The sequence below is a fragment of the Marinobacter alkalisoli genome (assembly GCF_045449795.1).
Lineage (GTDB): Bacteria > Pseudomonadota > Gammaproteobacteria > Pseudomonadales > Oleiphilaceae > Marinobacter.
In genome coordinates this window covers 1-57,671 of the sequence record NZ_JBJJLB010000041.1, presented here as the reverse complement: position 1 = coordinate 57,671, position 57,671 = coordinate 1, and the positions used below count along the sequence as shown (strand labels likewise).

The window sequence follows — 57,671 nt, the reverse complement described above, 5'->3', positions numbered from 1 at the left end:
GTTGCTGGATCATGTCTTCCGGTTCCATATCCTTGAGCAGATAGCCATCGGCACCGGCTCTCAGGGCGGCCACCACGTCGTCTTCGTGGTCGGAGACGGTGAACATCACAATGCGGGAGCTGATGCTCTCCTCCCGTAGCGTCTTGAGTGCTTCAATGCCATTGACTTCCGGCATGTTCAGATCCATCAGGATCAGGTCCGGTTCGAGTTCCGTTGCTATGCGGATGCCATCAGTGGCATTGCTTGCCTCGCCGACCACCTGCATATCGTCTTCCATTTCGATCAACTGTTTGATGCCCTGTCGAAGTAGCGGGTGGTCATCAATCAGCAGGATGCTCGCGGGGGTTTCTGACATGGATCCTCCTCTGTCTTTGTCATGGGTCAGGGTATCAGCCATTGGATACCTCTGAAGTAATCAGGTGGCGGCTTTTAGGTACGAACGTCAGCGACACTTCCACGCCGGCGTTTTCCCTGTTGTGAATGCCGACCTTGCCTCCGAGTGTGCGGGCGCGGTCCTGCATGATAATAAGGCCGTAGTGTTGCAGCGGTTGGTCACCTCCGGGCAGCCCCTTGCCATTATCCAGTATCCTGATCCGCACGCGCGGTGATTCGAACAGTACCTGAACGGCGATTTCGGTGGCCTCGGCATGCTTGACGGCATTGGCCAGCCCCTCCCGAACGATCTGGAGCGTGTGAATTTCCTCATTTGGCGACAGGGTCTGGAGTGGCAGGTTGTACTCAAGTTTTACCTGGTAACCCAGCCGTTCAGAAAATTCATCAATGGTTTGCCGTAGGGCGGATGCCAGGTCAGGGGTGTCCAGCTTCAGACGGAAAGTGGTCAAGAGCTCCCGGAGTTGCCGGTAGGCGCTGTTCAACCCGGTACTGAGCTCTTCGAGAATAAGGTTGTGAGCTGTCTGGTATTCGCCGGTAATGTTCAGGCGTCGTAATCTGGCCACCTGCATCTTCAGGTAAGACAGGGACTGCGCCAGCGAATCGTGAAGCTCCCGGGCGATGACCGCTCTCTCCTCCGCCAGGGTTAATTGCTGTTCTTCGGTGATCTGACGTTCAAGGAATATGGCGGTTGCGAGTTGATCACTGAGGGTTTCAAGCAGCCGGCGCGCGGTATCCGGCAGCCCCTTGTCTGCGGGATACCATACTTCCAGGGTTCCCAGCAGCAGGTTTGGTGTGCGAATCGGTAGCAGCAGACGTCGCCCATCATTGTCTTCACCGGGGAGGTCGTCATATTCCTCGGGGGTTACCAGGCAGGCATTGCAGTGGTGATCCCGGCAATAAAACGGGCGTTCGTTGGTGGACGTGGTAATCGCCTCCACCGGTTCGCTGGAATGCTTGTCATGAAGGAACAGCCGGATAGGGCCAATGCCCAGAAGTTGCTCCAGTTCCTGAAGCATCGGTATAGCGCCGCTGCAAAGGTCATGGTTGGCGAACAGGGAGCGGCTGGCCGAGTGGAGCAGTTCCAGGGCCGAATGGCTGATTTCCAGTTCCCGGGTTTTCTCCCTGGCTTCTTCCTCCAGTTCGGAATAGCTCAGTGCAAGTTGGCTGGTCATCTGGTCGAACGCATTGCCCAGCTGTGAGAGCTCGTCAGTGCCGCTGAGATTGGCCTTGCGCGAGAAATCTTTCTCACCCACTGCGACAGCGATACCAACGAGTTTGCGTAGCGGTCGCAGGACGCGATTTTTCAGGTCCAGAAACAGGGCGGCGACGATCAGTACTGAGAACACAAGGCTGAATATCTGGATCAGGCGCAAGAGTTCGACTCGGGCTTCCGTCCGGTTTTCCAGCATCGCTACCAGGTCGTTGACGATGGACACATAGTCCCGGGTGGTTGTCAGCCTTGCCCCGGGGTCCTCTCCGGATTCTATTGCCGGTCTGAGTTGTCTGTGCCACGCGTCCAGCATGTCCTGGTAGCGGCGTGCGAGCGGATGACTCTCCTCGGTCGGAATAGCATGCCTGAAACCTTCATTGGAAAGGCGTTTTTCATACTGCTCGATCCGAGACGATAGATCTGACCGGGTTTCGTTGCCGGTGGAGGCCGTGGTCAGCAGTTCAAAGGCCCCCATACGCAACGAGCCGGCAAGGTTGATGGCCGTGGCGTTCCCCTCAATGCTCCGGGCCACGCCCAGGGTCATCACCATGCCGATAACTGCAGTGAGCACAATGGCGCCGACGGTAATGGTGATTCTGTTAATAAGGGGAACTTTTGAATTCATGTGGCCGCTCAGTGGGGCTCTGGTGGATCGTGATTTTGACCCAGCATGCCGCTGGAGTATACCTATTTGAAGATAGTGAGTTACCCCGATAGGTGATAACCCATCATAGTCTTTGACCCCGAAGACATCAAAACATGAAACTGAAAGTCAGGTTTCCCGCCGGCTTATGATGGGCAGTGCCATGGATTTCAACCGTGACCAGGATGATGACAACCTCACTTCGCTATTGGTGGTGCTGCCGCTCGCCGTAACCGGCTTTGTGGTGGCGGCCGGATGCTGGACATTGTTTGCCGTAGCCGGCGTGCATCTGCGTGAGACCATGGCATTGAGCGGTGTACAGTTCAGCCTGTTGCTGGCTATGCCCATGGCCACGGGGGCGATGCTGGCGGTTCCCGCGGGCCTGGCCGCCCAGTACCTGGGGGCCAGGCGGGTCATGATTGCCTGTCTGGCGGGGTTGGCAGCATGCATGGTGTTGGTCCTCAATGCAGAGACATTCTGGGGCTATCTGGTGGCTTCTTCCGGACTTGGGCTGGCGGCGGGTTTTTACAGTGCCGGTCTTCAGTTCGTGGCCAGCCATTCTTCAGACCGGCATTTGGGGCTTGCCCTGGGGGTGTTTGGCGCAGGAGTGACGGGGGCGGGCCTGAGTTATTACCTTATCCCGTTATTACACCGTGCATTTTCCTGGCAGGGTGTCCCGCTGGCTTACCTGACGGTACTTCTACTCGTTCTCGTGCTGATGGTCCTGCTGACCGACGAAGGGGACGCCGGCCGCCCGGGCTCGAATGACCCTTCCACGCCGTTGGTGGACAGATTGCGCTCAATACGGATGTGGCAGTTGTGTCTGTATTTTGGTCTGGTAGCCGGGAGCTTTTTTGCTCTTGCATTGTGGTTGCCCGACTATCTGACGTCCCGTTTTGAACTGACCACCAGGGATGGAGCGAGTCTGGCCCAGTGGTTTGTGATTCCCGGAGCCCTGGCTCAGATAGCGGGTGGCGGACTGTCGGACAGATTCGGCACCGGGAGGGTCATGGTCCGCGCGCTGGGTTTCTGCCTGATTGCTCTGTTCGTGCTGTCTTACCCGCCGATGACACTCCTTGTTCAGGGGGTAGAAAAGACCATCGAGGTTGAGTTTGTGCTGCCGTTGGTACTCGAACGCATCTTTGTGGTGTTACTGGGCATTGCCCTGGGATGTGCCATGGGAGGCATTCAGCGCATGTTGGTGGCGGAAAATCGTGACGGTGCGGCTTTTGCTGCTGGCTTGCTGCTGGTGATTGCCTGCTCGGTGGCATTCCTTTTGCCGTTGCTGTTCGGCGCGGTCAACCAGTGGCTCGGGGTTCGCAGTGCTGTTTTCATGATCCTGTTTCCGTTGTTCGCGGGCTGTCTGTTTCTGTTTGCCCGCGGTCAGCGGCGCAGTGAACGCCAGGCGCTACTCCACACTGGTGTATAGGCGTTATACCCCGGGGGTGGTAGACCCGGGTTATGAGGTAGTAACCACGCAGATTTCAGGGTTTTTCTCCCACACAATGGTCTCAAATCGGAGCCGCATCAGAACAGTGATCCGGCAGACGGGCAGATGGAGAGAGAGACCATGAGTCATTTGATCGACAAACTGAATTACTTCAGGAAGAAGCGCGAGCCGTTCGCCAACGGCCACGGCGAAACCCACGATGTCAGTCGCGAGTGGGAAGACAGCTATCGCCAGCGCTGGCAGCACGACAAGATCGTGCGTTCCACCCACGGTGTAAACTGCACCGGCTCCTGCAGCTGGAAAATCTACGTCAAGAATGGCCTGGTCACCTGGGAAACACAGCAGACCGACTACCCCCGTACCCGTCCGGATCTGCCCAACCACGAGCCCCGCGGCTGCCCCCGTGGTGCCAGCTACTCCTGGTACATGTACAGCGCCAACCGCCTGAAATACCCGCTGATGCGAAAGCATCTGATGAAGCTCTGGCGCGCTGCAAAAGTTGAACACAAGGATCCGGTGGATGCCTGGGCTTCCATCGTGGAGGACCCGAAGAAAACCGCCGAATACAAGCCCCGTCGTGGCATGGGCGGCTTCGTGCGCTCCAGCTGGGACGAAGTCAACGAGCTGATCGCAGCCTCCAACGTCTACACCGCCAAACAGTATGGCCCGGACCGCATCATCGGCTTCTCTCCGATTCCGGCCATGTCCATGGTGTCCTACGCCGCCGGCAGCCGCTACCTGTCCATGATCGGTGGCGTGTGCATGAGTTTCTACGACTGGTACTGCGACCTGCCGCCGGCTTCCCCGCAAACCTGGGGTGAGCAGACCGACGTTCCCGAGTCCGCGGACTGGTACAACTCCGGCTACATCATCGCCTGGGGCTCCAACGTACCCCAGACCCGTACCCCGGACGCCCACTTCTTTACCGAAGTGCGTTACAAGGGCACCAAGACGGTTGCTATCACTCCGGACTACGCGGAAGTGTCCAAGCTGTCCGACGAGTGGATGAACCCCAAGCAGGGCACCGATGCGGCTCTGGGCATGGCCATGGGCCACGTGATTCTCAAAGAGTTCCACGTCGACAAGCCCAGTGAGTACTTCACCGATTACGTGCGCCGCTACACCGACATGCCGTACCTGGTGATGCTGGAGCAACGTGAGGACGGTCGCTACGTGCCGGGCCGCTTCCTGCGTGCCAGTGACCTGGTGGATGGCCTGGGGGAAGAGAACAACCCCGAGTGGAAAACCATCGCCATCGACGAGAAAACCAACCAGCTGACCGCCCCCAATGGCTCTATCGGTTACCGCTGGGGTGAGAAGGGCAAGTGGAATCTCAAGCAGACTGCCAGCACCCAGGATGTAGAGCTGCAGCTGTCCATGGTCGAGAAGCACGATGACGTTGTGGACGTCGCCTTTCCTTACTTCGGTGGTATCGAGCACGATCACTACAACCACGTGGAAGTCTCCGACACCCTGACCCACAAGCTGGGCAGCCGCAAAGTGCAGCTGGCTGACGGCAGCGAAGGCCGCGTGGTTACGGTATTCGATTTGATGGTGGCCAACTACGGCATCAGTCGTGGCCTGGGCGATGACGATGGTGCCACTTCCTATGATGAGGTGAAGCCTTACACCCCCGCCTGGCAGGAAAAGATCACCGGTGTGCCTGCTGACAAAGTGATTCGCATTGCCCGCGAGTTCGCCGACAACGCGGACAAGACCAAGGGCCGTTCCATGGTCATCGTCGGTGCCGGTATGAACCACTGGTACCACATGGACATGAACTACCGTGGTCTGATCAACATGCTGATCTTGTGTGGCTGTATCGGCCAGAGCGGTGGTGGCTGGGCCCACTACGTTGGCCAGGAAAAACTGCGCCCGCAGACCGGCTGGCAGCCACTAGCCTTCGGCCTGGACTGGCAGCGCCCACCGCGCCACATGAATTCCACCTCCTTCTTCTATGCCCACTCCGGCCAGTGGCGCTACGAGAAACTGGGTGTGGACGAGATCCTGTCGCCGCTGGCGGACAAGTCCAAATTCGGCGGCAGCCTCATCGACTACAACGTCCGCGCCGAGCGTATGGGCTGGCTGCCCTCCGCGCCGCAGCTTAACCGCAATCCGCTGGGTATTGCTGCGGAAGCTGAGAAAGCCGGCATGGAAGTGGCCGATTACGTCGCACAATCCATGAAGGACGGCTCACTGGCCTTCGCCAGCGAAGATCCTGAAGCGAAGCAGAACTGCCCGCGCAACTTGTTTGTGTGGCGCTCCAACCTGCTGGGCTCCTCCGGTAAGGGCCACGAGTACATGCTCAAGTATCTGCTGGGCACAAAGAGTGGCCTGCAGGGCAAAGACCTGGGTGTTGAAGGCGGCGCCAAGCCGGAAGAGGTGAAATGGCACGACGAGGCGCCGGAAGGCAAGCTCGACCTGCTGGTGACCCTGGACTTTCGCATGTCCACCACCTGTCTGTATTCGGATATCGTCCTGCCGACCGCTACCTGGTACGAGAAGAACGACCTGAACACGTCTGACATGCACCCGTTCATCCATCCGCTGACCGCAGCCACGGACCCGGCCTGGGAAGCTCGTAGTGACTGGGAGATCTACAAAGGCATTGCCAAGGCCTTCTCGAAAGCCACCGAAGGTCACCTGGGTGTCGAGAAAGATGTGGTCACCCTGCCGCTGCTGCACGACGCACCGGCGGAGCTTGGCCAGGCCTTCGATGTGAAGGACTGGAAGCGCGGTGAGTGCGACCTGATCCCGGGCAAGACCGCGCCCAACTTCATCACCGTGGAGCGGGACTACCCGAACACCTATGCACGCTTTACCTCCCTTGGGCCGCTGATGGACAAGCTGGGTAACGGCGGCAAGGGCATCAACTGGAATACCGAGAAGGAAGTGAAGTTCCTCGGTGAGCTGAACTACAAACATATAGACGGTGCCAACGCCGGTCGTCCGAAGATTGAAAGCGCCATTGATGCGGCGGAAGTGATCCTGACGCTTGCGCCGGAAACCAATGGCCAGGTGGCGGTGAAGGCCTGGGCTGCCCTGTCCGAGTTTACCGGACTGGACCACACCCACCTGGCGAAGAACAAGGAAGAGGAAAAAATCCGCTTCCGGGACATCGTGGCTCAGCCGCGCAAGATCATCTCCAGCCCCACATGGTCAGGTCTGGAAGACGAGCACGTGTCCTACAACGCCGGCTACACCAACGTCCACGAGCTGATTCCGTGGCGCACCCTGACCGGTCGTCAGCAGTTCTACCAGGACCATGAGTGGATGCGCGCCTTCGGTGAAAGCCTGCTGGTCTATCGTCCGCCCATTAACACCAAGACAGTCAGCAGCATGCTGAACCAGCGCAGCAACGGTAACCCGGAGAAAGCGCTGAACTGGATCACGCCGCACCAGAAGTGGGGCATCCACAGCACCTACAGCGACAACCTGCTGATGCTGACCCTGTCCCGCGGTGGCCCGATTGTCTGGCTGAGCGAGGACGACGCCAAAGAAATGCAGATCGAAGACAACGACTGGATCGAACTGTTCAACGCCAACGGCGCCATTGCGGCGCGGGCGGTGGTCAGCCAGCGGGTCATGCCGGGGATGGTGATGATGTATCACGCACAGGAGCGCATCGTGAATATTCCAGGCTCCGAGATCACCGGTACCCGGGGCGGTATTCACAACTCGGTCACCCGGGTGTGCCCGAAGCCGACCCATATGATCGGCGGTTACGCCCAGTATTCCTACGGGTTCAACTACTACGGCACCGTAGGCTCCAACCGCGATGAGTTCGTGGTGGTGCGCAAGATGCACAACGTCGACTGGCTCGACGGTGAAGGCAATGACACTGTTCAGGAGGCTGTAAAATGAAAATCCGTTCCCAAGTCGGCATGGTACTGAACCTGGACAAGTGCATCGGTTGCCACACCTGTTCAGTAACCTGCAAAAACGTATGGACCAGCCGTGAAGGCATGGAATACGCCTGGTTCAACAACGTCGAAACCAAGCCCGGTATCGGCTACCCGAAAGAGTGGGAGAACCAGGACAAGTGGAAAGGCGGCTGGATGCGTGACAGCTCTGGCAAGATCCGCCCGAAAATCGGTGGCCGCTTCCGGGTATTGGCGAACATCTTCGCCAACCCGGACCTGCCGGAAATTGACGACTATTACGAGCCGTTTGATTTCGACTACCAGCATTTGCACACCGCAGGTGACAGCAAGCATCAACCAGTTGCCCGGCCACGCTCACTGATCTCCGGCCAACGCATGCAGAAAATCGAATGGGGTCCCAACTGGGAAGAAATCCTGGGCACCGAATTTGCCAAGCGCCGCAAGGACAAGAACTTCGATCAGGTCCAGGCGGACATCTATGGCCAGTTCGAAAACACCTTCATGATGTACCTGCCGCGTCTGTGCGAGCACTGCCTGAATCCCACGTGTGTGGCCAGCTGCCCCAGCGGCGCCATCTACAAGCGGGAAGAGGACGGCATTGTTCTGATCGACCAGGACAAGTGCCGTGGCTGGCGGATGTGTGTCTCCGGCTGCCCGTACAAGAAGATCTACTTCAACTGGAAAACCGGCAAGTCCGAAAAGTGCATTTTCTGTTACCCGCGCATTGAAGCCGGCCTGCCCACCGTCTGCTCTGAGACCTGTGTCGGCCGTATCCGCTACCTGGGTGTACTGCTGTACGACGCGGACCGCATCGAGGAAGTGGCCAGCGCTCCGGGCGAGCATGAACTGTACGAGAAGCAGCTGGAAATCTTCCTGGATCCGAACGATCCGAACGTGATCGAGCAGGCGAAGAAAGACGGCATTCCGATGAACGTCATCGAAGCCGCCCAGCAAAGCCCGGTCTACAAGATGGCGGTGGACTGGAAACTGGCCCTGCCACTGCACCCGGAATACCGCACCCTGCCCATGGTCTGGTACGTGCCGCCCCTGAGCCCGATCCAGTCCGCGGCGGAAGCCGGCAAGGTCGAGTTCGACGGCATACTGCCCAAGATCGAGAGCCTGCGGATTCCGGTCAAATATCTGGCCAACCTGCTCACCGCCGGTGACGAGAAGCCGATTGTACGGGCCCTCAAGCGGATCATGGCCATGCGCCTGTACAAGCGCGCGGAAACCGTGGAAGGCAAGGAAGACCTGCGGGCACTGCAGGAAGCCGGGCTGACCAAGGCCCAGGCGGACGAAATGTACCGCTACCTGGCCATTGCCAACTACGAAGACCGCTTCGTGATCCCCACCAGCCATCGTGAACTGGCGAAGGAAGCGTTCCCGGACGCCACCGCCTACGGCGAGCGCAATGGTTGTGGCTTCAGCTTCGGTGACGGCTGCAACGGCGATAGCGAATTCAACATGTTCGGCGGTCGCAAACAGACCACCAGCATGGTCCAGAAACTGTCTACCGTGAAGCAGGTAGATCCCAGACAGCTACAGGAATAAGGAGGCCATCATGCAACTACTGAAAGTTATGGCAAGGCTGCTGGAATACCCTACCGCCGAACTGCAGAAATCCAGGGATGCCCTGGTGGCTGCTGTCCTGGAGGACAACCGGCTGCCGAGAAAGAACAAAGCACAGCTGCTCCGATGCATCGAGTTGGTGTGTGACGACGACCTGCTGGACATGCAGGAAAACTACGTGGGGACTTTCGACAGGGGAAGGGCGACATCGCTGTTGTTGTTCGAGCATGTACATGGCGAATCCCGGGACCGCGGCCAGGCCATGGTGGATCTGATGGAGCAATACCGCACCAACGGTCTGGAAATTGATGCGAGGGAACTGCCGGATTACCTGCCACTGTTCCTGGAGTATCTCTCTACCAGGCCATGGGATGAAATCAGAAACTGGCTGGAAGACATCCACCACATTCTGGGTTTGCTGGGTGAACGACTCTATCAGCGCGAGAGTCTCTATCACGTAGTGATGGACTCATTACTGGAATTGTCCGGTCGGCAAACCGACCGCCGGGAGCTGGCGCAACTCGTGGCCTCCGAAGAACGCGACGACACCCCGGAAGCCCTGGATAAAGTCTGGGAAGAGGAAATGGTGAAGTTTGTGGACGATCAGGGAAGCTCCTGCAGTACCGGAGGCGTTGTTGGCCAGCGCCGCCGCGAACTGGAACAGACCCAGACCATTCACCTGAGCGACCAGCTGATAACGGATGCAACGCCCCGTCAGGCAGGAGGCGCCTGAGGGCGCGGGAGGAAACGACAATGTCTTATCTGAACACACTGTTATTCGGAATCTACCCCTACGTTGCCATCGTCATCATGGTGATTGGTACCTGGGCGCGCTACGACCAGGGTCAGTTCACCTGGAAAGCGCATTCGAGCCAGATGCTGCGCAAGAAGAATATGGTAATGGCCAGCGTACTGTTTCATGTGGGCGTACTGGTGATCTTCTTCGGCCATCTGGTTGGCCTGCTGACGCCACACGCGCTCTACGAGCCATTCATGACACCGGGAACAAAACAGGTCATGGCGATCGTGGTGGGCGGTATTGCCGGAGTGATGGCGATTATCGGCGGCGGTATGCTGGCCTGGCGCCGGCTGACCGACCCCCGCGTGCGGGCCAGCAGCAGTTTTGCCGACAACATGATCATCGTAATCCTGGTGATTCAACTGGCCCTCGGGCTGGCAACCATACTGCCAACCATGGGGCACCTGGATGGCGGCACCATGCTCAAATTCTCTGCCTGGGCCCAGGGGATCTTCACCCTGCAGGGCGGCGTGGCGGACTACATCGCCGACGTGCACTGGATCTACAAGACCCACATCTTCCTGGGCCTGACCATCTTCGTGCTGTTCCCGTTCACCCGGTTGGTGCACATGTTGAGCGTGCCGGTGGAGTATTTCGGGCGGAAGTATCAGGTGGTGCGCAAGCGCGCGTGAGGAGAAACATCATGCAACTTATACCAATAGGTGAAGCCGAAAAACCCAGAAACCAGTTCCCGCCGGTCTACGTGGGTGACACCCTCATCGGCGAAGACGACATCGCCCGGGAAATGCAGCACCACCCGGCTGAAGAAGTCGCCGAAGCCTGGCACGAGGCGGCCAAAAGCCTCGTCATCCGCGAGCTCCTCCTGCAACAGGCCAGCCGCCTGCAACTGGACGACATCGCCGACGAAGAAGACCGCATTGCCCGCGTACTGGAACAGGAACTTGACGTCCCCGAACCCACCGAGCAGGACTGTGAACGCTTCTACGCCGCCAACCCCGGCCGCTTCCGCAGCCCGACTCTATTGGCGGTGAGCCACATCCTCCTGGCCGCTGCCCCGGACGACGTCCAGGAACGCATCCGCCAGGAAGAAGCCGGCCGGCAGCTCCTGTCTTCCCTGCTCGACGGCCGCGCCCAGTTCGCCGAACTGGCCAAACAATACTCCGCCTGCGAATCCCGCCACCAGGGCGGCAGCCTCGGCCAGATCAGCAAAGGCCAGACCGTGGAAGAGTTCGAACGCCCCGTTCTGTCCCTCCAGGAAGGCCTCAACCCGGAACTGATCGAAAGCCGCTACGGCTGGCACATCGTCCGCGTGGACCAGCGAATAGACGGCGAACAATTGCCCTACGAACACGTGAAGCCGCAGATACGACAATACCTGAGCGAAAGCGTCACCCGACGTGCGTTCCGTCAATACCTGCAGGTTCTGGCTGCGGAAACCGGTGTGGAGGGTGTGGATCTAGAAATTCCTGATTCACCCTTGATGCAATAAGGGGAGTACCCCGAGATTAACTCCAATGTACGGAGGCCTGCGGGTGGGACCACTTTCCAAAACTGTGCGGAGCCATGGATGGCGGAGCCCAAGCGCCACATGGATGTGCCGCAAGGAGCGTGTTTTGGGAAGTGGTCCCACCCGTAGGCCTGTGCTCCCATGTAAAGGAACAAATGACCAGCCAACCTCTTCTTTGAGGTAAATCAATTACTCAGAAAGAACCCACCAACTACCCACAACGGGGGAGCGATTTCCCCCTCTCGCCCCACTACCATAAAAGCCAGATATGAAATGCATTATTAATGCAGAGGCAAACATCATGGCACTATTACAATCCGCCGAAACACGATACAGCAAACCGGTTCTGGTCGCGGTGAACAAAGCTTTTGACGAAGATGACCGGTTGGCGCCCATGCGCAAGCATGCACTGTTCTCATCACTGAGCGATGCGGACCTCACCGCACTGATGCAACAGTCCAGACGCCTGCGCCTTGGCCATCATCAACTGCTGTACCGCCAGGACATGCCGGCCCACCACTTCTTCTTCGTGATCTCCGGCCGGCTCCGCCTGTATCGCCTGGACGCCTCCGGCATAGATCGCACACTGGAAAGCATTGCCCCTGGCGACTGCTTCGCGGAAGTCATGATCTACGCCGACCCGGCAAAATACGCCTGTTACGCCGAAGCGCTCAAATCCAGTGAAGTACTGATGATCCCCGTCAAGGCGTACCAGGAACTGCTGGAGAGAAAGCCCGAATACACCCAGGCGGCACTTCGCCATTATGCCAGGCGCGCTGTGGCACGCTTTCACGACCTCGAAATCATGACAGTACAAAGCGCCCGGGATCGCCTGATCCGGTACCTGATAGACCTGCTGCCGAATGGCGCCGATGAAGGCGGGGAAGTGGAGTTGCCGTTACCGAAATGCCTGGTGGCGTCCCGTCTGGCCATGCAGCCGGAAACCTTTTCCCGGATTCTGGCAGACCTGAAGTCGAATGGCCTGGTACGGGTCAATCGCAGCCGCCTGTTTATCTCAGACCCCGGCCGGCTGGTCCAGATCAGCCAGTAGTTTTCCGGGTGTCACGGCCCATCGGTGGAGGGACCATGAAAACCAGAAAGCAACGACCGCTGATCTATTCCTGTTCCGGTTGTTCCGACGTCGCGCAGCTCGCCAACAATGCCGCCGTCAGGCTCGACCACGCGGGTGAGTTCGAGATGTCCTGTATTTCCGGTGTCGGGGGCAAAGTCCCTGCGCTGGTCAAAACCGCACGTTCCGGGCGCCCGATTGTGGTGATTGATGGTTGCCCGCTCCACTGCGCACGGGAGTGCCTGGAAAACGTTGGTGTTGTGCCGGATGACCATGTCCGCCTGTACGACTTTGGCTTCAAAAAACACTACGAACAGAGCTACGGCGATGAGTCCGTGGACGAAGTTTGCCAAACGGTTCTCCAGCGCCGTCGCCAGCTTCGACTCATTGACGGTCAGGACTGACCCTATTTTCAGAACACAGGATACCCAGCACATGATATCCAGCTATTCCGACTTGCTCAAAGCCGCCAATGCCGAAGCAGAACCCCAGCGCCTGCTGTTTGTATTCTGTCGCGCGGAACTTCCGGACGATGCGTCGGCAGCCGAGAAGGCCGCCTTTTCCAGAGGGGAGGGCGGCGCCCTGACCCCGGTTGTATGTGTCGACAAATCTCCGGATGAAGTGCATGACTTTCGCGCTCTCGTTGAAGAATCGCGTCAGACAGGACAAACGTGGGATGTGGTCTTTGTCGCAGCCATGTCCGGCCGTGGAGGCATGGCGCCTTCCTCCGATGAAGCACAACAACCCCTCACCATGATGGTGGAATCCGTCCGCCTGGGCCACGTCGGAAACTACCTGCCTCTGGACCGTGAAGGTCAGGCGGTTGTTCTTGGATAGGCGCATGGAAAGAGGTATTTGAAGTTTGTGTTATATCGGCTAGCTTTATCTAAGCAGCCCGTTCGCAGTGAGAAATATCAAATATCCCAACGCGCCAAGCCATTAGTATTTCTTCTGTCGCTACTCTATTCATGCAGGTATCCCTCGGGGGTGTCGTGAGTTTTATTCAACGTGCTGTCACATCCATTATCTCGCTGGCGTGTCTGGTTCTGTTTCCAATGATGGCGGCCATGGCAGCGGCTCCCGATACCTATGAGCCACTGGCCGCCCGACAGGTGATCGCGCAGGCGTTCCCCTCTGTTTCAGACATTTCACCCACGGAAGGCAATCGCGCAATTCAGGAGCTTCGCAATGGTGAAGAGCTCCTGGGCTATGCCTACCAGACGCTGGATTTCGTGCAGACACCGGCCTACTCCGGCAAACCGGTAAACGCCATCGTGGTGCTGGATACCGAGGGCGTCATCAAGGCAACACGGGTAATTGCCCACGACGAGCCCATTCTTCTGGTGGGCATTCCCGAGAGCAAACTGGATATCTTTACCGATCAGTACACCGGGCTGGCGGCGGATCAGCGGGTGACCGTGGGCGGTCGCTCATCAGACACACGGGTATCGGTAGACGGCCTTTCCGGCGCCACGGTCACAGTGATGGTGATCAACGAGGTCATCATGAAAACCGCCCACCGGGTGGGTGCCGAGCTGGGGCTGGTTGAAGGAGGAAGTGACTCCAGGCCACCGATGGCGGAACTTCGAACCGGTGAATTTACCGAAAAAAGCTGGGCTGACCTGACCGGTGACGGCTCTGTACGTCGTTTGTTGCTTACCCGTGGGCAGGTAGACGACGCCTTCAAGGGAACCGGGGCGGAAGGCATTGATGAAGCCGCACCGGCCGAGCGCGATGAGACACTGATCGATCTCTACACCGGTTACCTCAATGTGCCCACCGTTGGGAAAAACCTGCTGGGAGAGAGCCAGTACCAGTGGTTGATGTCCGAACTGGAAGAGGGTGAGCATGCGATCGCCGTTATGGCTGACGGTGAATACTCTTTCAAGGGCTCCGGTTACGTGCGTGGCGGTATTTTCGACCGCATACAGGTGCGTCAGTTTGGCGATACCTTCAATTTCCGCGATCTGGACTATCACCGCCTGAGCGACGTCTACGCAGAAGGTATGCCTCGCTTTTCCGAAATGGCGATCTTCATCATCCGCCAGCAGTATAACTTCGACCCGGGTACACCCTGGTCGCTCGAGTTGTCGGTCAAGCGCCAGACCGGCCCGCTGGACAGTGAATTTGCTGTATTCCCGCTCGAGTACCAGTTGCCGGATCATTACTACTCCCGGCCAAATGCGGAATTGACCGAGGAAGAATGGCTGGAAACGCAGCCCCTGTGGGTCCAGGTTTGGTACCAGCGCCAGTTCCAGGTGGCGGTGCTGGGCGCGGGCATCGTCGTGCTGTTGCTGATCCTGTTCTTCCAGGACTGGTTGGCCAGTCGCCCCAGGTTGATCCGTTACATCCGCCATGCCTTTCTGACTTACACCCTGTTCTTTATTGGCTGGTACGCACTGGGCCAGCTCTCGATTGTGAACGTGCTGACTTTCGTGCACAGCCTTGTCAGTGACTTCAGCTGGGATACCTTTCTGATCGATCCCATCATGTTTGTGCTCTGGGCTGCTGTCGCTGGAATTGTCCTGTTGTGGGGGCGTGCGGTCTATTGTGGCTGGCTTTGCCCATTCGGCGCCTTGCAGGAACTGCTCAACGAGATTGCCCGCAAACTGAAGGTGCCCCAGTACGATCTGCCCTTTGCGGTTCACGAGCGCTTATGGGCCATCAAATACCTCATTCTTCTCGGGCTGTTCGGGGTGTCTCTGGATTCCTTATCCACGGCGGAGCAACTGGCGGAAATCGAACCGTTCAAGACCGCCATTACCCTCCGGTTCGACCGCAGTTGGCCGTTTGTGACCTACGCGGTGATGTTGCTGGTGGTCAACCTGTTCACCCGCAAGGTGTTCTGTCGCTATATGTGCCCGCTGGGAGCCGCGCTGGCGTTGCCCACCAAACTGAGAGTGTTCGATTGGCTGAAACGCCGCAGGGAATGCGGAAACCCGTGCCGGTTGTGTGAACACGAGTGTGAAGTACAGGCCATTCACCCTGATGGCAGGATCAACTACATGGAGTGCCACTATTGCCTTGATTGCCAGGTGACCTATTTCAATGACAACAAGTGCCCACCGCTGATCGTAAAGCGCCGCGGCAAACGCCGTGGCCATAACGCACCGGGCCATCCGGAACAGATACCGGTCACCCAGGTGACATAGGAAATGCAGTGAAACGATACGCAATACCGCCATTACCAACAACGGAGTTGGACGCTATGAAAAAGAGAGAAGAACCTGGCAAAGATGCACTGGATGAAAACGGCCTGAGCCGCCGAAAATTCCTGGGGGCAACCGCACTGGCAGGCGCCGTGGGCGCAACAGGGCTTGGCGGTGCCGTCATGACGCGGGAGTCCTGGGCTGCTGCGGTCAAGGACGCCAAAAACAAGGTCCATGTTGCGCCCGGCGAGCTGGACGAGTATTACGGCTTCTGGAGCGGTGGTCACCAGGGCGAAGTGCGTGTTCTGGGCGTGCCTTCCATGCGTGAGCTGATGCGTATTCCGGTGTTCAACGTGGACTCCGCCACCGGCTGGGGCATCACCAATGAAAGCAAGGACGTACTGGGGCATGACAAGACTTACCTGAACGGTGACTGTCACCACCCCCACATTTCCATGGAAGACGGTCGTTACGACGGCAAGTACCTGTTTATCAATGACAAGGCCAACAGCCGCGTTGCCCGCATCCGTCTGGATATCATGAAGACGGACAAGATTACCCATGTGCCGAACGTTCAGGCCATTCACGGCCTGCGACTGCAGAAAGTGCCTCGCACCAAATACGTGTTCTGCAATGCCGAGTTCGTGATTCCGCATCCCAATGACGGCAGCGACTACAGCCTGGAAAACAGTTACACCATGTTCAGCGCCATTAATGCAGACACCATGGAAGTGGTCTGGCAGGTGATTGTCGACGGTAACCTGGATAACACGGACGCCGACTATACCGGCAAGTACGCCGCCTCTACCTGTTACAACTCGGAGAAAGCGGTGGATCTGGCCGGCACCATGCGCAACGACCGCGACTGGGTGGTGGTGTTCAATGTCGAGCGGATTGAAGCCGCGGTCAAGAACGGCGATTTCAAGACCGTTGGTGATTCTGACGTACCGGTGGTGGATGGGCGTGAGGGCTCGAAGCTGACCCGTTACATTCCGGTGCCGAAGAACCCGCACGGTCTGAACACATCGCCAGACGGCAAGTACTTCATTGCCAATGGCAAGCTATCCCCAACCTGTTCGGTTATCCAGATCGACAAGCTGGACGACGTCTTCGATGACAACATCGAGCTGCGCGATGCCATCGTGGCAGAGCCGGAGCTGGGTCTTGGGCCGCTGCATACCACCTTTGATGGTCGCGGTAACGCCTACACCACGCTGTTTATCGACAGCCAGGTGTGCAAATGGAACATCGCCGACGCTATCAAGAATTACAATGGTGAGAAGACCAATTACATCCGCCAGAAACTGGATGTGCATTACCAGCCGGGGCACAACCATGCGTCGCTGACCGAGTCCCGCGATGCCGACGGCAAGTGGCTGGTAGTTCTGTCCAAGTTCTCCAAGGACCGTTTCCTGCCGGTTGGGCCGTTGCATCCGGAAAACGATCAGCTGATCGATATTTCCGGTGAGGAGATGAAACTGGTCCATGACGGCCCGACCTATGCGGAGCCACACGACTGTATCCTGATTCGCCGTGATCAGATCAAGACGAAGAAGATTTACACCCGTGACGATCCTTCCTTCGCCAGTGCCCGGGCGCAGGCGGAGAAAGACGGTATCACCCTGGAGGGGGCCAACGAGGTTATCCGTGACGGCAACAAGGTGCGTGTTTACATGACGTCTGTGGCGCCGCAGTACGGGATGACGGAGTTCAAGGTGAAGGAGGGGGATGAGGTTACGGTGTATGTGACCAACCTGGATATGGTTGAGGATGTGACTCACGGGTTCTGTATGGTGAACCATGGAGTGAGTATGGAGATCAGTCCGCAGCAGACGGCGTCGGTGACCTTTACGGCGGGTAAGCCAGGGGTTTACTGGTATTACTGCAACTGGTTCTGTCATGCGCTGCATATGGAGATGGGTGGTCGCATGTTGGTAGAGAAGGCCTGATCAAGGCTTCGGTCGGAACTCCCTCGGGGGTTCCGGCCATCAGGCTTTGGAGTAGCAACTCAAGTGGAGAGACCTTTCCAAAACACGCTCCTTGCGGCACATCCATGTGACGCTTGGGCTCCGCACAGTTTTGGAAAGGCCTCTCCACTTGGATTGCCGCACTTTTGGTGCTGGCCTCTTAACGTTTCTTTCCCAGAGAGAAGTTGATGATTCAAATTTTGCGTTACGGAGTGGCCCTGACAGTCGCTCTGTTATCGCTGACCGCTCAAGCGGACCTGCAGGATCAGCTGGATGCACTGGAACCCGGTGCTGTCTTTGAGCTGCCTCCCGAGCAACTTCCGCCGCTGGATTTCCGGGTGCCCGGTGTCACGGTGTCGTGTCATGCAGGCACGGTGATCGACGGTGGCGGCGAGGGTAATGCTATCGATATCCTGGCGGCGGAGGTGACGTTTTCCGGTTGCCAGGTGCGTAACTGGGGAGGCGATCTGAATGAGCTGGATGCCGGGATTTTTGTGGCGCGGGAGGCCCGGGGGGCGGTTATCGAGAATAACCGTTTGCAGGGGCCGGCGTTCGGGATCTGGCTCGATGCCACAAAGGACGTGACGGTTCGCAATAACCACATTCGTGGGGATTCCGCCATCCGGTCCCAGGACCGGGGGAATGGGATTCATCTGTTTAATACCACCGGGGCGTTGATTGAGGGTAATGACATCAGTCAGACCCGGGATGCGATTTATATTGAAACCGCCAATAACAATGAGATCCGTAACAATCTGATGACGGATCTGCGCTATGGCATTCATTACATGTATTCGATGCACAATCTGCTGGAGGGCAATGTGACCCGGGGGACTCGGACCGGGTATGCGTTGATGCAGAGCAAGTATCTGAAGGTGATCAATAACCGGTCCGAGAACGATGAGAATTACGGCATTCTGATGAATTTCATTACCAATTCTCAGTTGCGGGGTAATGTTGTGACCGGGGTGTCGCAGGGCCAGACGGCAGGTGTGTCGATTTCCGGGGCGGAGGGTAAGGCGGTGTTTATTTATAACTCGTTGTACAACACCTTCGAGAACAATGTGTTCCGGGACAGCGATATCGGCATTCACCTGACGGCGGGGTCGGAGGACAACGAGGTGTTCAGTAATGCGTTCGTGAATAATCAGCGCCAGGTGAAGTATGTGGCGACCCGTACCCAGGAGTGGTCGAAGGAGGGTAGGGGCAACTACTGGAGTGATTATCTCGGGTGGGATCGCAATCAGGACGGTATTGGGGATGTAGCGTATGAGCCCAATGACAATGTGGATCGGTTGCTGTGGACCTACCCGGAGGCCAAGGTGCTGATGTACAGCCCGGCGGTGGATACCCTGCGCTGGGTGCAAGATGCGTTTCCCGTGGTCAAAGCCGCTGGTGTCAGCGATTCTCACCCGCTGATGAGTCAGCCCGAATCCATACAACCGGAGTCCTGATGAGCTGTTTCCGACTTGAGAATGTGAGTTACCGGTACGACAGGACTCCGGTTTTGCACGGCGTTGATCTGCGCCTGGAGCCAGGGGAGATCCTTGGGTTGTTTGGCCACAATGGTGCGGGCAAAACTACCAGTATCAAGTTGATACTGGGGCTGATGACGCCGACCCAGGGCAAGTTGTCGGTGCTTGGCGGCGAGGCGGGTGATCCCCATGTCAGCCAGCACATTGGTTATCTGCCGGAGAATGTCATGTTCTACCCGCAGCTGACCGGACGGGAGATACTGAATCACTTTGCCCGCCTTAAAAGTGCGCCCCTGAAACAGGTGCCGGAGCTACTGCAGCAGGTGGGCCTTGGCGATGCCGTGAACGCGCGGGTGAAAACCTATTCCAAGGGTATGCGTCAGCGGCTGGGACTCGCTCAGGCCCTTCTGGGCAAACCGAAGCTGTTGATGCTGGATGAGCCCACCGTGGGGCTGGATCCCGTGGCAACGGCGGATCTGTACCGGCTGCTGCGCAAATTAAGGGATGAAGGCACGGGCATTGTGCTTTGTTCCCATGTGCTGCCGGGGGTGGAGCCCTATATCGACCGTGCGGCGATTCTTACCGACGGCGCTTTGAAAGCTGTGGGTGATCTGACGGCGTTGCGCCGACAGGCAAACATGCCGGTAACCCTGTCCATTGAACCTGCCAATGGCGTGCTGTCGTTGGAGAAGGTTATTGCAGGAGCCTCGGCGGGCAATGGCCTGATGATCAAAAAGGGCAACGGACGCCTGCACGTGGACGTACGCCCATCTGAAAAAATGGACATGATTCGGGCCCTGCTGGCTTCCGGGGAGGTTCAGGATCTGGGCATTCACCAGCCCACTCTGGAGGACGTGTACGTGCACTTTATCGGCTCCGGTGGCCTGGCCCATCGTGGAGGTGCCCAGTGAACAGTATCTGGACCATCGCCCGTAAGGAACTCAGTGACAGCCTGCGCAATCGCTGGTTGATTGCCATCGCGCTGGTATTTGCGGTGCTGGCCCTGGGTATTGCGTGGTTTGGCGCAGCGGCCTCGGGGCAGGTGGGTTATGCCTCTACACCTGCCACCATTGCCAGTCTCGCCAGCCTGGGCATTTTCCTGATCCCTCTGATCGCCCTGCTGCTGGCCTACGACGCCATCGTGGGAGAGGAAGAAGGAGGAACTCTACTGCTGCTGATGACTTATCCGCTCAGTCGTGGCCAGTTGCTGTTCGGAAAATTCCTCGGCCATAGCCTGACCCTGGCATTTGCCACGCTGCTCGGCTTTGGGGTTGCCGGGGTTGCCATCGCCCTTCTGGTTGACGATGTGGCCATTGGCGCTCTGGCCGCCGCCATGTTTCGGTTTATTGTCTCCACCATCCTGCTGGGCTGGGGCTTTATAGCGCTGGCTTACCTGATCAGCGTGCGAGTCAGTGAAAAGCCCGTAGCGGCAGGCCTGGCCCTCGGTATCTGGTTCTTTTTTGTACTGATCTTTGACCTGATGTTGTTGGGCACCCTGGTAGCCAGCGAGGGCAAGCTGAACCCCGAACTGTTGCCCTGGCTGCTGATGCTGAACCCCACGGATATCTACCGCCTGCTCAACATCGTCGCCTTCGGCGAGGGCGCCCAGCTGAGCGGCGTACTGAGCCTCGGTGCGGATCTTCCCATTGGTGCCAATGGGTTGTGGTTCGCCCTGGTGCTCTGGTTTGTCATCCCCCTTGCTGGCGCCTGGGCCCTGTTCCGTCGCCGCCGAATCTGATCCGGAGAGTTCCATGCGTACTGTTAGTTTTAAAGCATTGTCTGCCGTGGTGGTGTTTGCCATCTTTCTGGCCGGTTGCTCCGAACCTCAAGAGCAGGTCATCGAAAAGCCCGGGCCGGTCCAATTCGAATCCGGTGATGAATGCCACGTCTGCGGCATGGCTATCACCGGTTTCGGTGGGCCAAAAGGCGAAGCCATCACCGCCCGCGAGCAGCAAGTACACAAGTTCTGTTCAACCCGCGACATGTTCTCCTGGGCGCTGCAGCCCGAAAACGCAAAGCGTGACCACACCCTCTACGTCCACGACATGGCCCAGACTGACTGGGAACGCCCGGACGACACCGCATTGATCGACGCCCGGAAAGCTTTCTTTGTGGTGGGATCAGAGCGCACTGGCGCCATGGGGCCAACCCTGGCTTCGTTTGCAACGGAAAATTCAGCGGTAGAGTTCGCCAATGAATTTGGTGGAGAAGTAGTCGGGTTCAAAGAGGTGACTATGCAACACCTGACCCAGGACATGAATCAGACTATGTCGGGCCACAACATGGACATGGGTAATCACGACGGCAATCACTAAAGTCGCATGAGCCCGGAGGGCCCACCCACTTCCGGGCGTTAACTCCGGGTCAGAGGTCCAGGGCCTCAGCCTCCAGTCATATTCATAAACCGAAGAATCTGGACATCACCTTCAGTAGAGAAGTGGTGGCGCTCAGGTTTCAGGTCCATGGCGTTAATGATGGTTTCCCGCAGCTTGTCATTAGTGACCGGATGGCCGCGCAGAACACGACGCAGGTCGACGGAATGCTCATTGCCAAGACAAAGCAGCAGGCGGCCTTCTACCGTTACCCGAACGCGGTTGCAGGTAGAGCAGAAGTTGTGGGAATGGGGCGAAATAAAACCGACACGGACATCGCTGTCCGGCATCCGGTAATAGCGGGCAGGGCCACCGGAATCTTCAGGCGTGGGGACCAGTTCATGGCGCTGGCTGATGATATCCCGAACCTCATCACTGGTGCATAGCACCTCACCACGGTCATGCTCGGAGATTTCACCCAGTGGCATTTCCTCGATAAAGGTAATGTCCACCTTCTTCTTGCGGGCAAACTCCACCAGTTCCGGCACTTCCTGGTCGTTACCACCTTTCATGACCACGGTATTGAGCTTGATGCCTTCAAAACCGGCTTCTTTGGCAGCGTCGATACCATCAAGCACCTGGGCAAGCTTGCCGGTGCGGGTGATGCGGCTGAACTTGTCGGCATCCAGGGAATCCAGGCTGATATTCAGCCGTTTGAGTCCGGCTTTGCGCAGTGGCTCTGCCATGGTTGGCAACTGGCTGCCGTTAGTGGTCATGGCAAAGTCCCGCAGACCGTAGCTGCCGATTTCCTTGACCAGTTCCAGAATATCCCGCCGTACTAAAGGCTCGCCCCCGGTCAGCCGGATTTTCTCGGTACCCAGGGAAACAAAGGTTCTAGCCACGCGGGCAATCTCTTCCAGTGTCAGCACTTGCTGGCGGGGCAGGAACGTCATTTCCTCGGCCATGCAGTACACGCAGCGGAAATCGCAGCGGTCAGTAACGGACAGGCGCACGTAGTTAACGGTGCGACCGAAACGGTCTGTCAGCTTGGATTGTGCCATGGGCAGGTGTCCCCATCTGGAAGCTTTGTATAAAGGATAACCATAGTATTGCAGATAATTCGCCTCAATCCGATACCTCTCGCGGAGTAACTCCTGGCCAGAAATGAAAGCGGGGCCGACATCGACCCCGCTGTGGGCGGACAGGCTTACGCCTGCTCGGGAGTGGCGCCTTCGGATATTTTCTCGACAGGCCGCAGATCCGGGAAGAAGATCCCTTTCACCACCTGCCAGGTTACCGCCAGGGCGCCAATGATGAAGACCACGTCGCCAATGGTTCTCACCCAGCGCAGGGTCTGCAGAATATCACTCTGCATGAAGGCTTCGCTGCGGGCGTACCACAGACCTTCGCTGGCGCTGGCCACGAACTGGATGATGCCGATGGGCAGCAGGCTGGTGAACAGCATCAGTACCAGGCCAATGTTCAGCCACCAAAAGCCCACCTTCATCAACCGCTCGTCAAAGACAATGCGCGGGCGGATGTAGCGCAGGATCATCAGTGCGAAACCCAGGGCCAGGAAGCCGTAGACACCGAACAAGGCTGCATGGGCGTGGGTGGGCGTAGTGTTCAGCCCCTGGATGTAATACAGCGCGATCGGTGGGTTGATCATGAACCCGAGTACGCCTGCACCCAGCATGTTCCAGAAGGCAACAGCCACGAAGAAGGTCAGCGGCCAGCGGATATTTTCCATCCACGGAGCGCGGGACTTCAGGCGCCAGTTTTCCCAGGCCTCGTAGCCGAGAACCACCAGCGGCACCACTTCCAGCGCACTGAAGGTAGCACCCACCGCCATCACCGGAGTGGTGGTGCCGGAGAAGTACAGGTGGTGGAAGGTGCCCGGTACACCACCGAGCATGAACAGGCTGGCCGAGGCCAGGCTGGCGGATGTCGCCACGGTGCGGGACACCAGGCCCATGCTGCAGAAGATGAACGCCAGGGCAGCGGTGGCGAACACCTCGAAGAAGCCTTCTACCCACAGGTGGACAATCCACCAGCGCCAGTATTCCATGATGGAGATGTGAGTGCGCTCGCCATAGAAGAAACCGGCGCCGTAAAACAGGCCGATGGCGACTACCGAGGCGGTCAGCAGGGCCAGCAGGTTCTTGTCACCGGGCTGACGCAGGGCAGGCACAATGCCGCGAAGCATCAGTACCAGCCAGAACACGATGCCGAGGAATTTGCCAATCTGCCAGAGGCGGCCAAGGTCCACATACTCGTAACCCTGGTGACCCAGCATGAAGCTGAGGTTCGCTGGCATGATCTGCGAGATGGCCAGGAAGTTGCCGATGAAGGATCCGCCAACTACAACCACCAGAGCCCAGAACAGAAGGTCGACACCCAGTTTCTGGAATTTCGGGTCCTTGCCACCATTGATGATGGGAGCGAGGAACAGGCCGGCGGCCAGGAAGCCGGTGGCGATCCAGAACATGGCGGCCTGAATGTGCCAGGTACGCAGCAGGGAATAGGGGAACCATTCCGAGGTGTTGATGCCGTAGAAGCTCTGACCTTCCACCGTGTAATGCGCGGTAAAGCCGCCGAGCATGACCTGGAAGGTGAACAGACCCACCACCAGTAACAGGTATTTGCCCAGTGCTTTCTGGGAAGGCGTGAGCCCGACGGCGCTCAGCGGATCCTTGAGCGGCGCTTCCGGTTCCTCATCTTCTTTGCGCAGGAAAGCCCAGGCCCAGATCAGACCACCTACGCCGGCAATCAGTAGTACCACACTGATCAACGACCAGACGACGTTTTCCGCGCTGGGTTTGTTGTCAATCAAAGGCTCGTGGGGCCAGTTATTGGTGTAGGTGACGTCACTATCGGGACGCTCCGTGGCGGCAGCCCAGGCGGTCCAGAAGAAGAACTCGGTCATCTGCTCGCGGCGCTCGGCGCTGGGCAGGGTGTTCTCCTTCATCGCGTAGTTTTCACGGGTGGACTGCAGCTCCGGTGCGTTGCTGAACAGCCGGCTGTAGTAGTCGGCTGTTTCGGCAATGGCGGCAGTCCTGCGTTCCGACAGGTGAAGGGTGCTGGTGGCGTCGTCGTAGGTGTTGGTGCGGTATTCGGTCTTCAGGTCGTACTGAAGGGCGTTCTGCTCCTGCCCGCTGAGGCTGTGCCAGTCTTGCCCGTACTCTTCCTGAGCAGCAATTTCCAGCCAGGTTTCCAGTTCCCTGTGCAACCAGTCAGCCGTCCAGTCAGGTGCCTGGTAGGCCCCATGCCCCCATATGGAGCCAAGCTGCATGCCGCCGACCGACTGCCAGGCAGTCTGGCCGTCGAGAATGCTTTCTTCGGTCATCAGGGTGTCGCCGTTGGCGGACACAACCCGATCCGGAATGGGGGGTGCAGCGCGGTAGACCTCTGCACCAAAGTATCCCAGCAACGTGAAGGTAACCCCCACGATTGCGATCAGTAAAAACCATAGACGGCGGTATTTGGCCATGTTGAGCGTCTCCCTTATGACCATCGATACGATGGAGAGAATGTGATTCCGGGTTGAGTATGTTGATGAAGCATGCGTTCACGCCCCAGTTAAGATGTAAAAATAATACATCTTTATATTTGAGAGTGTAAACGCCATGAGTTGATATATTTGGTGGTAGTTAAGTCACCAATAATGGGTATGGACGCAGATACTGGTTGCGTGCGTGCGCAAACGACATTAATCTTTAAGGTGTATTCATTATATTTGTTATGGAGGGGGTGTGATGGAGAGGTTGTTGTCCTTTTCCAACGGCGCGCTTTTCTGGTCAGCAGTAGGGCTGCTTGTGGCCGTGCTTCTGGCTTACCCTTTATCCGACCTTCTGGCCATGCCGTATCAGATACTGGCACACATCGGAACGTTGCTGTTTGCGGTGGGTATCAAGATTGCCTACGTGGCGAGACTGGTGTCGTTGAAGCAACTGGGGAGGCCTGTGCACTGAATGCTGGTAGACTATAGAGCACAACACCATGTGACAGAGCTTTCGCAGATGAATAATGCTCCCGGAAGAACCGTATTCAAGTTTCTTGCGTATATGTTTGCTGGCATCGGCCTGCTGGGTGTCGTTCTTCCGTTACTGCCGACCACCCCGTTCATACTGCTGGCCGCGTTTTTCGCCAGTAAAGGGTCGCCGGAATTTGCCTCATGGCTGGAAAATCATCGTACGTTCGGGCCGGCCATTGAGAACTGGAGAGCGCGCAGGGCAGTTCCCAGGCGTGGCAAGGTTCTCGCCTGCGTAATGCTGGTGATCAGCTGGTCGATTCTCTTCCTGTCAGGCGCGTCGACAGCCTTGTTGGCGGGGCTTGGCCTGTTTTTTATCGGGCTGGCGGCCTTCCTGATTACCAGGCCGTCGTATTGAGCTTCTCATTCGCATCCTTGGAGTAAACGAATGCACATCACCCGCTACACAGACTATTCGATGCGTGTGCTGATATATCTGGCAGTGCAGGGTGACCGCCTGGCGACCATCCAGGAAATTGCCGACAGCTACGATATCTCCAAGAACCACTTGATGAAGGTGGTTCATCAGCTTAACAAGAAGGGATACATCGAAACGGTGCGGGGTAAGAAAGGAGGGATGCGCCTGCATATGGCGCCGGAAGACATCAATATTGGTGTACTGGTGAGGGAAACGGAGCAGGATATGAGTATCGTCGAATGTTTTTCCTCGGGCGCTGCCTGCCGGATCACGCCGGTATGCGGGCTGAAGTCGATGTTTGGGGAAGCTCTGAAGGCGTTTCTGGAAACCCTCGACAAATACACGCTGGCCGATGTGGTTCAGAACCAGCACCGGCCGCAATTACTCAGATTGTTACAGATTGCCTGAATCAGGCTGATTGAGGCAGAGCCGTCCACTTCTCCCGCAGGCGGTCAGGCAGTGAGTAGCTGAGGATCCGCTTGAGCACGGTGCCATACTGTCCGGCGAAGCTGCCGGTATTGTAGTGGATACCATGCTTCTTGCAGACCGCCTGGACCTTCTCTGAGATTTCGGGGTAGCGGTGTGCCGGCAGATCCGGGAACACGTGGTGCTCCATCTGATAGCTCAGGTGGCCACTCAGCAGGTGAACAAACCGGTTACCCGAGAAGTTGGATGACCCGGTCAGCTGGCGCAGGTACCAGTGCCCCTTGCTTTCACCTTCACACTCTTCCTCGGTAAAGGTCTCTGCATCCTGAGTGAAGTGACCGCAGAAAATCACCGTGGATGACCACAGGTTGCGCATCAGGTTGGCGCTGATATTGCCGGCCAGCACGATCGGTGCAACCGGGAAGGTGATCAGCGGAAAGAACACGTAATCCTTGAACGCCTGACGGCCACCCTTGCGGAAGAACCCTTTCAGGAACGGCAGCTTCTCTTTCAGGCTGACTTCGCCGCGGCGAATACGCTCGAATTCCAGCTCATGCAGCCCCACGCCCCACTGGAAAAATACGCTCAGCAGAATGTAGTTGATGAACTGCAGGCTGTGGGCCGGGCGCCATTTCTCGTCATCGCTCAGGCGGAGCAGGGCATAGCCATAGTCCCGGTCCTTACCAATGATGTTGGTGTAGGTGTGGTGCTCGTAGTTGTGGGTCAGACGCCAGGAGTCGCCGGTGCACACGGTGTCCCACTCGTAGGTCTGTGAGTGCAGGGACGGATCGTTCATCCAGTCGTACTGACCGTGCATGACGTTGTGACCGATTTCCATGTTCTCAATGATCTTGGAAATGCCCAGCGCCGCGGTCGCCGCCACAAAAACCGGGGGAATAAAGCCGAAGGGCATCATTACCCGACCGCCGACTTCCAGCGCCCGGTGCAGGCGTACGACACGACGGATGTAGTTGGCGTCACGCTCACCCAGGTCGGCGAGTACCTCGTCGCGGATGGCGTTCAGGTCTTGTTCAAGCTCGTTCAGTTGTGCTTCGGTCATCTGTTTCATGATGGTACTCCTGTCTTTTTCAGTTAAAGCTCAACGGTAACGGGGCCCTGAGGAACGGATATGCACAATTGAATGTTCTCCTCTCCGGGCCCGGAGCTTTTTCCGGTTAAACGATTAACGACGGTGCCGCTGGTTTTCTTGCAGCTGCACTGGTGACAAATCCCCATGCGGCAGCCGTAACGGGGTGACAGCTTTGCGGCCTCGGCAATGTCCAGCAGCGGAGCGTCGCCTTCTGACGACACGCTGATATCACTGTTGCTGAAACGGACCTCGCCACCGAGGCTATCGGAATCCAGGGCGGCCTGGGGCGCGGCGAAGAACGTGCTGTGCATTCTGTCTTCGCCAATGCCGCGTTGAGTCAGCAGGTCAGTGGCCAGATCCATCAGGCCCTTCGGACCGCACAGGTAGCAGCGGCGAGCGTCAATGTCAGATACTTCATCAAGATCGGCTTCTTTCAGAAAGCGCGGCGTCTCACTCTCATTGGTTGCAATGATGTTGAGGGTGAGCGCGGTCCAGTTCTGGCGAAGCTCGTACAGTTTCTGCGCGGCAATGATGTCTGCCTGGGTGCGTACGAAATACAGCAGGGTCACCGGAGCCTGGTACTCGGAAGTCGCCAGGGTTTCCAACTGACTCAGTACCGGTGTGATGCCACTACCACCAGCGATATAGAGCAGCGGTTCGCCGGCTTCGGGAGTCAGGAAGTCGCCAAACGCTTCGCCCAGACCAAGGGTGGCGCCCGGCTTCAGGTTGTCGTGCATCCAGTTGGTGACCAGGCCGCCCGGCAGGCGTTTGATGGTCAGCGTAACGGTTCCGTTGTCGTGCCACTGCGCGGGCGCACTGGACAGGCTGAAGGTCCGGTTCCGGCGAACGCCATCAATATCAATACAGATGTTCACATGCTGACCGGCCTGGAATCCTGCCCAACGTTTCGCAGGTTTCAGAACGAAAGTTTTGGTGTCGGCGGTCTCGTCTTCAATGCGTTCAACCCGCGCTGGTGTGTACTGTTGTACCCACATCGGGTTGATACGTTCCAGCAGCGGGTCAAAAAAAGCAGCCGGATCTTCCCGGTTAAAAAGCTGCTTGCCCAGCCACTGTAAGGCGGATGTTTTTTCGATTCTGGATAACATAATGGCTCTCTCTATCTGTACCGTTGTGTACAGTTGTTCACTTATGTGTACGACTGTACACAGGGAGTTGTTGGTGGGCAATTGGTATTTTTGCTGTTGGCGCAAAATGACAAGCTTCAGGTACTTTATCTTTCCGAAATGTGTACACTTGTGTACCTGGTATAACTGAAACCTGCAGTACGGTGAGGGCATGGCAGAAAAGCAGCGGCGCAAGCCGGGAGAGACCCGGGAAAAACTGATGAGTGCGGCATTAACCCTCGTTGGCAAGGGCCGGCATTTTGCCAGTCTGGGCATACGCGAAGTGACCCGTCAGGCAGGTGTGGTACCCACGTCCTTCTATCGGCACTTCCGCAACATGGACGATCTGGGGTTGCAGCTTGTTGACGAGCTGGGGCTTGTGCTGCGACGTATGATGCGGGAAGCGCGCAACAACGTATTGCAGGCAGACAAGTTGATGGAAGAGTCGGTCGGCATTTTTATCAACCATGTGCAGGCAAACCGGAGTTTCTTCTTCTTTATGGCCCAGGGCCTGGCGGGGGAGAGTCGCGCCGTGCAGGAGGGGATTCGCAGTGAGATGCGGTTCTTTGCCAGCGAGCTGGCTAACGATCTGAGACGTTTACGGCTGGCGGAACACCTGAGTGACGCCGATCTGGATATGACCTGTGACCTGGTGGTGCGAACGGTGGCTTTCTGTCTCACCGACCTGTTGGGCGTTTCTCCGGATGACGATTACCAGGTTGACCAGATCCGGAAGCGGACCACCCGCTTCCTTCAACTGATCTTTGTCGGTGCCGCTCACTGGCAGAGTGGCAAGGCCTGACGGGAATCAGGCCTTTTGACGGGGCGCTTGCTTTTCCGTTTCAGGCTTTGGCGGCAGAATCAGGTTTTCCAATTCGTCCAGCGCTTCACCGGTATACACCGCGAGCTTCTGCATACTGGGCAACGTATCCCGGCATCCCGTGAAGCCGAAGTTCAATGCGCCCGCATAACTCAGACAGGTAATGTTGAGTGCACCGCCATGGGCAATCAGGGACACCGGGTACATGGCTTCCAGCTTTGCCCCTTCGTAATAAAGGGTGCGCTGAGGCCCCGGAACGTTAGAGATGGTGACGTTGAACACCGGGCGCATCCTTCCCCCCATGCCGGACATCAACTGCAGGATGTAGGGCGACATCAACAGCATGGTGTACTGGGTCAGGGCGCTTTTGGGCAGCTTTTGCAGATGCTCCTTGGCGCGACGCGTAGACGACTTGATGTCCTGCAGCCGGGCCAGGGGATCGGCAGTATTCGTTGCCAGCGAGGCGATCATGAAGCTGATCTGGGTGCCGGTGCCCTGGTCATCCGCGGGGCGGATATTGACCGGAATTCCGGCCGTAAGGGGTGTGTCCGGCAGGTTATCCTGTTCCAGCAGGAAACGACGCAGGGCGGTACCACAAAGATACAGCACAATGTCATTGAGTGATCCGCCAGACACCCGGGCCAGTTCCTTGAGCCGGTCCAGTTGGTGATGCTGGGTGGCAAACCGGCGCTGGCCGGTGACCCGGTGGTTGAGGGTGGATAGCGGGCCGGTAAAAGGCGCCGTCAGCCCATCCTCCGGATGCCGGGCTGAATGAATCAGCCGATTCATGGCCTGCCACAGCCGGGGCGCCATATCCGCCTGCAGTTTCAGGGCGTCCATGGCCTGGGATACCGCAGCGGGAATTGTGGCTTCCTTATCGGTCTTGCTGCCCCGGCGGCGCTCCGGTTTGACGGACCACGGCGGCAGCATCTCGGTTTTGTGCGGGTCGGTTGTCAGCACCCGTTGCATCAGGCGGACGCCGCTGATGCCATCAATCATGGAGTGATGCATCTTGGTGTAGAGGGCAAAACGGTTGTTCTCCAGGCCTTCAATCACATGGCATTCCCAGAGTGGACGGGAAAAGTCCAGCGGGTTGGAATGCAGGCGCGATACCAGGATGCCAAGCTCACGCTCTCCGCCGGGCTTTGGCAGGGCAGAGTGGCGTACGTGATAATCCAGGTCGATGTCCTTGTCGACTTTCCAGGCGGGAGCGACCAGCCGCCCCAAAAATCCTGAAAAGGCCAGTTTTGAGCACCAGGGCGGTGCCACATCACCGGTTTCCTTCATCCGGTTGATCATATCCCGGAGGAAGGTCTCCGGGGCTCCTTCAGGTAAAGAAAAAATCTGCAGCGTACCCACGTGCATGGGGGTATCTTCAGATTCCACTGCCAGCCAGGAGGCGTCCAGGGTTCCCAGGCGTTTCATTCGTGTCTCGTCCTTATGTCCTTGTTGTGCTTCAGCTACTTATTGTCAGCCCGCACGGATTATTAGTTGTTTTGCAAAAGTATACGCAACATTACGGATCAATCACACGAATAACCGGGGCAATGGTTCCCTATCGTCAGTCGCTGTGACGGGATGCGTTCGTTACATGTTGTTGCGAAATGTCTGTCACCGGGAGGGACCGGCTTGTGCTACCTTTCATGGCCAACTAACTTCATAAAAACAACAATCTGGAGGCAGTGTGGAATCCAGCCCAATGATTTCAGCCGGGTTACCGGTCGCCCTGTTTATTATCATGATCGGTATCGGGATGACCCTGACGGTTCGCGATTTCCGTCAGGTAGCGGTGTATCCGAAGGGAATGATCGTCGGAACCGTGGCTCAGATTCTGGTGATGCCGCTGGTGGCTTTTGCCCTGGCCAGCCTGCTGGCTGTTCCACCCGCGATTGCCGTGGGCCTGGTGATTATTGCTGCCTGCCCGGGTGGAACCACGTCCAATCTGTTTGTCCTGCTGGCCCGTGGAAACATCGCGCTGTCCATTGTCCTGACCGTGAGTGCCAGCCTGATCACCATTCTCACCCTGCCGCTGTTCACCAATCTGGCGCTGGATTTCTACATGGGCACCCAGGAAGCCGTCGTCTTGCCGGTATGGAAGACCGTGGGAATGCTTATTGGCATTGTGCTGTTCCCGGTTGCCATCGGCATGGTGGTCCGGACCCGAAACCCGGCGATGGCGAAGAAGGCCGAGGGTGTGGTCAGCATCTTTGGGGGTGTCGTGCTGGCGGTGTTGATTGTCGGCCTGATTTACGGTGTGCGTGACCAGATATGGGATCTTCTGAAACAGGCGGGCCCGGCCACCATCCTGCTGAATATTGCCGGCATTGCCCTGGGCTTACTGGTCGGGCGGGGCGCTGGGCTGACCCAAAGGGAGTCCCTGGCGGTCGCCGTCGAGCTCGGGGTCAAAAATGGCACCATCGCGCTGATGGTGACCCTGACGTTGCTTGAATCCAGTGCCATGTCCATTCCGGCAGCGGTATACGGGGTGTTGATGTTCCCGATCGGTTTTGTGCTGGCTATGTATGGTCGAAGCATCATTCCGCAATCCTCCATCAAGGCGCCGGCCTCCTGACAGCGCTATTGACACTTTTGCCATGGCCCCCTTGCCACCAGAGACAGAGGGGCCGTTGCTTTTCACTGGTACCCTGAGCTTTCGCTCTGGAGCTCAGGACAATAACAATGACGTTTTACCTTACCCATAATTCCGCAATAGTCATGCGGGCGATGGCCGCCTGCCTGCTGCTCATGCTTTCCACCGCTGCCTGGTCCGATGAAGACCAGTTGCGATCCACGATTTATAACCAGTCCCTTCCGCTTGAGGAGCGCGTGGCAGCGTTTCAGGAACTGACCGGCCTGGAGCCGGACCCGGATCGCGTTTACCGGGTGTGTATCTGGGACATTTTCGGTCGGTCCGGACCCGTCTTCGGGGCAGCACAGGAGCAGCGCAAGAAGATTCTTGAATTCGGCGTTAATGTCGAGATGGTGCCTTACACCAGTGAATCGGTGATGGTGGAGGAACTGAAATCCGGAACCTGTGATGCTGCCTTGATGAGTGGGCTGAGGGCACGGCTGTTCAACCGTTACACCGGTACCCTGGATTCCATTGGCGGATTTCCGGAAAGGGAACAGATGCGCCTGGGGCTGAAGCTGATGGCCGATTCCCGCAGTGCCGAGCGCATGGTCAGCAACGGTTACGTGGTGATGGGCATTGCACCGGCAGGAGCCGCGCATGTGTTCGTCGATGACCGTAAAATCAACACCCTGGCCAAGGCCGCGGGTAAACGGGTGGCGGTACTGGACTACGATCCGGTCCAGGCGGAAATGATCTCCGGCATTGGGGCAACCCCGGTGGTGGCGGACATCGTCAACGCCCCGAACATGTTCAATACCGGTGTTGTGGATGTGCTGGCGGCGCCACTGGCCGCCTATGAAGTCATGGAGCTCTACAAGGGGCTTGAGCCTGATGGCGGTATTGTCGATCTGCCCCTGACCCACATCACAGCGCAGTTGATTGGTCGGTCGGAAGTGGTACCCAACGAGCTGGCGCAATTCGTCCGGGAAGCGTTCTACCAGGGGTTCGATGAAATCATCAGCCGGGTTCGCATGGAAGAAGAGAAAGTGCCGGATAAGTGGTGGATTGAGATTCCCGCCGAGGACCGCCGGGAATACGACCGAATGATGCAGCAGGCGCGGGTGGAGTTACGTGATAAGGGCTACTACAGTGCGGACATGCTGACCCTGCAGCGCAAGATCCGGTGCCGGGCGAATGGCGCCCGGGAGGAATGCACCGATCCGGTGGAGTAACGGATGACCACCGACGCCCGACACCTGCCGGCCAGTCGTGGCCGCACCCTGTCCATCACACTGACCAGTCTGCCGATGCTGGTAATCCTGGTGCTCACCCTGCTGGCCTCAGTGGGGGAGACGCTGCATTCCCGTCTGTTGGAGATTGGCGGGGAAACCTGGCCGGATTACTTCAACTTGCGGGTGATTGAGCAGATCTCCGCGCCGGATTGCCAGGTGGTAGCGGATGCTGACGCCGCCGTGGAACTGGCGGTGGCGGCGAAGAAGGCAGAAATGGCTGCTGATCCGTTTGCCGATGTCTTTGGCGGTAATCTGGACAGGGAAGAGATCCGCTCATCGGTGATGTCGACTTCGGCTGCGTGCAAGAAGCGGCGTGCCGAATGGGATCGTCTGCAATCCCTGAATGGCCCTGGTGTGCAGGCCTTTGCATTGATGGAGACCGGCCTGTCCCGGGCGGTTGTCCTGATCACCGGCAACCGGCGTGTGCTGCTGGGCTTCATGTTGTTGTTCTGCGCCGCCGCGGCGACCCTCGGGCGGCAGCACATTGCGTTGCGTCCGGTCGAATCCCGTCGGGACGACCGGATGGCAACCCTTGCCCAGCTGATCGCAAACAGCCTGCTGACGGCCTCGGCCTGGCTCTATCGTCAGCAGGAACTGGGTCAGGCGGACGCAGGCATACCCCTGGCCCATCTCTTCATGCACGACATCTGGGTGGCGGGGTTTGGCGCGCTGACCCTGATCTCCCTCTGGCAATTTCGGCAGCCAAGACCGGATCTGGCCCCTGGCGGCAGCTGGCCCCGTTCGCTGCTGAGTGTGCCGCTCTACAGTTACATGTGTGTCAGCGCCACCGTGCAGTTTGCCTTTCACGGCTTCTACCATGGCATCGCCGTTTACCTGAACATGATGGCGGAACTGTCGGCGCTGTTCCTCAACCTGGGCCTGTATGTCTGGGTCGGCATGCTATTGGCGAGAACCCATTTACCCCGCAAAGTCTTCGATGTGATCCGTCCCTGGCAGTTGCCACCGAAATGGCTGGGCGTGGTGGTGCTGTTACTGACGGCATTGCCCACCGCCTACAGCGGCGCTTCCGGTATCTTTATTCTCGCCGCCGGCCTGACCCTCTACCGGGAACTGCGGCGGGCCGGTACTTCCGAGCAACTGGCGCTGGCAACCACCGCCATCTCCGGCTCCATGGGGACCATGCTCAGACCCTGCTTGCTGGTGGTGATCGTTGCCACTCTCAACAACAGTGTCACCACGGATGAGCTGTTCAGTGCCGGTGCCCGCGTACTGTTGCTGACGGCCACGGTCTATGCGGTATACGTATTCCTGTTGGGCGGTGCATCCGCAGGCCGCATCGCTCCGTTACGGGAAGCGGTGCCGGGCACCCTCCGTGCGCTGGTTCCTTTACTGCCGTACATTGCGATTTTTGCGGGAGTGGTGGCTCTGTGGAATGTCCTGCTGGACCGTGGGCTGGATGAGTTCTCCGCCCCCGCCATCCTGCCGCTGATCCTGTTGCTCGTCGTGGGCTATGAACGATGGGTCCTGAAAGTCGGTGACCCGGATGAGGACGATTCTGCCCCTCAGGGCAATGCCCTCCCTCCCGCGGGATTCTCTCAATCGGTCATGCGAGCCACGCGGGACTCCAGTGGGTTGATTGGCGCCCTGTTGATGCTGATGGCACTATCGGTGAGTGTTGGTGGGCTGATCGAGCGGTCGGGCCTGCTGGAACTGTTTCCGGAACAGCTGGGCTCGGTCTGGCTGACCTTGACTCTGCTGATGGGCCTGTTGGTATTTATCGGCATGATTATGGATCCCTACGGGGCGGTGCTGCTGGTTAACGCCACCCTGGCGCCGATCGCTCTGAAGAACGGAATTGATCCCCTGCATTTCTGGGTAATGACGGTGCTGGCCTTCGAAATGGGCTACCTGACGCCGCCGGTCGCCCTCAACCACTTGCTGACCCGTCAGGTGGTCGGCCTGCCAACGGCGTGGGAAAGCCTTCACGGCACCTTCTGGCAAAGGAACTTCCGCTTCATTTTTCCGATACTGGTGATGGGGACCGCGTTGCTTGTCGTGACCTATATTCCGGCCTGGTGGGACACCGGCTTCCGACTGTTGCTGGGTATTCAGCCGTCACCGTAATGGTTATGCTCTGGCTGTGGATTTCATGGACTCCCTGACAGGTGGTTACATTGAACAGGATCAAACGGGGCAGGCAGGTATCACTGGCGGCGGTGTTGGCAGCTGCGGGCTGCGGCTCACCGCTACTGGCACAGCAGACAACCGGGACGGATGACGAACTGGTACTGGAGGTAACCTCTCCGCGCCTGGTTCGTGATCTGTATGAAACGCCTGCGGCGGTGTCGGTGGTCAATGCGCCGGCAATTCGGCAGGGCCAGCAACGGTTGCAGCTGGACGAATCCCTGGACACCGTACCCGGCCTGTTTTTCCAGAACCGTTATAACTTCGCCCAGAACCTGAGGCTGTCGACCCGTGGGTTTGGCGCCAGGGCGCCTTTTGGTATTCGCGGTATCCGCCTTCAGGTGGATGGCATTCCCTATACTCTGCCGGATGGCCAGTCCCAGATCGACGCCGTGGACCTGGACTCCGCCCAGCGCATCGAAGTGATCCGCGGCCCGTCATCGGTGCAGTATGGCAATGCCGCCGGTGGCGTACTCGATATCACCACCGCACGCGGGGATGAGCTGCCCGCCGGCGGACGGCTTCGACTTGATGGCGGCAGCCATGATTACCGCAAGGCGGCGGTTCAGGGTAATGGCACATCCGGTTCTACCAGTGCCATCGCCACTATGTCCTGGCTCAACGTCAACGGTCACCGGGAGCAGAGCGAGGCCGAAAAGGGCCTGTTTAACGGCCGTGTTTCCCATGAGCTGGAGCCGGGTCGGCGGCTGACCGCAACCCTGAATGCCTTGCACAACCCGCAATCGGAAGACCCCGGCGGGCTAACCCGCAGCCAGGCCGAAGAGGACCCGCAACAGGCTACCTTCCTGGCCAAACGGCTGGATGCCGGCCAAAGTGTGAATCAGCAGACCCTGGGGCTTCAGTATGAAGAGGCCGCGGCGCTGAAAGGCCAGCTTACCCTCAATACCTTTTTCAGCCGGCGGGATTTTGCCCAGCAGTTACCGTTCCCGGGCGCCAGCCGGGTTGCCTATGATCGCCAGTTCTATGGCATCAGCTCCGATTATCAGCAGGAGTCCGAGCTGGCGGGCCTGCCGTTGACCTGGGTCGCGGGGGTGGATGTACATCGCCAGTCGGATCAGCGGCGGCGCTATCAGGTGTCATTTGATGGCGAGGTGACGGGCCAGACCCAGGATGAAACCCAGAACGCCACCAATGCGGCAGTATTTGCCCAGGGCGACCTGGCGCTGACGGACCAGCTGAACCTCTCCCTGGGGGCGCGCCTTGATCGCCTGAGACTCTCCATCAGTGACCATCGCCGGGAAGACGGTGACGATTCCGGCAGCCGGACGTTCCGGGAGCTCAGTGGTGTCGCGGGGCTCAGTTACCGCCTGGCGCCCCAGCATCAGGTCTACGGCACCATCGGCACGGCCTTCGAGTCCCCGACCTTTACCGAATTCGCCAATCCCGATGGCAGTGGCGGGTTCAATCCGGACATCGCCCCCCAGGAGGCATTGAACCGGGAAGTGGGGGTGCGCGGGGTCATCGGTGATAGTGTCAGCTACGATATCGCGGTGTTTTCCATTCGGGTGGATGACGAGATCCTGCCCTTTGAGCAGGGTGGTCGGACTTTTTATGAGAATGCCGGCCGCACCGATCGGGATGGCATCGAACTGGGTATGGCCTGGGAGTTGTCCTACGCCTGGCGGGTCACCAGCGCGCTGACACTGGCGGATTACAAACTGCGTGAATTCACCGATGAGCAGGGTAACGATGCCAGTGGAAACCGGCTGCCGGGCCTGCCCCGTGAACAATGGGTCAGCGAGCTGGAATGGCGGGGGCAGGGCAGCCGATTTGCCGCGCTGGAATGGCAATACACGGGTGATCTGTATGCAGAAAACAGCAACCAGACCCGGGTCAGTGATTATTGGTTGTTGGGGTTGCGGGCAGGCGACAGCCTGAGAGTGTCGGATCAGATCCTCAGCCTGTATGCGGGAGTACGCAACCTGCTGGATGAAGACTATTTTGCCAACGTACGCATCAACGCCAACGCAGATCGACCCGTTGAAGAGCGTGGCTACTTCGAGCCGGGGCCGGGACGAACATTCTACGCCGGCCTGGAATGGGCATTCTGACGCTACTCGTCATCGAGCTCCCTCGGCGGGCAGTGATGGTCTTCCACCACCGTGCCCTCCTCGACACTTTCCAAGTGAACGTCAAAACCCCACAAACGATGGGCGTGCCGCAATACCTCATCGGTTTCATTGCCCAGTGGAACCCGGTCGACCGGGATATGTCGCAGTGTCAGTGAGCGGTCACCCCTGACGTCCACGTTCCACACCTGAATGTTCGGTTCCCGGTAACTGAGGTTGTACTGGCGTGCCAGTTTTTCCCGCAGGGCGCGGTAACCGTCCTCGTCGTGAATGGCGGTGATGCGGTACACGTCTTCCTGGTCGTCGTTCTGGATCGAGAACAGTTTGAGATCCCGCATGACCTTGGGGGACAGGAACTGCTGGATGAAGCTTTCGTCCTTGAAGTTCTTCATGGCGAAATGCAGGGTTTCCACCCAGTCCGTGCCGGCGATGTCCGGGAACCACTGGCGGTCTTCATCAGTGGGGTTTTCACAGATCCGCCTCAGATCCGTGTAGATGGAAAAGCCCAGCGTGTAAGGGTTAATGCCGGAATACCACGGGCTGTCAAAGGGCGGCTGGTAGACCACCGCAGTATGGCTTTGCAGGAATTCCAGCATGAAGCCATCGTTCACCAGACCTTTCTCATACAGGCGGTGCAGCAAAGTGTAATGCCAGAAAGAAGCCCAGCCTTCGTTCATCACCTGGGTCTGGCGCTGGGGATAAAAGTACTGGGCCAGCTTGCGCACGATACGGATGATTTCCCGTTGCCAGGTTTCCAGCAACGGGGCGTTTTTCTCGATGAAATAGAGAATGTTTTCCTGAGGGTCCTCCGGGAAGCGTTTTTTGCGCCCTACCGGATCGTCGTCATCGTCCATTTTGGGAATGGTGCGCCAAAGGTCGTTGATGCGACGTTGCTGGTATTCCTCCCGTTCCTTCTGGCGTCTTGATTCCTCTGCCGCCGAGATCGGCGCCGGCCGCTTGTAGCGGTCGACGCCGTAATTCATCAGCGCGTGGCAGGAGTCGAGAATTTCCTCAACCGCATCCACCCCGTAACGCTCCTCGCACTCGGCGACGTAATGCCTGGCAAAGACCAGATAATCGATAATCGCACTGGCATCGGTCCAGGTGCGGAACAGGTAGTTGCCCTTGAAGAAGGAATTATGGCCGTAGGAAGCGTGGGCAATCACCAGCGCCTGCATCGGCAGGGTATTCTCCTCCATCAGGTAGGCGATGCAGGGATTGGAGTTGATGACTATTTCATAGGCCAGCCCCATCTGGCCACGCTGGTAACCCTTGGACGTGCTCAGGAACTGTTTGCCAAAGGACCAGTGATGATAGCCCACGGGCATGCCCACGGAGCTGTAGGCGTCCATCATCTGCTCTGCGCTGATGACTTCAACCTGGTTCGGGTACGTATCCAGACCGAATTCTTCGGCGCATTTGGCGATTTCCTCATCGTATTGCCGGATCAGATCGAAGGTCCATTCCGAACTGGTGGAGATCGGTTCCCTGGCCTTCGATTGATCATTGTCCGGAATGTTCGGGCGGTCGATGATGTCACTCATGCGGCTTTCCTCTCGAACAACTGGCGGAACACCGGGTAGATCTCACCGGGGTCGGCGATTTGTTGCAGGGCAAAGCTCTGGGGGAACTGCTCCTGGATCTTCTCGTACTCGTACCAGAGCATCTGGTGGTCCTGCGGGGTGATCTCCACATAGGCAAAGTATTGCACCAGGGGCAGAAGACTCTCCGACAGAATCTTGCTGCACACGGGCGAGTCGTCGTTCCAGTTATCCCCATCCGACGCCTGGGCGGCGTAGATGTTCCATTCACTGGGGGAATAGCGGGATTCGATAATCTTGTGCATCAGTTTCAGCGCACTGGACACAATCGTGCCGCCGGTCTCCCTGGAGTAGAAGAACTCTTCCTCGTCCACCTCCTTGGCACTGGTGTGGTGGCGAATGAAGACCACTTCAATCTTCTTGTAGTTCTTCCTGAGAAACAGGTACAAGAGAATGAAGAAGCGTTTGGCGATGTCCTTGTGCATCTGCGTCATCGAACCGGACACATCCATCAGGCAGAACATCACCGCACTGGTGGCTGGCTGGGGTTGCTTGACGTGCTGCCGGTAGCGCAGGTCGATTTCATCAATGAAGGGAATGCGCTTCACGTTGGCCTTGAGCCGCGCAATCTCCTCCTCAAGCGCCTGAACCTGATCGTCATGGCTGAACGCCGCGTCCAGATCATCCGGGGCGGACTTCAGCGCGGCGAGCTGTTCTTCCAGATCCCGAATCTTCTTCTTGCGGGCACCTCCCAGGCCAAGTCGTCGGGCATGGGCGCCCCGGAGGGAACGCACCACATCCAGCTTGGCGGGTATGCCCTGGGTGGTGAACCCCGAGCGGACATACTTGAACGCTTCGGTATCCTTGAGTTTCTTGCGGGCGAGGTTGGGCAGCTCCAGGTCGTCGAACAGGAAGTCGAGAAACTCCTCCTGGGTGATCTGGAAGGCAAACTCATCCATGCCTTCCCCGTCTGGACTTGCCTGACCCTGTCCTTGCCCCTGGCCGCCACCGCCCTGGGGTTTGGGCAGGGTATCGCCGGCAACGAACTCCTTGTTCCCGGGGTGAACAACCTCGCGGTTGCCACCCTGGCCGTGATGAAAAATGGGTTCTTCAATGTCCCGGGAGGGGATGCTGACTTTCTCACCCCGCTCAATATCCGTAATGGAGCGGCGCTGTACGGCGTCAGCCACCGCTTTTTTGATGTGATGCCGGTAGCGGCGCAGGAACCGCTCCCGGTTCACTGCGCTCTTGTTTTTGCCGTTCAGGCGACGGTCGACTATGTGGGTCATACCCATAGCTTTACTCCAGTTCAGTGAACATTCACTGACTTAGTGAGACTTGCGGACGCGCAGGTACCATTCGGCCAGCAGCCGTACCTGTTTCTCCGTGTAGCCTCGATCGACCATACGCTCGACGAACTGCTTGTGCTTCTTCTGATCTTCCTGGCTGGCTTTCGGGTTGAAAGAGATAACCGGCAGCAGATCCTCGGTGTTGGAGAACATTTTCTTCTCAATCACGCTGCGCAGCTTCTCATAGCTGAGCCAGGAGGGGTTGCGCCCCTGGTTGTTCGCCCGCGCCCGCAACACGAAGTTGACCACCTCGTTGCGGAAGTCCTTCGGGTTGCTGATGCCGGCCGGTTTCTCGATTTTCTCCAACTCGTCGTTGATGGCGGAGCGGTCGAGAATTTCGCCGGTTTCCGGATCCCGGTATTCCTGGTCCTGAATCCAGAAGTCGGCATAGGTCACGTAGCGATCGAACAGGTTCTGGCCGTATTCGCTGTAGCTCTCCAGATACGCGGTCTGAATTTCCTTGCCGATGAACTGGACGTAGTGCGGCGCCAGGAACTCCTTGATGAAGCGCAGGTAGCGCTCCTGGGTTTCCGGCTGGAACTGTTCCTGCTCAATCTGTTTTTCCAGGACATACAGCAGATGGACCGGGTTGGCCGCCACTTCCGAGGTGTCGAAGTTAAACACCTTGGAGAGAATCTTGAAGGCAAACCGGGTGGACAGACCGTCCATGCCCTCGTTGACCCCGGCCGCGTCGCGGTACTCCTGCATCGATTTCGCTTTCGGGTCGGTGTCCTTGATATTCTGGCCATCGTAAACCCGCATCTTTGAGAAGATGCTGGAATTCTCCGGCTCCTTGATCCGCGACAGCACCGAGAACTGGGCCAGCATGTCCAGGGTATCCGGTGCGCAGGGCGCGCCGGCGAGGGAGCTGTTCTTGAGCAGCTTTTTGTAGATCTCGATCTCTTCCGATACCCGCACACAGTAGGGCACCTTGACGATGTACACCCGGTCAAGGAACGCCTCGTTGTGCTTGTTGTTACGGAAGGTCTGCCACTCGGATTCGTTGGAGTGGGCCAGGATAATGCCGTCAAACGGCACCGATCCCATGCCTTCGGTGGTGTTGTAGTTACCTTCCTGGGTGGCCGTCAGCAGTGGATGCAGTACCTTGATAGGTGCCTTGAACATCTCCACAAATTCCAGCAGCCCCTGATTGGCGCGGCACAGACCGCCACTGAAGCTGTAGGCATCCGGATCGTCCTGGGAGAAATCCTCCAGCATGCGGATATTCACCTTGCCCACCAGAGCGGAAATGTCCTGGTTGTTGTCGTCGCCGGGTTCGGTCTTGGAGACACCTACCTGGTCGAGTACCGAGGGGTATTTCTTCACCACCTTGAACTTGCTGATGTCTCCGCCGTATTCGTGCAGGCGCTTCACCGCCCAGGGCGACATGATGTTTTGCAGGTACCGAAGGGGAATGCCGTACTCTTCCTCAAGAATCGGTCCATCCTCGCCCGGATCAAACAACCCAAGGGGTGACTCGTTTACCGGTGATCCCTTGATGGCATAGAAGGGGACTTTCTGCATCAGAAACTTGAGCTTTTCCGCCAGTGACGATTTACCGCCACCGACCGGGCCCAGCAAATAGAGAATCTGTTTCTTTTCTTCCAGCCCCTGGGCGGCGTGACGGAAGAACGAGACGATGTTTTCCACGGCATCTTCCATACCATAGAACTCGGAAAACTCGGGGTAGCGTTTGATAACCTTGTTGGAAAAAATGCGTGACTGCCGGGAGTCACGGGAAGTGTCGACTAACTCTGGCTCGCCAATGGCCAGTAACATCCTCTCCGCGGCAGTGGCGTATGCCGTTGGGTCCTTTTTGCAGATCTCCAGGTATTCCTCAAGGGAGTATTCTTCCTCCTGAGTTGATTCATACCGGTCTTTGAAGTGCTGCACAATGCTCATAGATGGCCCCTCGCTCGCTGTTCTTCAGCTTTCAGTTCACGCAATATCCCTGTTGCAGTCGGCGCCGCCAACCTGGGCGGTGTGTCTGGTTATTAGTGGAAGAAATGGATACTTCAAACCGATTTACGGTGCGCGGCCGATTTCGGTTTGGTTACCTTGAGCTTAGTTCACGCTCGGAAAGTTGGACAGTTTGTTTCTGGTATCGGTTCATTAATTTGTGTTGTGTTCTTGTTTTGGCTTTTGGGGGGAGGGAGCACGGGGGGAGGTCTTTCTAAAAAACTCCGCTTGAACTCGCTTCGCTCAGACAGGCGGTGTTTTTTAGAAAGACCTCCCCCCATACTCCCGTACACCAAGGTGCAGGCTGGCACAAAAAAGACAGGGAAAGTGCATTTAGATAAGTGGCAAAAGGACAGCAAACTGAGAAGCCGGGAAGAGGCTGATATGGGTGGGGTACCTTTCTGAAAAAGGATCGCCTGTCTGAGCGAAGCGAGTTTAAGCGAGCTTTTTTCAGAAAGGTACCCCACCCGTAGCGGCCGACACTCAACAGTCAGCAGTCACCGCTTGACGAGCCGAAACACACTCTCAGTAGCCCCGGCCAGCCCCTTGCGCTTGGTAAACGGATGATCCTTGGCCAGGGTGTTGGTCAGGATATGTTCGATGTCGTAGTCGTCGGAATAGAGCTCCCGGACTTCCTCATCGCTGACGTTGAACGGCGGCCCCTTGATCTCGGTATCGTAGTCCAGCGTGATCAGCAGGATGCGGGTACCGTCGGGGATAACCGCCGTCAGGTGCTCCACATACTCCTTGCGCATTTTCGGGGGCATGGCGATCAGGGCGGCGCGGTCGTAGACCAGGCGGATGTGTTTCAGGTCATCGGGCACCAACTGGAAAAAATCGCCGCACCAGAGTTCCAGATCATCGTTCTTGAAACGGGTAAACGGCTCGCCCGGTCGAACCAGGGCCTTCTCGCCGGCTTCCTCAAAGAAATCCTTACAGGCAATATCGCTCAGCTCCACGCCAATGATCGGATGGCCGCGATCGTGCAGCCACCACATATCGTGCGCCTTGCCGCACAGCGGGACGAACACCGCTTGTGTGCCTTCGCCCGCCAGTTCCGGCCAGTGGTCGTGAAGATAGTTATTGATCGTCCCCTCGTGGAAGCCGATTTCCTTCTTTGCCCAGCGCTCGTGCCAGAATTCGTGTTCCATCGTCTACCCATCCTTACAATTGGAGGTTTATCTCAGTCTATCCTAATCTGTGGCTTTCTTGGTTAAGGAGAAACGAATGAAAGCGGTTTTCCTCGATGCTGATACGCTCGGAAACGACGTTGACCTGACGCCCATCGAAACCGTTGCCGGCGACCTGGTAAAGCATGAACGGACGGCGCCTGAGCAGGTGCTTGAACGGATTCAGGGCTTTGATACCGTTGTCGTCAACAAGGTCTTCCTCACGCGTGAACATTTTGAGGCCTGCCCGGAACTTGAAACCATAGCCGTGGTAGCGACCGGACTCAATAATATTGACCAGACCGCAGCCAGAGAACACGGTATCCGGGTGATGAATGTCACCAACTACGGCCGTTCCACCGTGGCGCAGCACACCATGGCGCTGATGCTGGCACTGGCGACGCGAATGCTGGACTACGACCGCGATGTGCGGGCCGGGCGTTGGGGGCAAAGTTCGATGTTCTGCCTGATGGATCATCCGATTATGGAGCTGGAGGGTCGCACCCTGGGGATTGTTGGTTACGGAGATCTGGGGCAGGGTGTCGCTGAGCGGGCCCGGGCCTTTGGTATGAAAATTCTGCTGGGCGCACGCCCCGGGCAGGAGCAGGGCGAAGTGGATGGTTATCCCCGGATACCACTGGACGAGTTCCTGCCGCAGGTGGATGTGCTGTCGCTGCATTGTCTGCTGACCGATGAAACCCGTAACCTGATCGGTGCCGACGAACTGAAGAAGATGAAGCGTGACGCGCTGCTGATTAACACCTCCCGCGGCGGGCTGGTGGATGAACAGGCGTTGGCGGACGCACTAAGAGCCGGAACCATCGCCGGTGCAGGCTTTGATGTGCTGACAGAGGAGCCGCCCCGCCATGGCAATCCGCTGCTGGCGGATGACATTCCCAACCTGATTGTGACGCCGCATTCCGCCTGGGCAAGCCGGGAGGCCAGGCAGAGGATTGTTGAGATTACGGCCCGCAATCTGTCTTCTGTCTGATTTATCGGGTACTTCCCCTTACTCACCCCCGAAAAAATGACAGCCGTATGACGCGGCTGCCGTTCCCTGTTGCTTAAACTGCCCGTGAAATGCCCCAAATGAGGGCATGTATTTCACTAACGCTCCAACAATAACAACAGGGCGATATTATGATCAGACCCATCCTGGCGCTTGCGCTTTCCTCCGTTTTCTTTTCCGTGCCAGTTCTTGCCTTTGAGCGCGACGAGCTGCTTATCTGGATCAACTCCGACAAGGGACACCAGGGTCTCGCCGAAGTAGGCCGGCGCTTCGAGGCGGAAACCGGCATCCCGGTCACCGTGGAAACCCCGGATGATCTAACATCCGAGTACGATCATTACGGCTATTCCTCAATGGCGCCGGACATTGTGATCTGGCCCCACGATCGCTTCGGTAGCTGGATCAACGAGGGGCACCTGCGGCCCATCGAACCTTCGAAGCAAGTACGTGAAACCATCGCCCCATTCGCCTGGCAGGCGGTTTCCGTGGGGGAGCGGGTGTATGGCTATCCGATTGCCCTGGAGGTGGTCAGCCTGCTCTATAACAGGGACCTCGTGGCAAACCCGCCTGCCACCCTGGAAGAGGTAAAAGCCGAGCATCATCGGCTGAGCGACCAGGGCATTGAGGCCATCTCCTGGGATTACAAAAACGTGTACTTTTCCTGGCCGGTTTTTGCCGGTTCGGGCGGGTACAGCTTTGGTCTGGAGAGCCAGGTTTATGACCTTTCCGATGTGGGTGTGGCCACCGATGGCGCTATCCGCGCGGTAGCGGGCATCAAGGATCTGCTGGATTCCGGTGTGCTGGCCAAAGACGCGGATTATGGCTCCATGATGGATGGCTTCAAAGCCGGCGAGACGGCGATGATCATCAATGGCCCCTGGGCCTGGAGTGAGATACGGGACGCCGGCATCAATGTGGGCATTGCCGATGTACCCACCACGACAGGTGACCCCGGCAAGCCGTTCGTGGGTGTGCTGGCGGCTGGTATCAGTGCCGTCTCCACCAATCACCAGCTGGCCAGGCAATTCCTTGAGGACTACCTGCTGACCGAAGACGGCCTGCACGCGGTGAATGACGACAAACCGCTGGGCGCCGTGGCTCATCTGGATGTGGTGGAAACCCTCAGTGAGGATCCGTTCATCGATCACACATTCCGGTCCGCCAGCCGAGGCGAAATCATGCCCAACATCCCTGAAATGAAACGCTTCTGGGACCTGATGACCATCCGCTTTGACGGCATGCTGGAAGGCGAATACCCAATAACGTCCACGTTGAATGGAGCCGCCAACCGGCTAAGGCGGCTGGATGAAATGCGGGGCTGGACGCGCCGGCACTATGTGACAAACTGAGTGAGCTTCCGCTACTGACACGAAACCGCTAGTAAAAGCCACGCAATCGGCCATACTTTGTTGTGATTTGGTATCTGACTGATAATCTGTACAAAACACTGGCAAGCAGGATGTTGTGTGGCTTCTTTTCAACTGAAAGAGCGGCTGAATGCCGCGGAAAAGTGGATTCTCGCCAATCCCAACCCACCCCAGCACTGGCCGTGGACCTGGCTCTACAAAACCGGGCGTAGTCTGTACGCGCTGATCCGGGATGTGGTCAGTGGTAACCTGACGCTGCACTCCATGAGCCTGGTGTACACCACGCTGCTCAGTATCGTGCCACTGCTGGCCTTGAGCTTCTCGGTGCTCAAGGCCATGGGTGTCCACCAGAAAATGGAGCCCTTTCTGTTCCAGTTCTTTGAGCCCATGGGGCCTCAGGGGCTGGACATCGCTGAGCAGATCCTGAGCTTTGTCGACAACATGAAGGTCGGGGTGCTGGGGTCCGTGGGGCTGGCGTTGCTGGTGTATACGGTGATTTCGCTGGTCCAGAAAATCGAGCGTTCCTTCAACATGATCTGGCGTGTGCCGGACATGCGCTCCATGGCGCAACGGTTCAGCAATTACCTGAGTGTGATCATGGTCGGCCCCCTGCTGATGGTGTCCGCCATCGGCGCGACCGCCACCATTTTCTCTTCAGAATTCGTGCAGACATTGGTCGAGATTGAACCGTTTGGTTCGTTGATCATTGCCATCACTCGTTTTACTCCGTTCTTCCTGGTGGTGGGAGCATTCACCTTCGTTTATGTGTTTATCCCCAACACCCGGGTCAAACTGCGCTATGCCTTTATCGGTGGCCTGGTGGCAGGGGTATCCTGGCAGGCTGCGGGGATGCTGTTCGCTTCCTTTGTGGCAGGTTCCGCCAAGTACGAGGCGATCTATTCCAGTTTCGCCATCGGTATCATTCTGCTGATCTGGATTTATCTCAACTGGATGATTCTGCTACTTGGTGCCAGTTTATCGTTTTACCTGCAGAATCCCGGATCGGTGGCGAAGCGCCATCAGGTTCAGCTGTCTCCTGAACTGCAGGAAAAAGTGGCCCTGGCGTTGATGTGGATGGTCGCCAAACCGTTCAGTGAAGGTAAGCCGGCGCCTCAGCAGGAGTGGCTGGAGCACCAGCTGCGGGTGCCCGGGGAGGTGACCCGGGGCGTGAGCGACAAACTGATCCGTGCGGGATTCCTGACTCTGGCGGGCAGTCAGGGCGATAAGTTGACCCCCGGGCGGGCACTGAACCTGATCACCGTTGGCAATGTTCTGGACGCTGTCCGTCACGATGAGGACCGGGTGGTGGATCGTCTGCCGGCGGTGTTGCCGGCATGGTTGCGGAACCGTTCCGCGGCGGATGAGTCAGAAACCTTTGCCGAACTGCTGGATAATGAGTCCCCTGGTGGTAATCCCTGAGTCTCTTGTGGGGGCGCTGTCAGCTATGGGGCTGATTGCCCCCGTCGAGCATCTGGATCAGAGCCTTGCGGACCCGGACAAACTGTTCCTCGTCCAGGCGAACCAGGCTGAGTAGCTTTTCTTCCGCCATATTGCGCTGGTGGGCGTGGCGAAGCGCTTCACGGGTGCCGATGATCATGCCGTCATTCAAAGGGGTATGGACCTGCCCGGGGGCAGGACGTTCCGCCGCCAGCAGGTATGCGTGGTATTTGGGCGGAAGGTTCCATTCATTGGCGACTAGCTGGGACGTTGTCCACTGATAGCGTGCCAGTGCGTGCCTTATGAGAGCCGGTTCTGGCTCGATTCCGTACCGGCTGGTCCGGCAGATACGGTGGATCTCCCGCCGCAGGGTGATGTAGGACAGTGCCGGCAAGAGGCCAACGATGAAATGTGCGCTGGTATCCTGGCCCTGAATTCTTGCTATCAGTTCCGCCGAGCGCGCGCACGCCAGCCCCCATCGCCAGACCCGCTGGGCAAACAGGGCCTCGCGGCTGTTACGGGCGACCATCATCGGCCGCATCACTGCGGCCGAGATGACATTCCGGATACCATCAATACCAAGCACAAATACCGCCTGGTCTACCGACTCGATGGGCTGATCTCCGGGCCGGAAGTAGGGGCTGTTGGCGATCTGAAGCAATTGGTCGGTCAGGGCCGGGTCGCTGAGAATGATATCGGTCAGACGGTGGCGATCGGAGGATTCGTCAGACAGGGCACGCATCAGCTTGGGGAGTGTCAGCGGCTGGCGGGGCAGTTCTTCCAGAGTCTGGTCGTGGAGGCGGGTCTCAAGCTGGCTCAGGATGGCATCGAGGGAAGGCACGCCCGCCTTGAGTGCAGAAGGCGGTGAGTCAAGCAGCCAGCAGAACAGGTGGTTCTCCAGGTTCTGGATCAGTTGAGCGTCTTGTTCTGTAGTTGGCGCATCGTCTGTGACCGGGTTGAACAATCGTGGTTCGGCACCCTGAGGCTTTGGTCCGGCAGCAGAGAATAAGCCTGATATCCAGGATATAAAGCCTGGCATCCAGTGCCTCCAGGTAAATAGGTCGTCTAAGGTTACGCACCCGCTACCTGCCAGTATAGAGGCCTCAGTGTTTTATGCACAGGAAAACGCCCCGGTCAGCCCAGGGCGCCACCGAATACAAAGACCAGTTGGCCGACACCGGCGATCATGCCAAGGAATGCGCCCACCAGGATGAGTTTGATTTCGTCTTCCTGGAAACAGGGTCGGAGCAGGTCCTGGAATTCTTCCGATGACAGCGCAATCATCCGCTCTACCATGATGGATTCCACCGCCCGGGCACGGTCTTGTTCGAACATCGGGTTGTTGAAAGAGGACTGGGAAATTTCGATGGCTTTCAGCCCCACTTTGTTCTTCAGGGTGGCAAACCCGGTGGGGCCAAACGCCATCTGGGTCAGCGCCTTGCCCATGCCAGCGGTTTCATCCACCAGCGGTTTGATGTGTTTTTTCACCATGTTGCGGGCACGATCGCCTTTGGGGCCTTCAATGATGGCGTTGATGATGTTGCCGACCGTCAGGATCTCGTGGGTCACGATGTGGCAGAAGGACTCCGCCACTTCCTGCTGGCGTTTGAGGAACAGCCCCTGGAATCGTATTGGTCCGACTTTCTTTTCGTGTAAGGGGCGGAAAATCACGTTCAGCGCGATCCAGTTGGTAGCGTAACCGACCAGTAAGCCGAAGAACGGTAGCACCCACCAGCTCTGATAGAAGTACCATACCGCCATTTGCACCAGACCAAACAGGAAACCGAAGTAGAGGCCTGAATTGACGATAAAGCGGAATTCTACTTCGCCGCATTCCAGGAAAATCCGGTTCAGCAGCTGTTTGTCTTTGGCAAGACGCTCGATGACCATGCCTTTTATATCCAGCAGGTCTTCGATGTTGGTGGAGATGTCGTCCACCAGGTTGTCCACCAGTTGGGGGGTGGCTTTGCGTACCCGGTCATAGACCATGTTGCGGGCAGAGGAGGGCAGGTTTTCCCAGAATGTGGGGTATTCCCGCAGCATCATTTCGTCGACGTATTCTTCAATACGGGGGTCCGCGGAATGCACGATATGCGCGGCCAGTACCTTTGGGTCGATCTGTTGGAAGATTTCGTCGACGGTGCCGATTTTGGAGATGGTTGCATCCACGCTGATGGCGGCCATTTTCCGGGCCTTGGAGGGGATGATGCCCTGCCAGCCGAGCAATGGGGGGTTGCCGATGAACTCCAGGGGATAAAAGGTCATCTTGATGGCAAGCCAGTTGGTGGTCCAGCCGATCAGTGCGGCAATGACCGGGATGCTTAGGTATTGCCAGAATTCGGGATTGGTAAACAGACTTGTCATCCGGTACTCGCGTTTGTTCGTTGTTGGTGTTTTGGTTCCCGCTACGTTACGGGGAGGATTCTCCAAAACACGCTCAAGTACGTCCATGTAGCGCTTGGGCTCCGCCATCCATGGCTCCGCACAGTTTTTGGAGAACCTTCCCCGTAACATAGCCCCAAATACGGTGTTGTTCTCAACCGCGATTTAGCTTGTCAGGGATAATGTTTGCCAGCACGCGCCCTGTCAATGACTGATACGCCAGCCAGGGGCGGCGGCACAGTCGGTACAGTCAGTTGCCGATATCGCCCCAAAGCCATTGGCACAGTGCCATGGCCGCAATAGGGGCGGTTTCTGTTCTGAGTACCCGTGGCCCGAGAGCCACCGGCAGGAAGCCGCTGTTTTCAGCTGCGGTTATTTCCTCGGGGCTCAGCCCCCCTTCCGGGCCGATCATCAGGGCGACGCGGGCTGGTTTGTTCATGGTGTCCAGGGACTGTTCCGTGCGGTGGTGCAGGACCAACCTCAGGTTACAATCCTCAGTGTGTTCAAACCATTGCGCCAGGGTCATGACCGGGAGTATCTCCGGCACGCGGGCGCGGCCGCATTGTTCGGCGGCGCTGATGGCGACGGACTGCCAGTGGCGCAGGCGTTTTTCCTCGCGGTCACCTTTGAGCTTTACATCGCAACGTTCTGTAGTGAGCGGAACGATGCGGGTCACGCCCATTTCCACGGCTTTCTGCACAGCGTAGTCCATGCGGTCGCCTTTGGAGAGGGTCTGACCGAGGACGATGTCCAGGGAGGATTCGGTGGCGTTGGCAGCCGGGGCTCCCACCTGGACTTCGACCTGCTTCTTGCTGGCGCTGGTGATGGTGGCAGGGAAGTCGTTACCGTCACCGTTGAAAAGCAGCAGTTCCTGGCCGGGCTGCATGCGCAGTACCCGGCCTACGTGCTGGGCCGCATTTTCGTCCAACTCGGTTGTGCCGCCCTCGCTCAGTGGCGAGCGGGTGTAGATTCTCGGAACGCGCATGCTCAGTCCCTGACGGCGATCTCAATGCCTTCGGTCGCCACCTGGCCGAGGTGGCGGATCTGCTCCTCGGTGATGATGTACGGCGGCATGAAATACACCACGTTACCCAGCGGACGAAGCAGGGCCTGGCGGGTGAGGGCGTGCTGGTAGACCTTGATGCCGCGCCTTTCCTGCCATGGGAACGGGGTTTTGTCGGCCTTGTTCTTGACCATTTCCACGGCCAGTGTCATGCCGTGCTGGCGGATGCCGCCGACGTTCGGGTGATCTGCCAGGTGGGCTACCGAGTCCGCCATGCAGGCGGACAGGCGCTTGTTGTTCTCGATGACGTTGTCATCCCGGAAGATGTCCAGGGTGGCCAGGGCGACGGCACAGCCGATGGGGTTGCCGGTGTAGCTGTGGGAATGGAGAAACGCGCGCAGTGTCTCGTAGTCGTCGTAGAAAGCCTGGTAGACGTCATCGGTGGTCAGCACCACGGATAGCGGCAGGTAGCCCGCCGTCAGTCCTTTCGACAGGCACATGAAATCCGGAGTGATATCTGCCTGTTCACAGGCGAACATTGTGCCGGTGCGGCCGAAGCCAACGGCAATCTCGTCGGCAATCAGGTGTACGCCGTAGCGAGTGCAGGCTTCCCGCAACTTGGTGTGGTAAATCGGATGGTGCATGCGCATGCCGCCGGCGCACTGAATGAGCGGCTCTACCACCACGGCACAGATTTCCTCGTGCTTCTCGGCCAGCAGTTTTTCCATGGCCTCGAACTGGCGCAGGGCGTATTCCTCGTCGGTTTCACCGGCTTCCTTGTTCCAGGCGTCCGGGGAAGGTGCCGTAAGGACTTCCATCAGCAGCGGCTGATAGGTGTCCTTGTACAGCGCAACATCGCCAAGCGCCAGGGCGCCCAGGGTTTCGCCATGATAGCTGTTGCCGAGGTTGACGAAGTTCTTCTTGCCGGGTTTGCCCTGGTTCTTCCAGTAGTGGTAGCTCATCTTCAGCGCCGCTTCGATGGCGGATGAACCGTTATCGGCATAAAAGCATTTATTGAGGCCCGGAGGGGTGACCTCGATCAGGCGCTCTGACAGGTTGACTACCGGTTCATGGCTGAAGCCGGCCAGGATCACATGTTCCAGCTTCCCGATCTGTTCCTGAATCGCGGCGTTGATGCGCGGGTTGGCGTGGCCGAACAGGTTGACCCACCAGGAGCTGACGGCATCGATGTAGCGGTTGTTCTCGAAATCTTCCAGCCAGACCCCTTCACCCCGTTTCACCGGAATCAGTGGCAGGGTTTCGTGGTCTTTCATCTGGGTGCAGGGATGCCAGACGGATTTCAGGTCCCGTGCGACGAGATCGGCGTTGCGCATCTGTGAGTCTCCTATCGGCCCGGTAAAGGGATCGGTAGTTGATGAATCAAAAGGTTCACCATGATACTTGGCGGAGGTGAGGCCTGCTAGTGTCCCGTCCAGCTCATTCGTCAACCCACTGAGCCAGACGGGACACCAGAGTGTGATCTGAATCACTCTGGCTATGCAGCCATCACAGCCTGACCTGACGGCCAATGTTTGCAGGCAGCCCCCCCGTAACAATCTCCTTATACTTTACGGAGGCCGTTATGGAACTGGAGCTGAAACATCCTTACGAGGCAGGCCTTGAGCATGTGCTGGGCGCCTTCTTCGACGAGAGCCGCATCATTGAGAAAAACCGGAAGCTGGGTTCCCGGAATGTGCGTGTTGTGGAACTGAAGCGCGATGAGCTGTCAGCGAAACTGGTGGTGGAGCGCGAGATGATGACCTCGGCCGAAGTGCCGGGGATTCTCGCCAGTTTCCATCGTGAGTGGAACCAGGTGCGCCAGGAAGAACACTGGTTCCGCAAGGACGATTCCGAGTGGCACTGTGAATTCCGGGTGCGCATAGAGAATGTGCCCGCGAAGATTCACGGCATCATGAAACTGAAAGGATCGGCGGAACGTTGCACCAACCACGTCAGTCTGAACGTGCGGTGTGATGTGCCGTTGCTGGGCAAAAAGGTAGCCAGATTCCTGGCGGAAGACTCCCGCGCCAAAATCGAGCAGGAATACGACGCCCTCCGCCAGTTATTGTAGTCTCGGCACTAATGCGCCAGCACCCGGGACAGGAACGCCTGGGTCCGTTCGTTCTGCGGGTTGTCGAAAACATCGCCAGGCTTGCCTTCCTCGACAATCTGGCCCTCGTGGATGTAGATAACCCGATCCGCCACTTCCCGGGCGAAGCCCATTTCGTGGGTTACCACCATCATGGTCATGCCTTCTTTGGCCAGCTCCCGCATCACGTCCAGCACCTCACCGATCATTTCCGGGTCGAGCGCTGACGTTGGCTCATCGAACAGCATCAGCCGTGGTTCCATAGCCAGTGCCCGGGCGATGGCCACGCGCTGTTGCTGGCCGCCGGAGAGGTGGCTGGGGTACTTGTCCGCCTGGCTGCCGATGCCCACGCGATTGAGCAGGCGCTCGGCGGTGGCGTTGGCGATCACCTGGGAGGCGTTTTTCACCTTGATTGGCGCCAGCATGATGTTTCTTTTCACCGTCAGGTGAGGGAACAGGTTGAACTGCTGGAACACCATGCCCACTTCCTTGCGGATTTCGGCTAAAGATTTCGGATTGCCGCTCTTCGGTGCGAGCGGGTGTCCGTCCACTTCGAGTTTTCCGGACTCGAATTCCTCAAGGCCATTTACGCAGCGGATCAGGGTGGATTTGCCGGAGCCGCTGGCGCCGATGATAACGACAACCTCGCCGGCTTCCACAGTAAGGTTGATGTCCTTCAGAACATGAAGTTTACCGAAGTACTTGTTCATGTTCTTCATTTGCACAATGTGTGTCATGGGTACCTTTCCTTCAGACAGAAGCCAGCCCGCGACGCTCAATGAGTCGTAGCAGTAGTGAGAGGGAGAGGGTGATCATCAGGTAGAGGCAGGCCACCACAAAGTAGACCTCAAAGGCTGTAAAGGTGTTGGCAATATAAACCTGACCCTGGCGGACCAGTTCACCGACGCCGATGACTGAGAACAGGGAGGTGTCCTTGATACTGACAATCGCCTGGTTGCCAAGCGGCGGAATCATGCGCCGGAAAGCCTGAGGCCAGATGATGGACCAGAAAGTCTGGGACCGGGAGAGACCCAGTGACAGACCCGCTTCGGTCTGGCCCTTGTCGATTGACTGGACGCCGCCCCGTACGACTTCCGAGATGTAAGCACCGGAGTTGAGGGCAATGGCCGCGATGCCTGCGACCAGCGGATCAATCGGGCTGCCAACCAGGTCGGGCAGACCGTAGAAGATAAACAGCACCTGGACCAGGATGGGAGTGCCGCGGAATATCTCGATGTAAGCGGTGGCCGGCCAGCGCAGGAACCATTTCTTGTTAATGCTCAGCAGGCCGAAAATAATGCCCAGCACAAAGCCGATGGCGAGACCGCCAAACGATATCAGCAGAGTGTAGGGGATCCCTTTAAGCAGGAAAGGAATGGAGTTTATGGCCGCTTGCCAGTCAAACTGAAACTGGAATTCCACAGTGGTTGTCTCCGTTGTATGGGGAGTTACCTGCCGGGGCGCCTGGCGCCCCGGCTATGGTGCCGGACGGTTACATGTCTTCCGGCATTGGGCCAAACCACTTCTCGTAAATGGTTTTGTAGGTGCCGTCTTCCTTGATGGAGGCGAGTGCTTCGTTGACTTCATCGAGCCATTCGCTGCCTTTCTTCAGGGCGATGCCATATTGCTGGCCTTCGTACAGCGGACCAACGGTTTTAACCTTGCCTTCGCCCTTGGTACTGGCGAAATAGCCAACGTTGGGTGCGTCATAGAAAACCGCGTCCACAGCACGGGACATCAGTGCCATGTACATATCGGAGCTGCCTGGGTAAGGGGTAACCCCATCGTTCTCATCCAGGGTCTTGGTCAGGTAGTCATAGCTGGTGCTACCGATCTTGGTGCCGATTTTCTGGCCGTTCAGGTCGTCCATGGTTTCCACGGAGTCGTTGTCTTTGCGGACCAGAATACGCAAACCGGAATCGTAATATGGATCGGAGAAATCAACGATTTCCTGACGCTCTTCGGTAATGGTGATACCGGCAATGGCGATATCCACGTTACCCGTCTGCAGAGCCGGAATGATGCCATTGAAATCCATGGTGTTGAGGTCAATCTCGAACCCGGCACGGTCGGCCACCTCACGGATGATCTCCATATCGAAACCGATCATCTCCCCGGTTTCCTGATCCATCATCTCGAAGGGTACGAAGCTGGGGTCGGTCACGACTCTCAGGGTTTCAGCGCTCACGGTTCCCGCGGCCACGGTCATCGCCAGTGTGGCGCCGAGGGTTTTCAGCCATTTCGTGCTCATGCTTTCTCCTTGTCTTCTTATGGAGCTCCGATTGCCCGGTAAGGCAAGCCAAAAGGCACGGTTGGTGACAGTGCCTGTCGGGGAGCGTTAATGGAACTGCATCAAATTAACTCTAGACCATTAAACGGAGAAATGCAGGAAATCAAATGCTTGGGGCGGAGGTGCTGCGAAGGAAGGGTTGGTGGATTACGGTCCTGCGGACCTAATCCAACCTACGGTTAAGGAAGAACTCCGTAGGCCGGGTTACCGGTGAACCCGTAGGTCGGATTAGGCCCAACGGGCCGTAATCCGACATTGGAAAGGCAATCAGAAAGCAATCTTCTCCCGCTCACCAATCCCCAGGTTCTCCCAGATGCGAATGCTGGGCTGGGCCAGGTTCAGGGTATAGAAATGCAACCCGGGCGCACCGGCTCTGAGCAGCTTCTCACACATCTCTGTCACCACTTCCTCGCCGAACTTGCGGATCGAATCACTGTCGTCACCGTAGGCTTCGAGCTGCTTGCGGATCCAGCGGGGAATTTCCGCACCGCACATGTCGGAGAAGCGCACCAGGTTGGAGAAGTTGACGATGGGCATGATGCCCGGCACCACCGGAATGGTGATGCCCATCTTCTCCAGGCGGTCGATGAAGTAGAAGTAGCTGTCCGCATTGAAGAAGTATTGGGTGATGGCGCTGTTGGCGCCGGCATCCACTTTGCGGGCAAAATTCTTCAGGTCTTCCTCGGCACTGCGGGCCTGGGGGTGAAACTCCGGGTAGGCCGCCACTTCAACCTGGAAGTGGTCGCCGCTGTGCTCGCGGATGAACTCCACCAGCTCGTTGGCGTAACGAAGTTCACCGGCGGCGCCCATACCGGAAGGCATGTCGCCCCGGAGGGCGACAATCCGGTTGATCCCGTTCTCTTTGTACAAATCCAGCAGCTCGCCAATGTCCTGGCGGGTACCACCCACGCAGGACAGGTGCGGAGCCGTGGAAATGCCCTGCTTGTGCAGGCTCAACACGGTTTCAATGGTGCGGTCCCGGGTGGAACCGCCGGCACCAAAGGTGACCGAGAAGAAATCCGGGTTCTCCCCGGCGAGCTGGTTTCGCACGTTCTGCAGCTTTTCCTTGCCCTGGTCGGTCTTGGGCGGGAAAAATTCAAAGCTGAAACGGCGTTTGAACTGTTTCTGGGATTCCATCTTGATATCCGATCAGTATTTGTAGCTTTCCGGCTTGTACGGGCCTTCGACCGGTACACCGATGTATTTGGCCTGCTCCGGGGTCATTTTGGTGATGACGCCATCAAAGCCTTCCACCATCGCGCGGGCGACTTCTTCGTCCAGCTGCTTCGGCAGTACCTGAACGTATACACCTTTGGAGCGCGCGTCTTCCGGCAGATCGGCGAACTTACGCTCGAACAGGTACATCTGTGCCAGCACCTGGTTGGCGAAGGAGCCGTCCATGATCCGTGACGGGTGACCGGTGGCGTTGCCCAGGTTCACCAGGCGGCCTTCGGACAGCAGAATCAGGTGGTCGTTGACGGCCTTGTCGCGATACACCACGTGCACCTGCGGTTTGACCTCGTCCCACTCCCAGTTCTTGCGCATGTAGGCGGTGTCGATTTCGTTGTCGAAGTGGCCGATGTTGCACACCACGGCGCCGCTCTTGAGGGCCTTGAGCATGTGAGCGTCGCACACGTTCATGTTGCCGGTGGTGGTGACCAGAAGGTCGGTGTTCTGCAGCAGATCACGATTGATGCCGGCCTCGGTGCCGGTGTTGACGCCGTTGATGTACGGGGACACCACTTCGAAACCGTCCATGCAGGCCTGCATGGCACAGATCGGGTCAGCTTCGGTGACTTTTACGATCATGCCTTCCTGGCGCAGGGAAGCGGCGGAGCCTTTGCCCACGTCACCGTAGCCGATCACCAGGGCTTTCTTGCCGGCCAGCAGGTGGTCGGTGGCGCGCTTGATGGCGTCGTTCAGGCTGTGGCGACAACCGTACTTGTTGTCGTTCTTGGATTTGGTGACGGCGTCGTTGACGTTGATGGCCGGCACTTTCAGAGTGCCTTCGCGCAGCATTTCCTGCAGGCGGTGTACGCCGGTGGTGGTTTCTTCGGTGACGCCGTGGCAGTTGGTCAGGACTTCCGGGTACTTCTCATGGAGCAGGGCGGTAAGATCGCCGCCGTCGTCCAGGATCATGTTGGGTTCCCAGCCGTCTACGTCGGCGCCGACGGTACGCTCGAGGCACCAGTCGTATTCTTCGTCGGTTTCCCCTTTCCATGCGAACACGGGAATGCCCTGCGCGGCGATGGCTGCAGCGGCCTGGTCCTGGGTAGAGAAGATGTTGCACGATGACCAGCGCACGTTGGCACCCAGCTCGACCAGTGTTTCGATCAGCACGGCGGTCTGGATGGTCATGTGGATGCAGCCCATGATATTGGCGCCTTTCAGCGGCTGCTCGGCTTTATACTTCTCGCGGAGCTTCATCAGGGCAGGCATTTCGCCTTCAGCGATTTTGATCTCTTTCCGGCCCCAGTCGGCCAGGGTGATATCGCGGACTTTGTAGTCTTCTGCGTTGCTCAGCTTTTCTGCCGGAGTGCTCATGGTGTTCTCCTGTCAGTTCTGTTTTGGCCTCGGAGTTTGGTTTCCCCTGGCCTCTTGATTCGGTGGTGTCGGGGGTGGGTGGCTTCTTTCGCGGAACCGCTACGAGCACATCCATGTGCGCTTCTCTCAGGCCATCC

At 57.8% G+C, this 57,671-nt stretch carries 47 protein-coding genes (1 of these 47 running past the window's edge); 27 read left to right on the top strand and 20 right to left on the bottom strand.

The annotated features are described in order from the left end of the window. Positions 1-355, bottom strand: the 5' portion of a protein-coding gene (gene narL, locus ACJO3M_RS16755) for a two-component system response regulator NarL (RefSeq protein WP_407002529.1). The gene continues 305 nt to the left of window position 1, outside the view; the window shows 355 of its 660 coding nt (coding positions 1-355); it begins with the start codon at positions 353-355; its stop codon lies off the left edge, out of view. Between the two features lie 34 nt (positions 356-389). Continuing rightward, entirely contained in the window at positions 390-2,228 is a 1,839-nt protein-coding gene (locus tag ACJO3M_RS16750) for a histidine kinase (RefSeq protein ID WP_407002528.1), read from the bottom strand. 181 nt (positions 2,229-2,409) lie between these two features. Here ACJO3M_RS16750 and ACJO3M_RS16745 point away from each other — a divergent pair, with 181 nt between their 5' ends. The 15 genes from ACJO3M_RS16745 (at position 2,410) to ACJO3M_RS16675 (ending at position 21,391) form a co-directional block, all read left to right on the top strand. After that, on the top strand, positions 2,410-3,675 hold the full coding sequence (locus ACJO3M_RS16745; RefSeq protein ID WP_407002527.1) for an MFS transporter: 1,266 nt from the start codon (positions 2,410-2,412) through the stop codon (positions 3,673-3,675). A gap of 141 nt (positions 3,676-3,816) precedes the next feature. Further along, positions 3,817-7,560, top strand: a complete 3,744-nt coding sequence (locus tag ACJO3M_RS16740) for a nitrate reductase subunit alpha (protein WP_407002526.1) — start codon at positions 3,817-3,819, stop codon at positions 7,558-7,560. Then, positions 7,557-9,131, top strand: coding sequence for a nitrate reductase subunit beta (gene narH, locus ACJO3M_RS16735; RefSeq protein ID WP_407002525.1), 1,575 nt, complete (start codon positions 7,557-7,559; stop codon positions 9,129-9,131). The genes ACJO3M_RS16740 and narH overlap by 4 nt, the downstream gene beginning before the upstream one ends. Before the next feature lie 10 nt (positions 9,132-9,141). After that, positions 9,142-9,882: a nitrate reductase molybdenum cofactor assembly chaperone gene (gene narJ, locus ACJO3M_RS16730; RefSeq protein ID WP_407002524.1), complete on the top strand. Its 741-nt coding sequence runs from the start codon at positions 9,142-9,144 to the stop codon at positions 9,880-9,882. A 20-nt stretch (positions 9,883-9,902) separates the two neighbouring features. Then, the gene (narI, locus tag ACJO3M_RS16725) at positions 9,903-10,580 is read left to right on the top strand and encodes a respiratory nitrate reductase subunit gamma (RefSeq protein ID WP_407002523.1); all 678 of its coding nucleotides are present in this window, start codon (positions 9,903-9,905) and stop codon (positions 10,578-10,580) included. Between the two features lie 11 nt (positions 10,581-10,591). Next, positions 10,592-11,398, top strand: a complete 807-nt coding sequence (locus ACJO3M_RS16720) for a peptidylprolyl isomerase (protein ID WP_407002522.1) — start codon at positions 10,592-10,594, stop codon at positions 11,396-11,398. Positions 11,399-11,717: 319 nt separating this feature from the next. Then, on the top strand, positions 11,718-12,467 hold the full coding sequence (locus tag ACJO3M_RS16715) for a Crp/Fnr family transcriptional regulator (RefSeq protein WP_407002521.1): 750 nt from the start codon (positions 11,718-11,720) through the stop codon (positions 12,465-12,467). 35 nt (positions 12,468-12,502) lie between these two features. Beyond that, positions 12,503-12,889: a putative zinc-binding protein gene (locus ACJO3M_RS16710; protein WP_407002520.1), complete on the top strand. Its 387-nt coding sequence runs from the start codon at positions 12,503-12,505 to the stop codon at positions 12,887-12,889. A gap of 31 nt (positions 12,890-12,920) precedes the next feature. Next, positions 12,921-13,322: a ribonucleotide reductase subunit alpha gene (locus tag ACJO3M_RS16705; RefSeq protein ID WP_407002519.1), complete on the top strand. Its 402-nt coding sequence runs from the start codon at positions 12,921-12,923 to the stop codon at positions 13,320-13,322. A 218-nt stretch (positions 13,323-13,540) separates the two neighbouring features. Next, positions 13,541-15,637, top strand: coding sequence for a transcriptional regulator NosR (nosR, locus tag ACJO3M_RS16700; RefSeq protein ID WP_407002615.1), 2,097 nt, complete (start codon positions 13,541-13,543; stop codon positions 15,635-15,637). A 56-nt stretch (positions 15,638-15,693) separates the two neighbouring features. Then, on the top strand, positions 15,694-17,583 hold the full coding sequence (nosZ, locus tag ACJO3M_RS16695; RefSeq protein WP_407002518.1) for a TAT-dependent nitrous-oxide reductase: 1,890 nt from the start codon (positions 15,694-15,696) through the stop codon (positions 17,581-17,583). Between the two features lie 206 nt (positions 17,584-17,789). Continuing rightward, positions 17,790-19,055, top strand: coding sequence for a nitrous oxide reductase family maturation protein NosD (locus tag ACJO3M_RS16690; protein WP_407002517.1), 1,266 nt, complete (start codon positions 17,790-17,792; stop codon positions 19,053-19,055). Then, positions 19,055-19,987, top strand: a complete 933-nt coding sequence (locus ACJO3M_RS16685; protein WP_407002516.1) for an ABC transporter ATP-binding protein — start codon at positions 19,055-19,057, stop codon at positions 19,985-19,987. The genes ACJO3M_RS16690 and ACJO3M_RS16685 overlap by 1 nt, the downstream gene beginning before the upstream one ends. Then, positions 19,984-20,814: an ABC transporter permease gene (locus ACJO3M_RS16680; protein WP_407002515.1), complete on the top strand. Its 831-nt coding sequence runs from the start codon at positions 19,984-19,986 to the stop codon at positions 20,812-20,814. The genes ACJO3M_RS16685 and ACJO3M_RS16680 overlap by 4 nt, the downstream gene beginning before the upstream one ends. Positions 20,815-20,827: 13 nt before the next feature. After that, on the top strand, positions 20,828-21,391 hold the full coding sequence (locus tag ACJO3M_RS16675; RefSeq protein ID WP_407002514.1) for a nitrous oxide reductase accessory protein NosL: 564 nt from the start codon (positions 20,828-20,830) through the stop codon (positions 21,389-21,391). Positions 21,392-21,456: 65 nt separating this feature from the next. On the opposite strand, the gene moaA is transcribed toward ACJO3M_RS16675, so the two are convergent. Then, complete coding sequence (gene moaA, locus ACJO3M_RS16670) at positions 21,457-22,449, bottom strand: GTP 3',8-cyclase MoaA (RefSeq protein WP_407002513.1); 993 nt, start codon at positions 22,447-22,449, stop codon at positions 21,457-21,459. A 146-nt stretch (positions 22,450-22,595) separates the two neighbouring features. Continuing rightward, complete coding sequence (locus ACJO3M_RS16665; protein ID WP_407002512.1) at positions 22,596-24,878, bottom strand: nitric-oxide reductase large subunit; 2,283 nt, start codon at positions 24,876-24,878, stop codon at positions 22,596-22,598. A 277-nt stretch (positions 24,879-25,155) separates the two neighbouring features. Between ACJO3M_RS16665 and ACJO3M_RS16660 the strand changes: the two genes are divergently transcribed. The 3 genes from ACJO3M_RS16660 to ACJO3M_RS16650 are packed head-to-tail and all read left to right on the top strand — an operon-like array spanning position 25,156 to position 26,244. Then, positions 25,156-25,359, top strand: a complete 204-nt coding sequence (locus ACJO3M_RS16660) for a hypothetical protein (protein ID WP_407002511.1) — start codon at positions 25,156-25,158, stop codon at positions 25,357-25,359. Between the two features lie 48 nt (positions 25,360-25,407). Beyond that, on the top strand, positions 25,408-25,776 hold the full coding sequence (locus ACJO3M_RS16655; protein WP_407002510.1) for a YbaN family protein: 369 nt from the start codon (positions 25,408-25,410) through the stop codon (positions 25,774-25,776). Positions 25,777-25,806: 30 nt separating this feature from the next. Further along, the gene (locus tag ACJO3M_RS16650; RefSeq protein WP_406987418.1) at positions 25,807-26,244 is read left to right on the top strand and encodes an RrF2 family transcriptional regulator; all 438 of its coding nucleotides are present in this window, start codon (positions 25,807-25,809) and stop codon (positions 26,242-26,244) included. Between the two features lies 1 nt (position 26,245). On the opposite strand, the gene ACJO3M_RS16645 is transcribed toward ACJO3M_RS16650, so the two are convergent. Both ACJO3M_RS16645 and ACJO3M_RS16640 read right to left on the bottom strand, forming a co-directional pair. After that, a complete protein-coding gene (locus tag ACJO3M_RS16645) occupies positions 26,246-27,331 on the bottom strand; it encodes a fatty acid desaturase family protein (RefSeq protein ID WP_407002508.1) in 1,086 nt (361 codons plus the stop codon). 23 nt (positions 27,332-27,354) lie between these two features. Continuing rightward, the gene (locus tag ACJO3M_RS16640; RefSeq protein WP_407002507.1) at positions 27,355-28,458 is read right to left on the bottom strand and encodes a ferredoxin reductase; all 1,104 of its coding nucleotides are present in this window, start codon (positions 28,456-28,458) and stop codon (positions 27,355-27,357) included. 190 nt (positions 28,459-28,648) lie between these two features. On the opposite strand from ACJO3M_RS16640, the gene ACJO3M_RS16635 reads away from it, so the two are divergent. Continuing rightward, complete coding sequence (locus ACJO3M_RS16635; protein WP_406987415.1) at positions 28,649-29,278, top strand: TetR family transcriptional regulator; 630 nt, start codon at positions 28,649-28,651, stop codon at positions 29,276-29,278. A 6-nt stretch (positions 29,279-29,284) separates the two neighbouring features. On the opposite strand, the gene ACJO3M_RS16630 is transcribed toward ACJO3M_RS16635, so the two are convergent. Continuing rightward, the gene (locus tag ACJO3M_RS16630) at positions 29,285-30,721 is read right to left on the bottom strand and encodes a WS/DGAT/MGAT family O-acyltransferase (RefSeq protein WP_407002506.1); all 1,437 of its coding nucleotides are present in this window, start codon (positions 30,719-30,721) and stop codon (positions 29,285-29,287) included. A 259-nt stretch (positions 30,722-30,980) separates the two neighbouring features. On the opposite strand from ACJO3M_RS16630, the gene ACJO3M_RS16625 reads away from it, so the two are divergent. The 4 genes from ACJO3M_RS16625 (at position 30,981) to ACJO3M_RS16610 (ending at position 37,377) form a co-directional block, all read left to right on the top strand. After that, positions 30,981-31,868, top strand: a complete 888-nt coding sequence (locus ACJO3M_RS16625; protein ID WP_407002505.1) for a bile acid:sodium symporter family protein — start codon at positions 30,981-30,983, stop codon at positions 31,866-31,868. Positions 31,869-31,975: 107 nt separating this feature from the next. Beyond that, positions 31,976-33,100 carry a putative solute-binding protein gene (locus ACJO3M_RS16620; RefSeq protein WP_407002504.1) on the top strand — a complete coding sequence of 375 codons (1,125 nt, stop codon included), beginning with the start codon at positions 31,976-31,978 and terminating at the stop codon, positions 33,098-33,100. A gap of 3 nt (positions 33,101-33,103) precedes the next feature. Continuing rightward, positions 33,104-35,245 carry a TRAP transporter large permease subunit gene (locus ACJO3M_RS16615; protein ID WP_407002503.1) on the top strand — a complete coding sequence of 714 codons (2,142 nt, stop codon included), beginning with the start codon at positions 33,104-33,106 and terminating at the stop codon, positions 35,243-35,245. 50 nt (positions 35,246-35,295) lie between these two features. Further along, the gene (locus ACJO3M_RS16610; protein ID WP_407002502.1) at positions 35,296-37,377 is read left to right on the top strand and encodes a TonB-dependent receptor family protein; all 2,082 of its coding nucleotides are present in this window, start codon (positions 35,296-35,298) and stop codon (positions 37,375-37,377) included. A gap of 2 nt (positions 37,378-37,379) precedes the next feature. On the opposite strand, the gene ACJO3M_RS16605 is transcribed toward ACJO3M_RS16610, so the two are convergent. From ACJO3M_RS16605 to tmpT, 4 genes are all read right to left on the bottom strand, one after another. After that, complete coding sequence (locus tag ACJO3M_RS16605) at positions 37,380-38,939, bottom strand: SpoVR family protein (RefSeq protein ID WP_407002501.1); 1,560 nt, start codon at positions 38,937-38,939, stop codon at positions 37,380-37,382. Further along, positions 38,936-40,231, bottom strand: coding sequence for a YeaH/YhbH family protein (locus ACJO3M_RS16600; protein ID WP_407002500.1), 1,296 nt, complete (start codon positions 40,229-40,231; stop codon positions 38,936-38,938). The genes ACJO3M_RS16605 and ACJO3M_RS16600 overlap by 4 nt, the downstream gene beginning before the upstream one ends. Positions 40,232-40,264: 33 nt before the next feature. Next, a complete protein-coding gene (locus ACJO3M_RS16595; RefSeq protein ID WP_407002499.1) occupies positions 40,265-42,187 on the bottom strand; it encodes a PrkA family serine protein kinase in 1,923 nt (640 codons plus the stop codon). A gap of 554 nt (positions 42,188-42,741) precedes the next feature. Next, positions 42,742-43,395 carry a thiopurine S-methyltransferase gene (gene tmpT, locus ACJO3M_RS16590; protein WP_407002498.1) on the bottom strand — a complete coding sequence of 218 codons (654 nt, stop codon included), beginning with the start codon at positions 43,393-43,395 and terminating at the stop codon, positions 42,742-42,744. 76 nt (positions 43,396-43,471) lie between these two features. On the opposite strand from tmpT, the gene ACJO3M_RS16585 reads away from it, so the two are divergent. The 3 genes from ACJO3M_RS16585 to ACJO3M_RS16575 all read left to right on the top strand — a co-directional run bounded on the left by ACJO3M_RS16585 (position 43,472) and on the right by ACJO3M_RS16575 (position 47,208). Beyond that, positions 43,472-44,404, top strand: a complete 933-nt coding sequence (locus ACJO3M_RS16585) for a D-2-hydroxyacid dehydrogenase (RefSeq protein ID WP_407002497.1) — start codon at positions 43,472-43,474, stop codon at positions 44,402-44,404. Between the two features lie 149 nt (positions 44,405-44,553). Beyond that, positions 44,554-45,771 carry a maltose/maltodextrin ABC transporter substrate-binding protein MalE gene (malE, locus tag ACJO3M_RS16580; protein WP_407002496.1) on the top strand — a complete coding sequence of 406 codons (1,218 nt, stop codon included), beginning with the start codon at positions 44,554-44,556 and terminating at the stop codon, positions 45,769-45,771. A gap of 117 nt (positions 45,772-45,888) precedes the next feature. Beyond that, positions 45,889-47,208 carry a YihY/virulence factor BrkB family protein gene (locus ACJO3M_RS16575; RefSeq protein ID WP_407002495.1) on the top strand — a complete coding sequence of 440 codons (1,320 nt, stop codon included), beginning with the start codon at positions 45,889-45,891 and terminating at the stop codon, positions 47,206-47,208. Positions 47,209-47,227: 19 nt separating this feature from the next. Here the strand turns inward: ACJO3M_RS16575 and ACJO3M_RS16570 are convergent, their stop codons facing one another. From ACJO3M_RS16570 to ACJO3M_RS16555, 4 genes are all read right to left on the bottom strand, one after another. Beyond that, positions 47,228-48,265 carry an HDOD domain-containing protein gene (locus ACJO3M_RS16570; RefSeq protein WP_407002494.1) on the bottom strand — a complete coding sequence of 346 codons (1,038 nt, stop codon included), beginning with the start codon at positions 48,263-48,265 and terminating at the stop codon, positions 47,228-47,230. 95 nt (positions 48,266-48,360) lie between these two features. Beyond that, the gene (locus ACJO3M_RS16565) at positions 48,361-49,590 is read right to left on the bottom strand and encodes a DUF445 domain-containing protein (RefSeq protein ID WP_407002614.1); all 1,230 of its coding nucleotides are present in this window, start codon (positions 49,588-49,590) and stop codon (positions 48,361-48,363) included. A 268-nt stretch (positions 49,591-49,858) separates the two neighbouring features. Beyond that, a complete protein-coding gene (locus ACJO3M_RS16560) occupies positions 49,859-50,593 on the bottom strand; it encodes a 16S rRNA (uracil(1498)-N(3))-methyltransferase (protein ID WP_407002493.1) in 735 nt (244 codons plus the stop codon). Between the two features lie 2 nt (positions 50,594-50,595). Continuing rightward, positions 50,596-51,945, bottom strand: coding sequence for an adenosylmethionine--8-amino-7-oxononanoate transaminase (locus tag ACJO3M_RS16555; RefSeq protein ID WP_407002492.1), 1,350 nt, complete (start codon positions 51,943-51,945; stop codon positions 50,596-50,598). Positions 51,946-52,193: 248 nt separating this feature from the next. On the opposite strand from ACJO3M_RS16555, the gene ACJO3M_RS16550 reads away from it, so the two are divergent. Beyond that, on the top strand, positions 52,194-52,682 hold the full coding sequence (locus ACJO3M_RS16550; protein WP_407002491.1) for a DUF2505 domain-containing protein: 489 nt from the start codon (positions 52,194-52,196) through the stop codon (positions 52,680-52,682). 8 nt (positions 52,683-52,690) lie between these two features. Here the strand turns inward: ACJO3M_RS16550 and ACJO3M_RS16545 are convergent, their stop codons facing one another. The 5 genes from ACJO3M_RS16545 to ahcY all read right to left on the bottom strand — a co-directional run bounded on the left by ACJO3M_RS16545 (position 52,691) and on the right by ahcY (position 57,534). Continuing rightward, entirely contained in the window at positions 52,691-53,437 is a 747-nt protein-coding gene (locus ACJO3M_RS16545) for an amino acid ABC transporter ATP-binding protein (protein ID WP_407002490.1), read from the bottom strand. Positions 53,438-53,450: 13 nt separating this feature from the next. Next, on the bottom strand, positions 53,451-54,122 hold the full coding sequence (locus tag ACJO3M_RS16540) for an amino acid ABC transporter permease (protein ID WP_407002489.1): 672 nt from the start codon (positions 54,120-54,122) through the stop codon (positions 53,451-53,453). Between the two features lie 70 nt (positions 54,123-54,192). After that, a complete protein-coding gene (locus ACJO3M_RS16535; RefSeq protein WP_407002488.1) occupies positions 54,193-54,951 on the bottom strand; it encodes a transporter substrate-binding domain-containing protein in 759 nt (252 codons plus the stop codon). 306 nt (positions 54,952-55,257) lie between these two features. Further along, positions 55,258-56,127 carry a methylenetetrahydrofolate reductase [NAD(P)H] gene (gene metF, locus ACJO3M_RS16530; protein WP_407002487.1) on the bottom strand — a complete coding sequence of 290 codons (870 nt, stop codon included), beginning with the start codon at positions 56,125-56,127 and terminating at the stop codon, positions 55,258-55,260. A 12-nt stretch (positions 56,128-56,139) separates the two neighbouring features. Continuing rightward, on the bottom strand, positions 56,140-57,534 hold the full coding sequence (gene ahcY, locus ACJO3M_RS16525; protein ID WP_407002486.1) for an adenosylhomocysteinase: 1,395 nt from the start codon (positions 57,532-57,534) through the stop codon (positions 56,140-56,142). Between the last annotated feature and the right edge of the window lie 137 nt (positions 57,535-57,671).

Excerpts from the sequence above, each read along its gene's own strand:
- ACJO3M_RS16750 (WP_407002528.1), bottom strand. The coding sequence starts at position 2,228 with ATGAATTCAAAAGTTCCCCTTATTAACAGAATCACCATTACCGTCGGC.
- ACJO3M_RS16745 (WP_407002527.1), top strand. The coding sequence starts at position 2,410 with ATGGATTTCAACCGTGACCAGGATGATGACAACCTCACTTCGCTATTG.
- ACJO3M_RS16740 (WP_407002526.1), top strand. The coding sequence starts at position 3,817 with ATGAGTCATTTGATCGACAAACTGAATTACTTCAGGAAGAAGCGCGAG.
- narH (WP_407002525.1), top strand. The coding sequence starts at position 7,557 with ATGAAAATCCGTTCCCAAGTCGGCATGGTACTGAACCTGGACAAGTGC.
- narJ (WP_407002524.1), top strand. The coding sequence starts at position 9,142 with ATGCAACTACTGAAAGTTATGGCAAGGCTGCTGGAATACCCTACCGCC.
- narI (WP_407002523.1), top strand. The coding sequence starts at position 9,903 with ATGTCTTATCTGAACACACTGTTATTCGGAATCTACCCCTACGTTGCC.
- ACJO3M_RS16720 (WP_407002522.1), top strand. The coding sequence starts at position 10,592 with ATGCAACTTATACCAATAGGTGAAGCCGAAAAACCCAGAAACCAGTTC.
- ACJO3M_RS16715 (WP_407002521.1), top strand. The coding sequence starts at position 11,718 with ATGGCACTATTACAATCCGCCGAAACACGATACAGCAAACCGGTTCTG.
- ACJO3M_RS16710 (WP_407002520.1), top strand. The coding sequence starts at position 12,503 with ATGAAAACCAGAAAGCAACGACCGCTGATCTATTCCTGTTCCGGTTGT.
- ACJO3M_RS16705 (WP_407002519.1), top strand. The coding sequence starts at position 12,921 with ATGATATCCAGCTATTCCGACTTGCTCAAAGCCGCCAATGCCGAAGCA.
- nosR (WP_407002615.1), top strand. The coding sequence starts at position 13,541 with ATGATGGCGGCCATGGCAGCGGCTCCCGATACCTATGAGCCACTGGCC.
- nosZ (WP_407002518.1), top strand. The coding sequence starts at position 15,694 with ATGAAAAAGAGAGAAGAACCTGGCAAAGATGCACTGGATGAAAACGGC.
- ACJO3M_RS16690 (WP_407002517.1), top strand. The coding sequence starts at position 17,790 with ATGATTCAAATTTTGCGTTACGGAGTGGCCCTGACAGTCGCTCTGTTA.
- ACJO3M_RS16685 (WP_407002516.1), top strand. The coding sequence starts at position 19,055 with ATGAGCTGTTTCCGACTTGAGAATGTGAGTTACCGGTACGACAGGACT.
- ACJO3M_RS16675 (WP_407002514.1), top strand. The coding sequence starts at position 20,828 with ATGCGTACTGTTAGTTTTAAAGCATTGTCTGCCGTGGTGGTGTTTGCC.
- moaA (WP_407002513.1), bottom strand. The coding sequence starts at position 22,449 with ATGGCACAATCCAAGCTGACAGACCGTTTCGGTCGCACCGTTAACTAC.
- ACJO3M_RS16665 (WP_407002512.1), bottom strand. The coding sequence starts at position 24,878 with ATGGCCAAATACCGCCGTCTATGGTTTTTACTGATCGCAATCGTGGGG.
- ACJO3M_RS16655 (WP_407002510.1), top strand. The coding sequence starts at position 25,408 with ATGAATAATGCTCCCGGAAGAACCGTATTCAAGTTTCTTGCGTATATG.
- ACJO3M_RS16650 (WP_406987418.1), top strand. The coding sequence starts at position 25,807 with ATGCACATCACCCGCTACACAGACTATTCGATGCGTGTGCTGATATAT.
- ACJO3M_RS16645 (WP_407002508.1), bottom strand. The coding sequence starts at position 27,331 with ATGAAACAGATGACCGAAGCACAACTGAACGAGCTTGAACAAGACCTG.
- ACJO3M_RS16640 (WP_407002507.1), bottom strand. The coding sequence starts at position 28,458 with ATGTTATCCAGAATCGAAAAAACATCCGCCTTACAGTGGCTGGGCAAG.
- ACJO3M_RS16635 (WP_406987415.1), top strand. The coding sequence starts at position 28,649 with ATGGCAGAAAAGCAGCGGCGCAAGCCGGGAGAGACCCGGGAAAAACTG.
- ACJO3M_RS16630 (WP_407002506.1), bottom strand. The coding sequence starts at position 30,721 with ATGAAACGCCTGGGAACCCTGGACGCCTCCTGGCTGGCAGTGGAATCT.
- ACJO3M_RS16620 (WP_407002504.1), top strand. The coding sequence starts at position 31,976 with ATGACGTTTTACCTTACCCATAATTCCGCAATAGTCATGCGGGCGATG.
- ACJO3M_RS16615 (WP_407002503.1), top strand. The coding sequence starts at position 33,104 with ATGACCACCGACGCCCGACACCTGCCGGCCAGTCGTGGCCGCACCCTG.
- ACJO3M_RS16605 (WP_407002501.1), bottom strand. The coding sequence starts at position 38,939 with ATGAGTGACATCATCGACCGCCCGAACATTCCGGACAATGATCAATCG.
- ACJO3M_RS16600 (WP_407002500.1), bottom strand. The coding sequence starts at position 40,231 with ATGGGTATGACCCACATAGTCGACCGTCGCCTGAACGGCAAAAACAAG.
- ACJO3M_RS16595 (WP_407002499.1), bottom strand. The coding sequence starts at position 42,187 with ATGAGCATTGTGCAGCACTTCAAAGACCGGTATGAATCAACTCAGGAG.
- tmpT (WP_407002498.1), bottom strand. The coding sequence starts at position 43,395 with ATGGAACACGAATTCTGGCACGAGCGCTGGGCAAAGAAGGAAATCGGC.
- ACJO3M_RS16585 (WP_407002497.1), top strand. The coding sequence starts at position 43,472 with ATGAAAGCGGTTTTCCTCGATGCTGATACGCTCGGAAACGACGTTGAC.
- malE (WP_407002496.1), top strand. The coding sequence starts at position 44,554 with ATGATCAGACCCATCCTGGCGCTTGCGCTTTCCTCCGTTTTCTTTTCC.
- ACJO3M_RS16570 (WP_407002494.1), bottom strand. The coding sequence starts at position 48,265 with ATGCCAGGCTTTATATCCTGGATATCAGGCTTATTCTCTGCTGCCGGA.
- ACJO3M_RS16565 (WP_407002614.1), bottom strand. The coding sequence starts at position 49,590 with ATGACAAGTCTGTTTACCAATCCCGAATTCTGGCAATACCTAAGCATC.
- ACJO3M_RS16560 (WP_407002493.1), bottom strand. The coding sequence starts at position 50,593 with ATGCGCGTTCCGAGAATCTACACCCGCTCGCCACTGAGCGAGGGCGGC.
- ACJO3M_RS16555 (WP_407002492.1), bottom strand. The coding sequence starts at position 51,945 with ATGCGCAACGCCGATCTCGTCGCACGGGACCTGAAATCCGTCTGGCAT.
- ACJO3M_RS16550 (WP_407002491.1), top strand. The coding sequence starts at position 52,194 with ATGGAACTGGAGCTGAAACATCCTTACGAGGCAGGCCTTGAGCATGTG.
- ACJO3M_RS16545 (WP_407002490.1), bottom strand. The coding sequence starts at position 53,437 with ATGACACACATTGTGCAAATGAAGAACATGAACAAGTACTTCGGTAAA.
- ACJO3M_RS16535 (WP_407002488.1), bottom strand. The coding sequence starts at position 54,951 with ATGAGCACGAAATGGCTGAAAACCCTCGGCGCCACACTGGCGATGACC.
- metF (WP_407002487.1), bottom strand. The coding sequence starts at position 56,127 with ATGGAATCCCAGAAACAGTTCAAACGCCGTTTCAGCTTTGAATTTTTC.
- ahcY (WP_407002486.1), bottom strand. The coding sequence starts at position 57,534 with ATGAGCACTCCGGCAGAAAAGCTGAGCAACGCAGAAGACTACAAAGTC.